Annotated in this window: 48 protein-coding genes, 1 pseudogene and 1 riboswitch (2 of these 50 cut by a window edge); of the genes and pseudogenes, 19 read left to right on the top strand and 30 right to left on the bottom strand. The window is 71.7% G+C overall.

Annotated features, from left to right (window positions below; all coding sequences use genetic code 11):
• Nucleotides 1-592: the start of a PucR family transcriptional regulator gene (locus tag WJM95_RS24300; protein WP_339131914.1), read on the bottom strand. It extends 1,073 nt beyond the left edge of the window; the window shows 592 of its 1,665 coding nt (coding positions 1-592); its start codon is at nt 590-592; its stop codon lies off the left edge, out of view.
• 170 nt (nt 593-762) lie between these two features.
• On the bottom strand, nt 763-3,186 hold the full coding sequence (locus tag WJM95_RS24295) for an ATP/GTP-binding protein (RefSeq protein ID WP_339131913.1): 2,424 nt from the start codon (nt 3,184-3,186) through the stop codon (nt 763-765).
• Between the two features lie 382 nt (nt 3,187-3,568).
• Here WJM95_RS24295 and gabT point away from each other — a divergent pair, with 382 nt between their 5' ends.
• On the top strand, nt 3,569-4,903 hold the full coding sequence (gabT, locus tag WJM95_RS24290) for a 4-aminobutyrate--2-oxoglutarate transaminase (protein ID WP_339131912.1): 1,335 nt from the start codon (nt 3,569-3,571) through the stop codon (nt 4,901-4,903).
• Between the two features lie 449 nt (nt 4,904-5,352).
• The gene (locus tag WJM95_RS24285) at nt 5,353-6,003 is read left to right on the top strand and encodes a phosphatase PAP2 family protein (RefSeq protein WP_339131911.1); all 651 of its coding nucleotides are present in this window, start codon (nt 5,353-5,355) and stop codon (nt 6,001-6,003) included.
• Here the strand turns inward: WJM95_RS24285 and WJM95_RS24280 are convergent.
• From WJM95_RS24280 to WJM95_RS24245, 8 genes are all read right to left on the bottom strand, one after another.
• Nucleotides 5,942-7,777: a glycoside hydrolase family 18 protein gene (locus WJM95_RS24280; protein ID WP_339131910.1), complete on the bottom strand. Its 1,836-nt coding sequence runs from the start codon at nt 7,775-7,777 to the stop codon at nt 5,942-5,944. The two genes, WJM95_RS24285 and WJM95_RS24280, sit on opposite strands and share 62 nt — an antisense overlap.
• 121 nt (nt 7,778-7,898) lie before the next feature.
• Nucleotides 7,899-8,357 (bottom strand): hypothetical protein, encoded by a 459-nt coding sequence (locus tag WJM95_RS24275; protein WP_339131909.1) that lies wholly within the window; start codon nt 8,355-8,357, stop codon nt 7,899-7,901.
• Nucleotides 8,358-8,483: 126 nt separating this feature from the next.
• Nucleotides 8,484-9,911, bottom strand: a complete 1,428-nt coding sequence (locus WJM95_RS24270) for an FAD-dependent oxidoreductase (RefSeq protein ID WP_339131908.1) — start codon at nt 9,909-9,911, stop codon at nt 8,484-8,486.
• A 30-nt stretch (nt 9,912-9,941) separates the two neighbouring features.
• Nucleotides 9,942-10,742 carry an ABC transporter permease gene (locus WJM95_RS24265; RefSeq protein WP_339131907.1) on the bottom strand — a complete coding sequence of 267 codons (801 nt, stop codon included), beginning with the start codon at nt 10,740-10,742 and terminating at the stop codon, nt 9,942-9,944.
• Nucleotides 10,743-11,666, bottom strand: coding sequence for an ABC transporter permease (locus WJM95_RS24260; protein WP_339131906.1), 924 nt, complete (start codon nt 11,664-11,666; stop codon nt 10,743-10,745).
• The gene (locus WJM95_RS24255; protein ID WP_339131905.1) at nt 11,666-12,820 is read right to left on the bottom strand and encodes an ABC transporter ATP-binding protein; all 1,155 of its coding nucleotides are present in this window, start codon (nt 12,818-12,820) and stop codon (nt 11,666-11,668) included. Before WJM95_RS24255 ends, WJM95_RS24260 begins: the two co-directional genes overlap by 1 nt.
• Nucleotides 12,821-12,825: 5 nt before the next feature.
• Nucleotides 12,826-14,073, bottom strand: a complete 1,248-nt coding sequence (locus tag WJM95_RS24250; RefSeq protein ID WP_339131904.1) for a spermidine/putrescine ABC transporter substrate-binding protein — start codon at nt 14,071-14,073, stop codon at nt 12,826-12,828.
• A 76-nt stretch (nt 14,074-14,149) separates the two neighbouring features.
• Nucleotides 14,150-15,676 (bottom strand): gamma-aminobutyraldehyde dehydrogenase, encoded by a 1,527-nt coding sequence (locus tag WJM95_RS24245; RefSeq protein WP_339131903.1) that lies wholly within the window; start codon nt 15,674-15,676, stop codon nt 14,150-14,152.
• Between the two features lie 178 nt (nt 15,677-15,854).
• On the opposite strand from WJM95_RS24245, the gene WJM95_RS24240 reads away from it, so the two are divergent.
• A complete protein-coding gene (locus WJM95_RS24240; RefSeq protein WP_339131902.1) occupies nt 15,855-16,466 on the top strand; it encodes an NADAR family protein in 612 nt (203 codons plus the stop codon).
• A 165-nt stretch (nt 16,467-16,631) separates the two neighbouring features.
• Nucleotides 16,632-18,242, top strand: a complete 1,611-nt coding sequence (locus tag WJM95_RS24235) for an MFS transporter (protein ID WP_339131901.1) — start codon at nt 16,632-16,634, stop codon at nt 18,240-18,242.
• A gap of 46 nt (nt 18,243-18,288) precedes the next feature.
• On the opposite strand, the gene WJM95_RS24230 is transcribed toward WJM95_RS24235, so the two are convergent.
• The gene (locus WJM95_RS24230) at nt 18,289-19,440 is read right to left on the bottom strand and encodes a hypothetical protein (protein ID WP_339131900.1); all 1,152 of its coding nucleotides are present in this window, start codon (nt 19,438-19,440) and stop codon (nt 18,289-18,291) included.
• A 151-nt stretch (nt 19,441-19,591) separates the two neighbouring features.
• Between WJM95_RS24230 and WJM95_RS24225 the strand changes: the two are divergent.
• Nucleotides 19,592-20,708, top strand: a pseudogene (locus tag WJM95_RS24225) (adenosine deaminase).
• Between the two features lie 17 nt (nt 20,709-20,725).
• Complete coding sequence (locus WJM95_RS24220) at nt 20,726-21,409, top strand: glycerophosphodiester phosphodiesterase (RefSeq protein WP_339131899.1); 684 nt, start codon at nt 20,726-20,728, stop codon at nt 21,407-21,409.
• Between the two features lie 7 nt (nt 21,410-21,416).
• Here the strand turns inward: WJM95_RS24220 and WJM95_RS24215 are convergent, their stop codons facing one another.
• From WJM95_RS24215 to WJM95_RS24190, 6 genes are all read right to left on the bottom strand, one after another.
• Nucleotides 21,417-21,944, bottom strand: a complete 528-nt coding sequence (locus WJM95_RS24215) for a hypothetical protein (RefSeq protein ID WP_339131898.1) — start codon at nt 21,942-21,944, stop codon at nt 21,417-21,419.
• A gap of 62 nt (nt 21,945-22,006) precedes the next feature.
• The gene (locus WJM95_RS24210) at nt 22,007-23,371 is read right to left on the bottom strand and encodes an FAD-dependent oxidoreductase (protein ID WP_339131897.1); all 1,365 of its coding nucleotides are present in this window, start codon (nt 23,369-23,371) and stop codon (nt 22,007-22,009) included.
• A gap of 249 nt (nt 23,372-23,620) precedes the next feature.
• Nucleotides 23,621-24,142, bottom strand: coding sequence for a hypothetical protein (locus WJM95_RS24205; RefSeq protein WP_339131896.1), 522 nt, complete (start codon nt 24,140-24,142; stop codon nt 23,621-23,623).
• A complete protein-coding gene (locus WJM95_RS24200; protein WP_339135804.1) occupies nt 24,126-24,617 on the bottom strand; it encodes an RNA polymerase sigma factor in 492 nt (163 codons plus the stop codon). Before WJM95_RS24200 ends, WJM95_RS24205 begins: the two co-directional genes overlap by 17 nt.
• Nucleotides 24,618-24,711: 94 nt before the next feature.
• Nucleotides 24,712-25,350 carry a class F sortase gene (locus WJM95_RS24195; protein ID WP_339131895.1) on the bottom strand — a complete coding sequence of 213 codons (639 nt, stop codon included), beginning with the start codon at nt 25,348-25,350 and terminating at the stop codon, nt 24,712-24,714.
• Nucleotides 25,347-25,739, bottom strand: a complete 393-nt coding sequence (locus WJM95_RS24190; protein WP_339131894.1) for an LPXTG cell wall anchor domain-containing protein — start codon at nt 25,737-25,739, stop codon at nt 25,347-25,349. The genes WJM95_RS24195 and WJM95_RS24190 overlap by 4 nt, the downstream gene beginning before the upstream one ends.
• Nucleotides 25,740-26,063: 324 nt before the next feature.
• Between WJM95_RS24190 and WJM95_RS24185 the strand changes: the two genes are divergently transcribed.
• The 3 genes from WJM95_RS24185 (at nt 26,064) to WJM95_RS24175 (ending at nt 35,005) form a co-directional block, all read left to right on the top strand.
• Entirely contained in the window at nt 26,064-28,628 is a 2,565-nt protein-coding gene (locus WJM95_RS24185) for a S8 family serine peptidase (RefSeq protein WP_339131893.1), read from the top strand.
• Nucleotides 28,628-31,582, top strand: coding sequence for a VCBS repeat-containing protein (locus WJM95_RS24180; RefSeq protein ID WP_339131892.1), 2,955 nt, complete (start codon nt 28,628-28,630; stop codon nt 31,580-31,582). The genes WJM95_RS24185 and WJM95_RS24180 overlap by 1 nt, the downstream gene beginning before the upstream one ends.
• Nucleotides 31,583-31,663: 81 nt before the next feature.
• Nucleotides 31,664-35,005, top strand: coding sequence for an AAA family ATPase (locus WJM95_RS24175; RefSeq protein ID WP_339131891.1), 3,342 nt, complete (start codon nt 31,664-31,666; stop codon nt 35,003-35,005).
• A gap of 116 nt (nt 35,006-35,121) precedes the next feature.
• Here WJM95_RS24175 and WJM95_RS24170 read toward each other — a convergent pair whose 3' ends face one another.
• Complete coding sequence (locus WJM95_RS24170; protein WP_339131890.1) at nt 35,122-36,312, bottom strand: spermidine/putrescine ABC transporter substrate-binding protein; 1,191 nt, start codon at nt 36,310-36,312, stop codon at nt 35,122-35,124.
• Nucleotides 36,313-36,526: 214 nt separating this feature from the next.
• Nucleotides 36,527-37,966, bottom strand: coding sequence for a gamma-aminobutyraldehyde dehydrogenase (locus WJM95_RS24165; protein WP_339131889.1), 1,440 nt, complete (start codon nt 37,964-37,966; stop codon nt 36,527-36,529).
• A 188-nt stretch (nt 37,967-38,154) separates the two neighbouring features.
• On the opposite strand from WJM95_RS24165, the gene WJM95_RS24160 reads away from it, so the two are divergent.
• The 7 genes from WJM95_RS24160 to WJM95_RS24130 all read left to right on the top strand — a co-directional run bounded on the left by WJM95_RS24160 (nt 38,155) and on the right by WJM95_RS24130 (nt 45,798).
• Nucleotides 38,155-38,670: an Lrp/AsnC family transcriptional regulator gene (locus tag WJM95_RS24160; RefSeq protein ID WP_339131888.1), complete on the top strand. Its 516-nt coding sequence runs from the start codon at nt 38,155-38,157 to the stop codon at nt 38,668-38,670.
• Nucleotides 38,655-40,037, top strand: a complete 1,383-nt coding sequence (locus WJM95_RS24155) for an aspartate aminotransferase family protein (protein ID WP_339131887.1) — start codon at nt 38,655-38,657, stop codon at nt 40,035-40,037. Before WJM95_RS24160 ends, WJM95_RS24155 begins: the two co-directional genes overlap by 16 nt.
• Nucleotides 40,038-40,311: 274 nt before the next feature.
• Nucleotides 40,312-41,049: an ATP-binding cassette domain-containing protein gene (locus tag WJM95_RS24150; RefSeq protein WP_339131886.1), complete on the top strand. Its 738-nt coding sequence runs from the start codon at nt 40,312-40,314 to the stop codon at nt 41,047-41,049.
• On the top strand, nt 41,031-42,692 hold the full coding sequence (locus tag WJM95_RS24145; RefSeq protein ID WP_339131885.1) for a hypothetical protein: 1,662 nt from the start codon (nt 41,031-41,033) through the stop codon (nt 42,690-42,692). The genes WJM95_RS24150 and WJM95_RS24145 overlap by 19 nt, the downstream gene beginning before the upstream one ends.
• A gap of 142 nt (nt 42,693-42,834) precedes the next feature.
• Nucleotides 42,835-43,242, top strand: coding sequence for a VOC family protein (locus tag WJM95_RS24140; protein ID WP_339131884.1), 408 nt, complete (start codon nt 42,835-42,837; stop codon nt 43,240-43,242).
• Nucleotides 43,243-43,850: 608 nt separating this feature from the next.
• A complete protein-coding gene (locus tag WJM95_RS24135; protein WP_339131883.1) occupies nt 43,851-44,966 on the top strand; it encodes a Rossmann fold nucleotide-binding protein in 1,116 nt (371 codons plus the stop codon).
• 187 nt (nt 44,967-45,153) lie between these two features.
• A complete protein-coding gene (locus tag WJM95_RS24130; protein WP_339131882.1) occupies nt 45,154-45,798 on the top strand; it encodes an LAETG motif-containing sortase-dependent surface protein in 645 nt (214 codons plus the stop codon).
• Nucleotides 45,799-45,870: 72 nt separating this feature from the next.
• On the opposite strand, the gene WJM95_RS24125 is transcribed toward WJM95_RS24130, so the two are convergent.
• From WJM95_RS24125 to rlmN, 4 genes are all read right to left on the bottom strand, one after another.
• The gene (locus WJM95_RS24125) at nt 45,871-46,947 is read right to left on the bottom strand and encodes an ABC transporter ATP-binding protein (RefSeq protein ID WP_339131881.1); all 1,077 of its coding nucleotides are present in this window, start codon (nt 46,945-46,947) and stop codon (nt 45,871-45,873) included.
• Entirely contained in the window at nt 46,948-48,546 is a 1,599-nt protein-coding gene (locus WJM95_RS24120) for an iron ABC transporter permease (protein ID WP_339131880.1), read from the bottom strand.
• A 152-nt stretch (nt 48,547-48,698) separates the two neighbouring features.
• Nucleotides 48,699-49,757 (bottom strand): thiamine ABC transporter substrate-binding protein, encoded by a 1,059-nt coding sequence (locus WJM95_RS24115; RefSeq protein ID WP_339135802.1) that lies wholly within the window; start codon nt 49,755-49,757, stop codon nt 48,699-48,701.
• A 121-nt stretch (nt 49,758-49,878) separates the two neighbouring features.
• A riboswitch (TPP riboswitch) is annotated at nt 49,879-49,984 on the bottom strand.
• Nucleotides 49,985-50,077: 93 nt separating this feature from the next.
• The gene (gene rlmN, locus WJM95_RS24110) at nt 50,078-51,184 is read right to left on the bottom strand and encodes a 23S rRNA (adenine(2503)-C(2))-methyltransferase RlmN (RefSeq protein ID WP_339131879.1); all 1,107 of its coding nucleotides are present in this window, start codon (nt 51,182-51,184) and stop codon (nt 50,078-50,080) included.
• 243 nt (nt 51,185-51,427) lie between these two features.
• Here rlmN and WJM95_RS24105 point away from each other — a divergent pair, with 243 nt between their 5' ends.
• On the top strand, nt 51,428-51,928 hold the full coding sequence (locus tag WJM95_RS24105; RefSeq protein ID WP_339135800.1) for an N-acetyltransferase family protein: 501 nt from the start codon (nt 51,428-51,430) through the stop codon (nt 51,926-51,928).
• A gap of 28 nt (nt 51,929-51,956) precedes the next feature.
• Here WJM95_RS24105 and WJM95_RS24100 read toward each other — a convergent pair whose 3' ends face one another.
• Together WJM95_RS24100 and WJM95_RS24095 are read right to left on the bottom strand one after the other, a co-directional pair.
• Complete coding sequence (locus tag WJM95_RS24100) at nt 51,957-52,277, bottom strand: GYD domain-containing protein (RefSeq protein WP_339131878.1); 321 nt, start codon at nt 52,275-52,277, stop codon at nt 51,957-51,959.
• 171 nt (nt 52,278-52,448) lie between these two features.
• Nucleotides 52,449-52,922, bottom strand: a complete 474-nt coding sequence (locus tag WJM95_RS24095; RefSeq protein WP_339131877.1) for a carboxymuconolactone decarboxylase family protein — start codon at nt 52,920-52,922, stop codon at nt 52,449-52,451.
• Nucleotides 52,923-53,107: 185 nt separating this feature from the next.
• Between WJM95_RS24095 and WJM95_RS24090 the strand changes: the two genes are divergently transcribed.
• Both WJM95_RS24090 and WJM95_RS24085 read left to right on the top strand, forming a co-directional pair.
• Complete coding sequence (locus WJM95_RS24090) at nt 53,108-53,458, top strand: DUF6233 domain-containing protein (protein ID WP_339131876.1); 351 nt, start codon at nt 53,108-53,110, stop codon at nt 53,456-53,458.
• On the top strand, nt 53,455-53,718 hold the full coding sequence (locus WJM95_RS24085) for a hypothetical protein (protein ID WP_339131875.1): 264 nt from the start codon (nt 53,455-53,457) through the stop codon (nt 53,716-53,718). Before WJM95_RS24090 ends, WJM95_RS24085 begins: the two co-directional genes overlap by 4 nt.
• 67 nt (nt 53,719-53,785) lie before the next feature.
• Here the strand turns inward: WJM95_RS24085 and WJM95_RS24080 are convergent, their stop codons facing one another.
• The 5 genes from WJM95_RS24080 to rpsB all read right to left on the bottom strand — a co-directional run.
• Nucleotides 53,786-54,922, bottom strand: coding sequence for a phosphatidate cytidylyltransferase (locus WJM95_RS24080; RefSeq protein WP_339131874.1), 1,137 nt, complete (start codon nt 54,920-54,922; stop codon nt 53,786-53,788).
• Nucleotides 54,922-55,479 carry a ribosome recycling factor gene (gene frr / locus WJM95_RS24075; RefSeq protein ID WP_037625129.1) on the bottom strand — a complete coding sequence of 186 codons (558 nt, stop codon included), beginning with the start codon at nt 55,477-55,479 and terminating at the stop codon, nt 54,922-54,924. Before frr ends, WJM95_RS24080 begins: the two co-directional genes overlap by 1 nt.
• Before the next feature lie 170 nt (nt 55,480-55,649).
• Nucleotides 55,650-56,420, bottom strand: coding sequence for a UMP kinase (gene pyrH, locus WJM95_RS24070; protein WP_339131873.1), 771 nt, complete (start codon nt 56,418-56,420; stop codon nt 55,650-55,652).
• Nucleotides 56,421-56,602: 182 nt separating this feature from the next.
• On the bottom strand, nt 56,603-57,439 hold the full coding sequence (gene tsf, locus WJM95_RS24065; protein ID WP_339131872.1) for a translation elongation factor Ts: 837 nt from the start codon (nt 57,437-57,439) through the stop codon (nt 56,603-56,605).
• 96 nt (nt 57,440-57,535) lie between these two features.
• Nucleotides 57,536-57,671, bottom strand: the 3' portion of a protein-coding gene (gene rpsB, locus WJM95_RS24060) for a 30S ribosomal protein S2 (RefSeq protein WP_339131871.1). It continues 782 nt past the right edge of the window; 136 of the gene's 918 nt are visible here — the last part of the coding sequence; its start codon lies beyond the right edge, outside the window; its stop codon occupies nt 57,536-57,538.

Raw genomic sequence — 57,671 nt, 5'->3', positions numbered from 1 at the left:
GCTCCACGTCCGGGGTGAGCCGGGCGGCCCGGCGGCCCGCCCAGTCGGGGGCGGCCGCGACGACCGCCCCGGAGGCGTCGTAGAGCGCCGCCCAGCCGTCGACCTGTCCGGCGAGCGCGGCGAGCAGTCCCTCAGGCCCCTCGTTCAGCGCCTGCTTGGTGAGTTCGCGCTGGGCGGCGAACCCCGCGGTGACGGCGCGGTACTGGTCCGCGGCGATGGCGGCGGACACGGCCTTGCTGATGGCGAGGAAGGGGGTGCGCCGGGGCACTTCGAGGAGGGGCAGGCCCTCCTCCTCGGCCGCGTCGACGAGCGCCTTGGGGATCTCGTCGTAGTTGACCCCGACGGCGAAGCCGATCCCGACGACTCCGGCGCCGGCCAGCCGCTTCACGTACCGCCGCATGACCTCGGGATCGTCCGCGTCCAGCTTGAGCGCGGTGATCAGCAGCAGTTCCCCGCCCTCCATGTACGGCACGGGGTCGGCCAGCTCGCTGACATGGGCCCAGCGGACGGGCACGTCCAGGCGGTCCTCGCCCGCACGCACCGTGAGCTTGAGCGCGGAGTGGTGGACGAGCGAGGCGAGCGTGGGGGGCATGAGGCCTTCAGGTCGGTGTGAGCTCGGTGATCTCTGTGATCTTTTGGCCGCGGCGTATGAACGGCCTGTGTCGATTCTGCCTCACCGTACGGTCGCCGTGTGCGCTCACGCTCATACCGCCTGGTCACCAGGTCCGTATATTCATACGTTCCACCCCATATGCCCTCGCGTCAGCTCCGCAGGTCCACCAGCAGCGGCGGAGCGTGCTCCCCCTTCACGCTGGTCAGCGACAGCACGGCGTGTCCGGGCGGGACCGCGTGGGCGAGTTCGGACGCGGACCAGCGCTCCCGCTCGACCTGACGCACGGTCACGGCGTCCGTGGTCACCGCCTTGCCGGTCACCAGCTTGCGCAGGGCGTGGATGGCCCGGGTCATGGGCTGGTCGGCGAAGACGGTGTGCTTGGCCACGTCGCGGGCCTCGACCCACTCGGTGCCCCAGGACTCGGCGAAACGGGCGCCGTCCCAGGTCGTGACGCCGGAGAAGGCCATACGGCAGCCGACCGCGCCGTACAGCGGTCCGTGCAGGGCCTCGGGGATGTCGCCGATGCTCCGGAGTGCGAGCACCACCCCGGCGTTGTGCGCCCGCAGGCCCTGGACACGGCGTACGGTCTCGGCGGTCAGCGCGCCGGTCGCGTCGTCGAGGACCAGGCAGGCGAAGTGCCCGCGCCGGTCGCCGCCGCGCACGACGGCCGCGAACTGGGCGAGCAGGAGCCGGGTGATCAGCTGGGAGGCCTCCTCGTATCCGCGTTCCGGCAGGTCGACGCGGACCCGCAGCGGATGGTGGGCCACCGCACGGAGCGAGAACGGCCGGGCGCCGGTGCCCGAACCGAAGAAGTCCGCGAAGACGGGCCGGTCCAGCAGCGCCAGACGGTCGGCGAGGACCGGGCCCGGGTCGTTCGGGCCGCCGCTCTGCCGCAGCCGCGCCTCCAGTTCGCGGAGCATCGCGGGGTGGCCCCCGGCCGAAAGTTCCTGCCGCAGCGGCTCCAGCAGCGCGGGCACCCCGTCGAGCAGTTCGCGCAGCACGGGGATCGTCGGGAACGTGCCGTGCACGGTCCGGTAGGGACCGAGGAGCTGGGCCAGGGCTGTCGCGGCACGCCGGACGTCGACGCCGTCGACGCTCCCGACCAGGCCTTCCGCGAGGAAGGCGGCGGCTTCGTCGGGGTCGTCGCTGTCGGCGTACAGGTCCAGGTCGTGGACGGAGCCGGGATCGCCGAGCCTGACGACGACGTCGTACGACGCGTCGGGGCCCAGCGGGGTCCCCGCGGCGGCCACGACGACGACGGCGCAGCGCGCGGTGAGGGCCTGGAGCCCGAGGGATTCGGCGACGGGCCGCACGAGGTGGCGTGTCTTGCCGGAGCCCGCCGGTCCGACGGCGAGGAGCGAGGTGGCGAGGGCCGCCGGGCCGAGGGCGGCACCCGCGCCGGAGTAGGCGAGCGGGGTGCGTTCCCCGGCGACCCAGCGGCCGAGCCGCACCTGGGCGGCGAGCAGGTCGTGCGCGGCGGCGCGGACGGGCAGGTCGCGGTCCCCGGACGGATGGGTCCAGGCAGCGGCGCCCCGCCTGAGCACGGTGTCGCCGAAGCCGGCGAGCCGTCCGTCACGTCCGGCCGCGTCCCAGGCGCGCAGGATCCGCGCGCAGTCGACGTCGTTCATGCGCCCGGTCAGCACCTCGGAGGACAGGAGTTCCGCCGCCTCGTGCTGGCCGGCGGCCCTCAGTTCTGGCCATTCGGCCGGAGGCCCCGAGGGCTCGGGCGACGCGGACGGTGCAGCGGCCGCGGTGCCCGCCGCGGCCGGACGGGATCCGAACCGCCGCACGGCCAGCGGCCACCATCCGCCCAGCTTCGCGAAGGGCAGCAGGACCGCCGCGGTGATCAGCGCGTAGACGCCGTAGCTGATCGTCAGCGACTGGAACACGTCGTCCCCGCCGGCGATCAGCGCCACCAGGGACAGGACCGGATTGACGATCGGCAGGGGATCCCACCCGACGCCCGGGAAGGCGTCCGGCCAGACGAAGGTCAGGGTCACCAGGGCCGCGAGGGCCGCGACGAGGGCCCGGCCGGGCTGCGCGCGGCTGACGACGAAGTGATGGGCGATCTCGCGCCAGCTCCCGAGCCGTCCCATGGTGTAGACGAGCGCGGCGAAGAAGAGGCCGTCGTAGACGACGATCGCGTCCCGGCCCTGCCAGGCCTTCGGGGCGGTCGTCCCGCCCCACCACCAGTCGTCCGGCGTGAACAGTTTCAGCACGACCAGCTGGTAGGGAACGTTCCCGCGGCGCCACAGGGACCAGACGATCAGCCCGATGACCAGGGGGATCAGCAGACCGACGATCGTCACGGAGGACAGCCGCCCGCGCTCCTTGGACGCCTTGGGCGCGACGTAGCCGTACCGCCAGATCCCCAGTGCGGCGTCGGGGCGGGGCGCGTTGAGCCAGTCACGCACGGACGGCCGCGAGGCCGGCGGGACGCCGGGGATGGGCGGCGGGCCCGGGGGCTTGGGCGGGGCGGCGCCGGGACCGGTGACCTGCCCCGGGGGTGCGGCCGGACGAGGCACGGGATCGGCATGCGTGCCTCGTGCGTCGCGCGTACCGTCGAAGTCCATCGTGTGCGCCCCCTGACCAGCCCGTCCGCCTGTCGCTCTCAGGTCAATCTAGTGGTCCCGCGGGGCGAGTTCACCGTTTACAGGGCCGCGCACGCGCCGGGAGGGACCGCGGTGCGCCCGCTCTCCCGGGCCACACCCTGTCCGCTCCCGGGCCGCCACCCCGTCAGCCGTTCCGTTCACCGATCCGTTCACCGTTCTGTCCGTCGCTATGTCCATCGCGGACAACGCATTCCTCCGACAACGCCCACATGGCGCATGCCGAGCACCCCTCCTCGGCTCTAGCCTGCGAAGAAAGCAGGCAAGCGTCCGAAAACCCCCCGCCCGGACCACCCCGCGTTCGCCGGGGACCCGTCCGGTTCGCCTCATCATCAGGGAGCCCCTCATGACCGCCCTTCCGCAGGAGCGCCGCGTCGTCACCGCCATTCCCGGCCCGAAGTCGCAGGAGTTGCAGGCCCGACGCGCCGCCGTGGTCGCGGCCGGTGTGGGCTCCGTGCTCCCCGTCTTCACCACGCGCGCCGGCGGCGGGATCATCGAGGACGTCGACGGCAACCGCCTCATCGACTTCGGCTCCGGCATCGCCGTGACGTCGGTCGGCGCGAGCGCCGAGGCCGTCGTGCGCCGGGCCTCCGCCCAGCTCCAGGACTTCACGCACACCTGCTTCATGGTCACGCCGTACGAGGGTTACGTCGCCGTCGCCGAGGCGCTCGCCGAGCTGACCCCGGGCGACCACGCCAAGAAGTCCGCCCTGTTCAACTCGGGTGCCGAGGCCGTCGAGAACGCCGTCAAGATCGCCCGCGCGTACACCAAGCGCCAGGCCGTCGTCGTCTTCGACCACGGCTACCACGGCCGTACGAACCTCACGATGGCGCTGACCGCCAAGAACATGCCGTACAAGAACGGCTTCGGTCCGTTCGCTCCCGAGGTCTACCGCGTGCCGGTCGCCTACGGCTACCGCTGGCTGACCGGCCCGGAGAACGCCGGCGCCGAGGCGTCCGCCCAGGCCATCGACATGATCAACAAGCAGATCGGCGCCGACAACGTCGCCGCGATCATCATCGAGCCGGTGCTCGGCGAGGGCGGCTTCATCGAGCCCGCGAAGGGCTTCCTGCCGGCCATCAGCCAGTTCGCCAAGGACAACGGCATCGTCTTCGTCGCGGACGAGATCCAGTCCGGCTTCTGCCGCACCGGCCAGTGGTTCGCCTGCGAGGACGAGGGCATCGTCCCGGACCTGATCACGACCGCCAAGGGCATCGCGGGCGGTCTGCCGCTGGCCGCCGTGACGGGCCGCGCCGAGATCATGGACGCGGCGCACTCGGGTGGCCTGGGCGGCACCTACGGCGGCAACCCGGTGGCCTGCGCCGGCGCGCTCGGCGCGATCGAGACCATGAAGGAGCTCGACCTCAACGCCAAGGCGAAGCACATCGAGTCGGTCATGAAGACCCGCCTCGGCGCCATGGCCGAGAAGTTCGAGATCATCGGCGAGGTCCGCGGCCGCGGCGCCATGATCGCGATCGAGCTCGTCAAGGACCCGGCCACCAAGGAGCCGAACCCGGAGGCGGCCGGCGCGCTCGCCAAGGCCTGCCACCAGGAGGGCCTGCTGGTCCTGACCTGTGGCACCTACGGCAACGTCCTTCGCTTCCTGCCCCCGCTGGTCATCGGCGAGGACCTCCTCAACGAGGGTCTCGACATCATCGAGCAGGCATTCTCCCGCATCTGACGGACGCCTCGCCGCAGCACCGGAACCCCTGAACCGCCCACGGGCGCGCTTCTCGGACGGTTCCGGTGCTGCGGCGTTCCCGTGGGGGCGTGTGAAGAAGGTGTGCGAGGTGGATGGCGGGACGCGAATCCGTCTGTCGGAGCCGCAGCCCCTGCCGTAGGTTCTACCCAGATCAGGGACAGACCCGCCCGCAGGGGACTGTGGGCTGGACCGGGCCGAGGCTTTCCCGGCTTCGCCCTGGTCGTGCCCTCGCGCACACACCCGGAGCTTGCGGCTCCGGTTCTCCTCACCGATCGGACGGCCGCCCGCCCCAAACCCCCCGGGGCGCGCGGTGTTCCGGTCCTGGCGGCCGCCTCGGAACCACCCCCCCTGTTCCGAGGCGGCCGACTCCCTGTCCCGGGACGGGCACCTTGTCCGCGAGGACTCCGGGCAATGGCAGGCTGTCCCCCATGCCCCGCCCGCCCCTCCTCCTCGGCCTGCCCGCGCTCTGCTTCGTGCTCATCACCTGGCAGGTCGTGGTGGGCGGCCCACTGGCCCGCCTCGACGAGCGGCTGAGCGGCGCCCTCGTCCACCCGGACCGGTTCTCCGAGCTGCTCGCCGACCTGGGCAGCGTCCAGGTGGCGGTTCCGGTGCTCCTGCTGGCGCTCGTCCATGTCGCGCTGCGCCGTCGCGCCACCGGTCTGGACCGATGGTGGCTGCCGTCGGCCGCCGCCGCGGTCCTCATGGCCCTCGTCCCCGCGGTGGTCGTGCCCCTGAAGGAACTGATCGCCCGGCCGGGCCCCCCGGTCATGGGACCCGGCACCGGCTTCTACCCTTCGGGGCACACGGCCACCGCCGCCGTCGCGTACGGCGCGGCGACCCTGCTCGTCCTCCCGCTGCTCCGCACGGCGGGCTCCCGGGGCGCGCTGCTGTGCGTGTGCGCGGCCCTGAACGCGTGCGTGGCCTTCGGTCTGGTGCGCCGCGGCTACCACTGGCCACTGGACGTGGTGGCCAGTTGGTGCCTCTGCGCGGTGCTGCTGGGCTGCCTGTGGCTGTTCGTCAGCCGAAGTACGAGTCGAAGGTCCGCGCGAACTCCCCTCCTCCGAACCGGTCCCAGTTGATCGACCAGGTCATCAGACCGCGCAGCCCCGGCCAGGTGCCGTGGGTCGTGTACGAGCCGCAGTTGGTCTTCTTCGTGAGGCAGTCGAGCATCTTGGTGACCTCGGCGGGGGCCACATAGCCGTTCCCGGCGTTGGTGGTGGCGGGCATGCCGATGGCTATCTGGTCCGGGCGCAGCGGCGGGAAGACGTTGGCCGCGTCGCCCGCGACCGGGAAGCCGGTCAGGAGCATGTCGGTCATCGCGATGTGGAAGTCGGCGCCACCCATGGAGTGGTACTGGTTGTCGAGGCCCATGATCGAGCCGGAGTTGTAGTCCTGGACGTGCAGGAGGGTCAGGTCGTCGCGCAGGGCGTAGATGACCGGGAGGTACGCTCCGGCGCGCGGGTCCTGGCCGCCCCACTTGCCGGTGCCGTAGTACTGGTACCCGAGCTGGACGAAGAACGTCTCCGGGGCCATGCTCAGGACGAACTTCGAGCCGTACTTGGCCTTCAGGGTCTTCAGCGCCGAGATGAGGTTGACGATCACCGGGGTGGTCGGGCTCTTGAAGTTCGTGTCGCTCGCGTCCAGGGAGAGCGAGTGGCCCTCGAAGTCGATGTCCAGGCCGTCCAGGCCGTAGGTGTCGATGATCTTCGAGACCGAGGAGACGAAGGTGTCGCGGGCCGCGGTGGTGGTGAGCTGGACCTGTCCGTTCTGGCCGCCGATCGAGATCAGCACCTTCTTGCCCGCCGCCTGCTTGGCCTTGATCGCCGCCTTGAAGTCCGCGTCGCTCTCGACCGTGGGGCACTCGGTGGCCGGGCAGCGGTTGAAGCGGATGTCGCCCGAGGTGACCGAGGTCGGTTCACCGAAGGCCAGGTCGATGACGTCCCAGCTGTCGGGCACGTCGGCCATGCGCGTGTAGCCGGCGCCGTTGGCGAAGCTGGCGTGGAGGTAGCCGACGAGGGCGTGCGTGGGCAGGTCGGAGGAGCCTCCGCCGCCGCCCCCGGAGCCCGCCGAGGTGGTCGCGGTGACGGTGGCCGACTTCGCGGACTCACCGGCGTCGTTGGTCGCGGCGACCTGGAAGGAGTACGCGGTGGAGGCCGTCAGCCCGGTCACGGTGGCGGAGGTCCCGGTGGCGCTCTGGACCTTCACCCCGTCGCGGTAGACGTTGTAGCCGGTCGCGCCGGACACCGCCGCCCAGGACAGGCCGACCGAGGAGGACGTGACCGTGCCGGCCGTCAGCCCCGTGGGCGCGGCCGGCGGCTGCCCGGCGGCCACGCCGGGGCCGGTCAGCGACACGTCGTCGGCCCAGTACGAGCCGGTGCCGTACCAGCCGTGCGTGTAGATCGTGACCTGGGTGGTGGACGCGCCGGTGCGGAAGGTGGTGCTCAGCTGCTGCCAGTCGGTGGCGGACGGGGTCCAGGTGTTGACGTCGGTGGTGCCGGTGCCGGTCGCGCCGAGGTAGACGTAGGCGCCACGGACGTAGCCGGAGAGGGTGTACTGCGCGTCGGGCTTCACGGTCACGGTCTGCGAGCACTGGGCGTAGTCGCTGCCGGCCGGGGTCGCCATCATCGCCGAACCACCGCTGTGCACCGGCGAGTTGACGACGGCCGACGCCGTGCAGGTCCAGCCGCTCAGGCCGGACTCGAAGCCGCCGTTCCTGGCGAGGTCGGCGTCGGCCGCGCGGGCGGCCGACGAGAGCGCGACCAGGCCGGGCAGGGCCAGGGCGGTGGCCGTACAGAGGGCGAGCAGCCCGCGGCGGCGGCGTGCGAGGGGTCTGCCGGGTCGGGTGGGGTCCATGACTGCCTCCGGGCATGGGGGAGTTGGAGGAGGGAACGCGCGCCCAACTTGGTCCAGACCAATTCGGTTGTCAAGTCCCCCGACAGGCAACGGAGTTCGGATGTCCGCCGGAAACGGCTCCTCACCGCCGCCGGTCCCTGTTCCGGGCGAGGCCCGCCGCCGCCTCGTGCATGGCCAGTTCGAGCAGGGCCGGGTCCGTGAGCGTGCCCGAGCCGTCCGGCGGGACCAGCCAGCGGACCCCGCCGGTCGCCCGCCCGGGGTAGGGCACCACGATCCAGGTGCCGTGGCCCGCCGTGCGCACCCCCGTGCCCAGCCAGCGGGCCGCGGTGCCCGCGGGGACGAAGAAGCCCATCCGGGCGTCACCGAAGTCGACGAGCACCGGTCCGGGCTGGTCGAGCACCCGGGTCAGGACGTCGAGGGTCGGGTAGCCGAGCTCGCCCGGCAGGATCAGGACGTCCCAGGCCTTCCCCGCGGGCAGCAGCGCGATCCCCCGCGGATTGCGCTCCCACTCCCAGCGGCAGGCCTCGGGGTCCGGAGCCACCGATGAAAGCCACTCGACCGCCGCCTTGGGCCCTGTCATGACGGAACCTCCCTCTCGTGTCGACGCGGGTCGCGTCACAGGGGAGAGGGAGGTCCGGGTCGTGCATTACGCGGGTTCCGGCCACGAGTTGGCGGGGCCGCGCGCGGCCCCGCCGTCCGGGTGCCGTCAGCTGTCGAAGCCGAGGCCCAGTCTGTCCATCGTCCGCAGCCACAGATTGCGCCGGCCGCCGTGCGTGTCCGCCCGCGCCAGCGACCACTTGGTGAGCGCGATGCCGGTCCAGGCGAACGGCTCGGGCGGGAAGGGCAGCGGCTTCTTGCGGACCATCTCCAGCTCGGTGCGTTCGGTGCGCTCCCCCGCCAGCAGGTCGAGCATCACCTCCGCGCCGAACCGGGTGGCGCCCACACCGAGGCCCGTGTAGCCCGCCGCGTAGGCGACCTTGCCCTGGTGGGCGCTGCCGAAGAACGCCGAGAAGCGGGAGCAGGTGTCGATCGCGCCGCCCCAGGCGTGCGAGAAGCGGACGTCCTCCAGCTGCGGGAAGCAGGTGAAGAAGTGTTCGGCCAGCTTGGCGTAGGTCTCCGGGCGGTCGTCGTACTCGGCGCGCACCCGGCCGCCGTACGGGTAGATCGCGTCGTAGCCGCCCCACAGGATCCGGTTGTCGGCCGACAGCCGGAAGTAGTGGAACTGGTTCGCCGAGTCGCCGAGCCCCTGACGGTTCTTCCAGCCGACGGACGCGAGCTGTCCGGCGGTGAGCGGCTCGGTCATCAGCGCGTAGTCGTAGACCGGGACGGTGAACGGGCGCACGCGCTTGACCAGGTTGGGGAAGATGTTGGTGCCGAGGGCCACCCGGCGGGCCCGGACCGAGCCGTACGGGGTGCGGACGGCCATGCCGGCGCCGGCCGGCTTCAGTTCGAGGGCGGGCGTGTGTTCGTAGACCCGCACCCCGAGCTCCCCGCACGCCCGCTTGAGTCCCCAGGCCAGCTTGGCCGGGTGGAGCATGGCGACCCCACGGCGGTCGTGCAGCCCGGCCAGGAAGGTCGGGGAGTCGACCTGTTCCCGTACCGCGTCGGTGTCGAGGAACTCGATGCCCTCGGCGAGGCCCCTGCGCTCCAGCTCCTCGTGCCACTCGCGCAGTTCGGCCGCCTGGTGCGGCTCGGTGGCCACGTCGATCTCACCGCTGCGCTCGAAGTCGCAGTCGAGGGAGTAGCGGGCGACGGCCGCCTCGATCTCGTCGAGGTTGCGGGCGCCCAGCTCCTCCAGCTTCGCGATCTCGTCCGGCCAGCGGGTGAGCCCGTTGGACAGACCGTGGGTGAGGGAGGCGGCACAGAAGCCGCCGTTGCGGCCCGAGGCGGCCCAGCCCACCTCGCGCCCCTCCACCAGGACGACATCCCGCCCGGGGTCGCGCTCCTTGGCGATCAGCGCGGTCCACAGTCCGCTGTAGCCGCCGCCGACGACGAGCAGGTCGCAGGTCTCGGCACCGGTGAGCGCGGGCTCGGGGTGGGGTTTGCCGGGGTCGTCCAGCCAGTACGGGACCGGCTGGACGTCGGAAAGGGATTTCGTCCACTGATTACCACGGGTCATGGCGCTCGGGGCCATGATTTCAACTCCCTACAGAGGTGACAGGCGTTATGCCTTCTGCCTGTTCCGGCGATTTCCGATGATCATTCCGGACAGGACGAACAGTACGGCGACGAGGAACATGGCCGTGCCGATGACATTGATCTGAACGGGTGTTCCGCGCTGTGCCGAACCCCAGACGAACATGGGGAACGTGACGGTCGAGCCCGCGTTGAAATTGGTGATGATGAAATCGTCGAAGGAGAGCGCGAAGGCGAGCAGCGCGCCCGCGGCGATTCCGGGAGCCGCGATGGGCAGGGTGACCCGCAGGAACGTCTGCGCCGGGCCGGCGTAGAGGTCCTGGGCGGCCTGTTCCAGCCTCGGGTCCATCGACATGACACGGGCCTTGACGGCCGTGACGACGAAGCTGAGGCAGAACATGATGTGGGCGATCAGGATCGTCCAGAAGCCCAGCTGGGCGCCCATGTTGAGGAACAGGGTGAGCAGCGAGGCGGCCATGACGACCTCGGGCATCGCCATCGGCAGGAAGATCAGCGAGTTCACGGCGCCGCGTGCGCGGAAGCGGTAGCGGACGAGCGCGAAGGCGATCATCGTGCCGAGGACGGTGGCCCCGATCGTCGCCCAGACGGCGATCTGGAGGCTGAGTCCGAGCGAGCCGCACATGTCGGCGACGCCGCACGGGTCCTTCCACGCGTCGGTGGAGAACTGCTGCCACTCGTAATTGAAGCGCCCCTTCGGCTTGTTGAAGGAGAACACGGTGACGACGACGTTCGGCAGCAGCAGATAGCCGAGGGTCAGCAGTCCCGCGATGACGACGAGATGGCGCTTGAGCCAGGTGACGACGGACATTTAGACCAGATCCTCCGTCCCGGACCGGCGGATGTAGACCGTGACCATGAGCAGGATCGCGGCCATGAGGATGAAGGAGAGGGCGGCGGCCGTCGGATAGTCCAGGATCCTCAGGAACTGGGTCTGGATGACGTTGCCGATCATGCGGGTGTCGGTCGAGCCGAGGAGTTCCGCGTTGACGTAGTCACCGGCCGCCGGGATGAAGGTGAGCAGCGTTCCGGAGACCACGCCCGGCATCGACAGCGGGAAGGTGACCTTGCGGAACGTCGTCCACGGCTTGGCGTACAGGTCGCCCGCGGCCTCGTGCAGCCGGCCGTCGATGCGCTCCAGCGAGGTGTAGAGCGGCAGGATCATGAACGGCAGGAAGTTGTACGTCAGACCGCAGACGACGGCCAGTGGTGTCGCGAGGACGCGGTCGCCCGCCGTCCAGCCGAGCCAGTCCGTGACGTTCAGGACGTGCAGTGTGTTCAGCGTGTGCACGACCGGGCCGTTGTCGGCGAGGATCGTCTTCCAGGCCAGGGTGCGGATCAGGAAGCTGGTGAAGAACGGGGCGATCACCAGAATCATGATCAGGTTGCGCCAGCGGCCCGCCCTGAAGGCGATCAGGTAGGCCAGCGGGTAGCCGAGCAGCAGGCACAGGATCGTGGCGGCGGCCGCGTAGAAGACCGAGCGCAGGAACTGCGGCCAGTACTCGGCGAGCGAGTCCCAGTAGGTCACGAAGTGCCAGGTGACCTTGTAGCCCTCCTCCAGGGAGCCCGTCTGCACGGACGTGGAGGCCTGGTAGATCATCGGCAGCGCGAAGAAGACGACCAGCCAGAGCAGGCCGGGCAGCAGCAGCCAGTACGGGGTCCACCTGCCGCGCTTGCGCGGCGGCTTCTTCTCGGGGATCGGCGTCACGGGTGGCGCCTCGGTGACGACAGCCATCAGGCGGCCTCCTCCTCGGCCGTGTCGACGCCGGCGTCGATGTCCTGGGCGGCGTCGAGCCCGAAGGTGTGCGCCGGGCTCCAGTGCAGGACGACCTCCGCGCCGGGCACCAGCCGGGAGTCCCGTTCGATGTTCTGGGCGTAGACCTCGAACTCGGGGCACACGGCGCTGTCGATGACGTACTGCGTGGAGACCCCGATGAAGCTGGAGTCGGCGATCCTGCCGGTGATCCGGTTGCGGCCGACGGGTATCTCGCCGGCGTCGTCGGCGTGCGTGAGGGAGATCTTCTCCGGGCGGACGCCGACGAGCACCTTGCCGCCGCTGCGCGCCGGGGCGGAACAGCGCGCCTCGGGGAGCACCAGCTTGCCGTCCCCCGCCTTCAGGACGATGTCCGTGCCGCTCCTGGAGTCGACCTCGGCCTCGATGAGGTTGGAGGTGCCGAGGAAGTTGGCGACGAACGTGGTCTTCGGGTTCTCGTAGAGGTCGGCGGGCGCGCCGAGCTGTTCGACACGGCCCGCGTTCATCACGGCGACGGTGTCGGCCATGGTCATGGCCTCCTCCTGGTCGTGCGTGACGTGGACGAAGGTGATGCCGACCTCGGTCTGGATCCGCTTGAGCTCCAGCTGCATCTGGCGGCGCAGCTTGAGGTCGAGGGCGCCCAGCGGCTCGTCGAGGAGCAGCACCTTGGGGTGGTTGATCAGGGCGCGGGCGACCGCGACGCGCTGCTGCTGGCCGCCGGAGAGCTGGTGGGGTTTCTTGCGCGCCTGCTCGCCGAGCTGGACGAGGTCGAGCATGTCGTCGACCTGCTTCTTGACGCTCTTGATCCCGCGCCGGCGCAGGCCGAAGGCGACGTTCTCGAAGATGTCCAGGTGCGGGAAGAGCGCGTACGACTGGAAGACGGTGTTCACCGGCCGCTTGTAGGGCGGCAGGTACGTCACCTCCTGGTCGCCGAGGTGCACGGTGCCGGAGGAAGGTTCCTCCAGACCCGCGATCATGCGCAGGGTGGTGGTCTTGCCGCAGCCCGAGGCACCGAGCAGGGCGAAGAAGGAGCCGTGCGGCACGGTCAGGTCGAGCGGTTGCACGGCGGTGAAGCCGTTGTCGTAGGTCTTGCTGATCCCGGTGAGGCGGACGTCGCCGCTGTTTTCTGTCGTCATGATCGTCACGCCCCTGTGAGCTTCGCGAACTTCTCTTCGTAGGCCGTCTCTTCCTTCTGGCTCAGCGCCCGGAAGGAGTGGGACCTGGCCTGCATGGCCTTGTCGGGGACGATCAGCGGGTTGTTCGCCGCGTCCTGGTCGATCTTGGCAAGGTAGGGCTTCACGCCTTCGACCGGCGTCGCGTAGTTGATGTACGCGGCGAGCTCGGCGGCCTGCTGGGGCTCGTAGTAGAAGTCGATCAGCCGCTCGGCGTTCGTCTTGTGACGCGCCCTGTTGGGAATCAGCAGGTTGTCGGTCGACGTCATGTAGCCGCTGTCGGGGATGACGAAGTCGACGTCCGGGCTGTCGTTCTTGAGCTGGACGATGTCACCGGCCCAGGCCACACAGGCCGCGATGTCGCCCTTGGTCAGGTCGGAGGTGTAGTCGTTGCCGGTGAAGCGGCGGATCTGGCCCTTGTCGACGGCCTTCTGGAGCCGGGCTATCGCCGCGTCGAAGTCGTCGTCGGTGAACTTCGACGGGTCCTTGCCCATGTCGAGCAGGGTCATGCCCATGGTGTCGCGCATCTCGGACAGGAACGAGACCCGGCCCTTGAGCTTCGGGTTGTCGAGGAGGTCGGACACCGACTTCACCTCGATCCCGTCGAGCGCCTTCTTGTTGAAGGCGACGATCGTCGGGATGCCCTGCCACGGGTACGAGTAGGCGCGTCCCGGGTCCCAGTCGGGGTCGCGGAACTGCGGCGACAGGTTGGTGTAGGCGTGCGGCAGGTTGGACGAGTCGAGTTTCTGCACCCAGCCGAGGCGGATCACGCGCGCGGCCAGCCAGTCGGTGAGGACCATCAGGTCGCGGCCGGTGTCCTGGCCCGCGGCGAGCTGCGGCTTGATCTTGGCGAAGAACTCGTTGTTGTCGTTGATGTCCTCGGTGTACTTCACCGAGATGCCCGTCCGCTTGCGGAAGGCGTCCAGCGTCGGGTGGTGCTTGCCGCTGTCGTCGAGGTCGATGTACTCGGTCCAGTTGGAGAAGTTGACGGTCTTCTCCGTGGCCGAGTGGTCCTGGGCGGACGTGCCGCCCTGTGTCCTGCCGGCGGCGGGGATCCCGCAGCCGCTCAGCGCCCCGAGTCCGCCGACGGCCAGCGCGCCGCCCGCGGAGGCGCGCAGCAGTGAACGACGGGTGAGGGCCGCCCTGCCGTTCCGGAAGCTGCGCCGCATGGCGGCCAGTTGTACCGGGGACAGGCGTTCGGGCTCGTACTGCTCCATGCTCTGATGCCCTTTCGGAAGGGTCGCGGCCGTGGTCGCGGCCTGGTCTGCCACAGGGCCGTAGCCGGTGGACGTGCTACGGCCGGTCCCCGAAGACCGTGCGGTGCCAGTCCTTCCTGGCGACCGCGGTGTTGTCGAACATGACGTGCTTGACCTGCGTGTACTCCTCGAAGGAGTAGGCGGACATGTCCTTGCCGAAGCCGGACGCCTTGTATCCGCCGTGCGGCATCTCGCTGATGATCGGGATGTGGTCGTTGACCCACACGCAGCCGGCCTTGATCTCGCGGGTCGCGCGGTTGGCCCGGTAGACGTCACGGCTCCAGGCGGAGGCCGCGAGTCCGTACGGTGTGTCGTTGGCCAGCGCGATGCCCTCGTCGTCGGTGTCGAACGGGAGCACCACGAGGACCGGGCCGAAGATCTCGGCCTGCACGATCTCGCTGTCCTGCCCGGCGTCGGCGACGAGCGTGGGCGCATAGTACGCGCCGCTCTTGAGGTCTCCCTGTGGAGCCTCGCCGCCGGTCACCACGCGCGCGTAGCCGCGGGCCCGGTCGACGAATCCGGCGACGCGGTCGCGCTGGGCGTGCGAGATCAGCGGGCCGAGGTCGGTGCCGGGCGCGAAGGGGTCGCCCACGCGGACGCTCGCCATGAGGGCGGCGGTGCGCTCCACGAACGCCTCGTAGAGCGGCCGCTGCACGTACGCGCGCGTCGCGGCCGTGCAGTCCTGGCCGGTGTTGATGAGCGAACCGGCGACCGCACCCTGCACGGCGGCCTCCAGGTCCGCGTCGTCGAAGACGAGGAAGGGGGCCTTGCCGCCGAGCTCCAGGTGGAGGCGCTTGACGGTCGAGGTGGCGATCTCGGCGACGCGCCTGCCGACGGCGGTCGACCCGGTGAAGGACGTCATGGCCACGTCGGGGTGACCGACGAGGTGTTCGCCCGCCTCCTTGCCCAGACCCGTGACGATGTTGATGACACCGTCCGGGATCCCGGCGTGGGTGGCCGCCTCCGCGAACAGCAGGGAGGTGAGCGGGGTCAGTTCGGCGGGCTTCAGCACGATCGTGTTGCCGGCCGCGACGGCTGGGAGGATCTTCCAGGCGGCCATCTGGAGCGGGTAGTTCCAGGGCGCGATGGAGCCGACGACCCCGATGGGCTCCCGGCGCACGTACGAGGTGTGGTCGCCGGAGTACTCACCGGCCGACTGCCCCTGGAGGTGCCGGGCGGCGCCCGCGAAGAACGCGGTGTTGTCGATGGTTCCCGGGACGTCGAACTCGCGGGTCAGCTTGAGGGGCTTTCCGCACTGGAGCGACTCGGCCTGGGCGAACTCCTCGGCCCGCTCGGCGAGCACGGCGGCGAACCGGTGCAGCGCGTCGGACCGCTCGCCCGGCGTGGTGGCCGCCCAGCCGGGGAACGCCGCGCGGGCGGCGGCGACGGCCGCGTCCACGTCCGCGGTGCTCGCCAGCTCGTAGGTGTACACCTCCTCGCCCGTCGCGGGGTTCACGACCGCGTGGGTACGACCGGAGGCGCCCTTCGTCAGACGGCCTCCGATGTACTGCGCGCCGCCCGCGAGGCGGTCCTGCGCCTGGAAGCGATGGCCCGGATTGTGCATGTCGCTCTCCTCCGCCGTCCTCCCCGTCGAGACGGGGGTCGGCGTAGCTCCAGCTCGATTTGAGTGCCGATCCTGGCAGAGCTAGGGGACTCCAACAAGTGATTCCGTTGTTGCCTTTTGGTTACGCGACGGAATCCTTCGACCAGGTGTCGAGTCCTCCAGGGAAAGCCAGGACGGTATGTCAGTGGTGCGTGCCACAGTGGCGTGCATGGGGAAGATCGATACGCGGGACGCGCTGGTCAGTGTGGTCGAGTCGGGGACGCGAGTGAAGTACCTGCACTTCTGGGGGCACCGCCCGAGGGCGGACGGCCGGGTGGGGACGAGCTGTCTCAGCCAGTGGTGGCCGTCACCGTTCGTGGTCGAGGGGGTCTCGTACGCGACGGCGGAGCACTGGATGATGGCGTCCAAGGCCCGTCTCTTCGGCGACGCCGAGGCCGAGCGGCAGGCCGTCGGCGCGGCGAGTCCCGCGCTCGCCAAGAAGGCCGGGCGGCTGGTGCGCGGCTTCGACGAGACGGTGTGGCAGCGCGAGCGGTTCGGGATCGTCGTCGAGGGCAGCGTCCACAAGTTCGCCGCCGACCCCGGCCTGCGGGCGTTCCTGCTGGGCACGGGCGGACGGGTGCTGGTCGAGGCGAGCCCCATGGACCGCATCTGGGGCATCGGTCTGGCCGCCGACGACGAGAGAGCCCTCGATCCGCGCCGGTGGCGGGGGGCGAACCTGCTGGGCTTCGCCCTGATGGAGGCACGCGAGCGACTGCGCGTGGCGCAGGCGCCCACGGAGGCGGGCGCCTAGGGCCTGCCGGGCGTCACCGGGCGGGCGGGGCTTCGCGGACACGCCCCGGCGCCCGTCCCCGGGGACGGGTGTGACGGTCCGCGGATTCCGGGACGGCCGCCCCGCGGACGGCGGTCCCCGGATGCGGCAACGCCCCCACCGGCCAAAACTGTCCGTGTGACTGGCATGTACGCAAAGCAGAACCACGTCTCGTCCACCGCGCCCGGCGCGCCCCGCCAGTCGCTGGCGCTGGCGGCGATGCTCTTCGCGGTGGCGATGACGTTCATCGACCAGACGATCGTCTCCATCGCCGCGCCGGACATCGTGCGCGAGCTGGGACTGTCCGCGTCCGGGATGCAGTGGGTGGTGAACGCCTACCTGCTGTCGCTGGCCGCGTTCTTCGCGCTCGGCGGACGGCTGGCCGACCTGGTGGGACCACGCCGCGTGGTCGTCGTCGGCACCCTCGTGTTCGTCGTGTCGTCGGTGCTGTGCGGCTGTGTGCCCAAGGGCGACTTCGCCCAGACCTGGCTGATCGTGTTCAGGGCCACCCAGGGGCTCGGGGCCGCCCTGCTCTTCCCCGCGGCCTTGGCCGTGGTCGTGGCCGTCTTCCCGGTGGAGCGGCGCGGCCGCGCCCTGGCCCTGTTCTTCGGGCTGTCGGGCGCGCTGACGGCCATCGGCCCGCTGCTGGGCGGCTGGCTGACGGCGTGGACCTGGCGGGCGATCTTCTGGGTCAACGTGCCCGTCGCCGTGGTGGCGCTCGTCCTGACCGTCATGGCGCACATCCCCGACCGGCGGCGGCAGGAGTCCCTCGACCGGGTCGGGGCGCTGCTCATCGCCGTCGGCATGGGCCTGAGCGTGCTCGGTTTCCAGCAGGCCGGGTCCTGGGGCTGGGGCAGCGTGGCGACCTGGGCCTGCATCGTGGGCGGCCTCGCCGTCCTGGTCGTCTTCTGGCGCTACGAACGGGACAGGCGCCACCCGCTGGTCAATCTGGCGGTCTTCCGGGACAAGGCGTTCACCGTGGACGCCCTGGTGCTCTTCTTCGCCATGCTCGCCTTCGTCCCGGTCTTCTTCTTCGCCTCGGTGTACGCGCAGGTCTCCCTCAGCGCCTCGCCCAACCAGGCCGCGCTCTACCTGCTGTACTTCTTCGCCGGCTTCGCGATCGCCTCCCAGTGGGGCGGCCGCATGCTCGACAAACAGGGCGCGCGGCCGGCCATGAAGATCGGCACGATCCTCGGCGCGATCGGGTTCTACCTGTGGGCCGGCAAGCTGACCGATCTGTCCATGCACGACCAGTGGCCGTACGTGGCCCTCGCGGGCGCCGGCATCGGCTTCATCCTGGCGCCCGCGTCCACCGACGCCGTGAACCGGTCCATCGGGGCCTCCTACGGCGAGGTCACCGGCATCACCCAGACGGTCCGCAACTACGCGGCGAGCGTGGGGCTCGCCGTCTTCGGGGCCGTCCTGACGCACACGATGACGGACAAGGTCGTCTCGACGCTGACGTCCCACGGCATGACCTCGGCCCAGGCCCACGACGTGGCCGACGACATCGCCCAGGCCATCACCGGCAACGCCGACGCACAACAGCCCACGGGCACCGGCGCCGCCGCGTCGACCATGCGCGATGTGATGAGCAGCGTGCGGAAGGACTTCGCCGAGGCCAATCAGTACGTCTTCTACGGCATGGCGATCGCGCTCGCCGTCGCCTTCCTGTGCGCCCTGCGCCACCCCGGGGGCCGAGGGGGCGCGGCCGAGCGGGACGAGGACTCCGCCGAGGAGTCCGCTCCGGCCGAGTGACGGCCGCGCCGGCCAGGCCCCCGGGTGGGCCGGCGGGCCCGGGTCATCAGCGGTGTGTCACCAGGGACGTGGAGAATCCGTCGCCGCCCGAGTCCGTGCTGCCGTGGTCCTGGGAGAAGACCACGATGGCGACGAACACGCCGATGGCCAGGACGAGCCCGACGGCTCCGCAGATGACCCCCGCCAGCGCCTGCCCGGAGTTCGTGGCCTCGCCGCGGCGCGCCTTGGCCCCGCCGATCAGCCCGAAGATCACGGCGAGGACGCCGAGCAGGATCGCCAGCGGCCAGACGACGAACAGGACCGCCGCGATGATGCCGAGCACGAGCCCGGCGGTTCCCAGCCCGTTGCTGGGCATGGGCTGCCGGACGGGCCAGCCGTAGCCGTGCGGCGCCGGGTACTGCGGGTAGCCGGTGCCGTAGCCGTAGCCGTACGGGAGACCCGGGCCGTCGGGAGCGATGGGCGGCGGGGGGACGGGCTCGCCGGGAACCGGCTGCGGGTAGGGGGTGCGGGCGGCCGGTGGAGCGAAAGGGCTGCTCCCGGCCGGTGGGGCGAAGGGGTTGTCCCAGGGGGCGGCGCCGGGGTTTCCGGGGGCGGGCGGGGCCGGTGCGCCGGGCAGTGCGGTGATCGCCGGGAGGCCGTACGCAGGAGGCGGCGCGGTGCTTCCCCGTGCGGGACCCCTGAACGAGGTGATCTCCTCGGGCGGCGCCCACGGGTCGAACTCCGGTTCCGCGTCGGCCTCGCGCTTCCCGAGGGAGACCCGGGCGTCCGGGACCGGGGCGGCGAAGGGGGCGGTGCCCTGCGCGGGCACGGAGCCCCGGGGCTCGTCGCCGGTCCCGGCCGGCGCCGAGGCCACCGGGTGTCCCGGTCCGTCCCCCAACGCGCCGGCCACCGACGGTGCGGGGGCCGCGTGATCCGGGGCGACGGCCGCCACGTGCGCGGCGCCCGGTATCGCGTCCGCGACGGGACCGGATTCCGACGCGGGACCCACCTCGGCCGTCGGACCCGCCTCGGCCGCCCCGCCCCGCTCCGGTGACCCGCTCGCCTCGGCCGCGTCTCGCTCCGCGCGGGACCCGTCCTGCTCGGGCGACGTGCCACGCTCCGGTGCCCCGTCGTCGGCGGGTGCCGGGGTCGGGCCGGCCGGTGGAGCCCACGCGGCCGCGTCGCGTGGGGCGGTCGGCCTCTGGGCGTCGTCGGACATGCGCGAGTCCCCTCTCTCGTACGTTCCGTCATGCTACGGCCCGAGCCGCTCCCCGGATCTCCGTCGTACGGGGGCCTGTCCGGTCCCGCGGGGCAGACCGGGCCCGGACCCCGGGGGCCGCCTACGATGATCCCGAACCGTCGATCAGCCGATCACCCGCGTCCCGCCGCACCCGGCACAGGGGCGCCGTTCCGGGGAGGAACCCGTTGACCGAGCACATCACCGCACGCGACGACGCCCGTGACCTGGGCACCTTCATCGCCGGGCTGCCCAAGGCCGAACTGCACGTCCACCACGTCGGGTCCGCCTCCCCGCGCATCGTGTCCGAGCTCGCCGCCCGTCACCGCGACTCCCGGGTGCCGACCGACCCCGAGGCGCTCGCGGACTACTTCACGTTCACGGACTTCGCCCACTTCATCGACGTGTACCTCTCCGTCGTCGACCTGATCCGCACACCCGAGGACGTACGGCTGCTGACCTACGAGGTCGCCCGTGACATGGCCCGCCAGCAGGTGCGCTACGCCGAGCTGACGATCACTCCGTGGTCGTCCACCCGGCGCGGGATCGACGAGCGCGCCTTCATGGACGCGATCGAGGACGCCCGCAAGTCCGCCGAGAAGGACCTCGGCGTCGTCCTGCGCTGGTGCTTCGACATCCCGGGCGAGGCCGGTCTCGAAGCCGCCGAGGAGACCATGCGGCTCGCGACCGACGACCGGCTGCGGCCTGAGGGGCTCGTCTCCTTCGGGCTCGGCGGCCCCGAGATCGGTGTGCCGAGGCCCCAGTTCAAGCCGTACTTCGACCGGGCCCGCGCGGCGGGACTGCGCTCCGTGCCGCACGCCGGTGAGACCACGGGCCCGGAGACGGTCTGGGACGCACTGAACCACCTCGGTGCCGAGCGCATCGGCCACGGCACGAGTTCCGCGCGGGACCCGAAGCTGCTCGCCCACCTCGTCGAGCACGACATCGCGCTGGAGGTCTGCCCGACCTCGAACATCGCCACCCGCGCGGTCCGCACCCTCGACGAGCACCCCGTCAAGGAGTTCGTGGCGGCCGGTGTGACGGTCACCGTCAACTCCGACGACCCGCCGATGTTCGGCACCGACCTCAACACCGAGTACGCCGTCACGGCCCGCCTCCTCGGTCTCGACGAGCGGGGCGTCGCGGAGCTCGCCAAGAACGCGGTGCACGCGTCGTTCCTCGACGGCGGGGAGAAGGCGGAACTCGCGGCGGGGATCGACACGTACACCGCCGCCTGGCTCGCGTACTGACCCAGCACAATGGGCGCATGCGCACCGTGACCGCAGTCGCCCATCGCGGCGACCCCTATCGCGCCCGTGAGAACACGATCGACTCCCTGCGTTCCGCGCTCCAACGGGGCGCGGACGCCGTCGAGATCGACGTACGCCTGACGCGCGACCGTGTACCCGTCCTGCTGCACGACGCGTCGCTCAAACGCCTGTGGGGACACGACCGCGCACTGAACTCGCTGTCCGGCGACGAGGTGCGCGGCCTCACGGCGGGCGGTGTGCCGACGCTGGCGGAGGCACTCGGGGCGACCGGCGACAGCAGGGTCATGGTCGATCTGCCGGGCGCGGTGGACGTGCGGGTCGCGCGCGAGATCGTGGACGTGGTGCGGGCGTGCGGGGCCGGGGAGCGGGTGTACTACTGCGCCGCGGCCCCCGCCATGCTCGCGGTGCGGGCCGCCGATCCGTCCGCGGAGATCGCGCTGACCTGGACGACCCTGGCCCCGCCGCGTCCGGGTCTGCTCGACGTCGTACGCCCGCGCTGGCTCAACTACCGCTTCACCCTGGTGAGCCGGGACCTCGCGGCCCGGGTGCACCGCGGCGGGCATCTGCTGTCCGTCTGGACGCCCGACACCCGCCGCTCCATGCGCCGCCTGCTCGACGCGGGAGTCGACTCGATCACGACCAACCGCATCGACGCGCTGACCGCGCTGCGCCGGGACTGAGACGACGTCAGCCGGCGGCCGCCGGCACGGGCACCGGTCCGGCGCCGAGGGCTTCCAGGCGCTTGATCTTCTTCCGTACGACGTACAGCGGGATCACCCCGAAGATCCCGAAGGACATGTCGACGACCGTCCACCAGAAGGGAATTCCGCGGACCGGTCCGCAGATCAGGGCGAGCGGGACGATGCCGGCGCAGGCGATCATCCCGAACTCGACGACCCAGATGTTGCGGACCGGATCGCGGTACGGACCGTAGAACGCGACCGCGATGACGAGATGCGCGAACGCCAGCCAGTCCGTTCCGTAGAGCAGGAACGGGTACTGGGCGTCAGCGGTGTCGAGGCCGCGGCTCACGCGGTCGATCCAGTCCATCAGGACGGGCAGGTGTTCCGGCACGGACAGGGTCCGCAGCAGGTCCTCGGTCCAGTGCAGTTCGTGCACCAGCGGGAAGGCCGTGGCGCCACTGAGCACCAGGCTGACGACGAAGAAGGCAAGCCACGCACGGATGCCCCGGAGCAGGGCGGCTCTGTCGCTCATACCGGGAGCGTACGCCCCGACTTGAACGCGTTCAAAACCGCCCCGTCCGGGGCTCCGGTGGCTCAGGCTCCGCTCTCCCGCAGCATGTCCTCGCGCTCGACGAGCTTCACGCGCTCACGGCCCTGGGGTTCACCGAGCGCCTTCTCCGCCGCGTCGAGCCGGTACCAGCCCTCCCACGTGGTGAAACGGACGTCCCGCTCGCCGAGGAAGGCGTCGACGGCCTCCGGGTCGGGCGAAGTGGGCGTGAGCAGACGGCCGTTCGCGTGGTCGTCGAGCAGGCTCGCGACCGTCTCGTTGGCGTCGCCCTTGGTGTGACCGATCAGACCGATGGGACCGCGCCGGATCCAGCCGGTGACGTACGTGGACGCCAGGTGCTCGCCCGAGTCCTCCAGGACCCGGCCGGCCGCGTCCGGCACGGTGCCCGAGTCCACGTCCCAGGGCAGCTTGGGCAGGCTGTCGGAGAGGTAGCCGACGGCGCGGTAGACCGCGCTGACGTCCCAGTCCTTGAACTCGCCGGTGCCCTTGACGTTCCCGGTGCCGTCGAGAGCGGTGCGCTCGGTGCGCAGGCCGGTGACCTCGCCGTTCTCGCCGAGGATCTCGGTGGGCGACTCGAAGAAGTGCAGGAACAGCTTGTGCGGGCGGTCGCCGGTGTCGCGGATCGCCCAGTTCTCCAGGGTCTTGGCGACCATGTCGGCCTGCTTGTTGCCGCGCCGGGTCGCGATCGAGCCCTCGTCGTAGTCGATGTCCTCGGGGTCGACGATGACCTCGATGGTGGGCGAGTGGTCGAGCTCGCGCAGCTCCATCGGGCTGAACTTCGCCTGCGCCGGACCGCGGCGGCCGAAGACGTGGACCTCAAGGGCCTTGTTGGCCTTGAGTCCCTCGTACACGTTCGGCGGGATCTCGGTGGGCAGCAGTTCGTCCGCCGTCTTGGCGAGGATGCGGGCCACGTCCAGGGCGACGTTGCCGACACCGAGGACGGCGACCTTCTCGGCCTCCAGCGGCCAGGTGCGCGGGACGTCCGGGTGGCCGTCGTACCAGGAGACGAAGTCCGCCGCGCCGTACGAGCGGTCGAGCTCGATGCCCGGGATGTCGAGGGCCCGGTCGGCCGTGGCGCCCGTGGAGAAGATCACCGCGTCGTAGAAGGCGCGCAGATCGTCCAGGTTGATGTCGCGGGGGTAGTCGACGTTGCCGAAGAGGCGGATCTGCGGCTTGTCGAGCACCTGGTGCAGGGCCGTGATGATGCCCTTGATCCGGGGGTGATCGGGGGCGACGCCGTAGCGGATGAGACCGAACGGGGCCGGCATCCGCTCGAACAGGTCGATGGAGACACCGGGCTCGGCGGCCACTGCGGATTTCAGCAGCGCGTCGGCGGCGTAGATTCCGGCGGGGCCGGCTCCGACAATGGCTACCCGCAGAGGGCGAGGCATGATCAGATTCCCTTCGAGCAGGGGCAGAGGACTCGACGGGAAGCCTAAACTGAGGCAAACCTAAGTCAGTAGGCGGGTCCGGGCTATGACCTCATAAGGCCGACTTATGGGTACTGAAGGATTGCTTTATGAGTGGCCCCCGCGCCCACCCTGGCGCCCACCCCGTGCCTGCCCCGTGCCCACCCCGGTGCCCGCCCCCGCGCCGCGGCCCGCGCCGCGCACCGCCGGGAAACCGTACCCGCGTGCCCCCTACCGCTGAGCCCCCCTGGACGGCGTGGGCGTGGGAACGGCACCGGTCCGGACCGCGGAGGGACGGGCGGTCGCGGGCTCGGAGGTCCGGGCGGCCGACGGCGTACGGCCGAAGGTGGGCGTACCGGTCGTCCGCGCCGTCGGAACGGGGGCGGTGCGCGGAGCGGTGGGCCTGGCGGACGAGCCGCCCCCGCCACCGGGACGGGGGCTCGCGGGCCCGGGCGACACCGAGGGGGTGGGCTCGGCCGGCGGACCGGTCACGGACGGAGGGGCCAGGGGAACCACCGGGGCCACGGGCGCCTCGGGCGCGGCCGACCTCAGCGGCAGCACGACCAGAGCGCCGACGGCACACGCGACCGCCGCCCCGGCCGCCGCCCTTCGCAGCCTGCGGCGGGCCGCACCCCTGCGGATCGCCTCGTAGCGGCCGGGCGGTGGCGAGAGGTACTCGGACGGGGGCCGCATGATGACGGCGAGCGGGTCGTCGGGGCCGAAGTCCGGACCGTCGTCAGAGTGTGTGATCAAGACTTCTCCTCAGGTGGGCGCGGAGCAGTTCGCGGGCCGCGTGGAGATCGGCCTTGATCGTTCCTTCCTTGCGCCCGGTCAGCGCCGCCACCTCCCGGATCGGCATGTCAGCGTAGTAGTGCAGCAGGATCGGCACGCGCAGCCGTTCGGGCAGCGACTGCACGAGCAGACGGACGGACGGATCGGCCTGTTCGTTGAGGGGGCCGACGGCCGCCTCGGCGGTGGCCCGGCGCACGGCCCGGCGCTCCCGCTCCAGCTTGCGCCAGTGGTCCCGGACGAGGTTGGCCGCCGTGACGTAGAGGAACCCCCGCGGCTCGGCGACGGAGGTCCAGCGGGACCAGAGCCGGGTGAACGCCTCCGAGGCGATCTCGTGGGCCGTCCCGTCGTCGTCGACGAGACGGCGGCACCAGCCGGCGAGGCGGGGGTAGAGGGCGGCGAACAGCTCGGACGCCGCCTTCTCGCGGGACCCTTTCAACATTCTCCATGGTCGTGACGGTGCCGGACGGGAGGGATCCCGGGCCGCGGGGGTACGGTCCGCGGGCCCAGGATCCCCGATCGCCGGTGGGGAGTCAGTGGCTCGCGGAGGTCAGGTCCGCGAACACGATCACGTTGTCCCGGTAGCCGGTTCCGGAACGGGGGCCGCCGCAGGTGATGAGCCGCAGCTCCGGGCGGTCCACGTCGCCGTAGACCGCGTCCGCCGGGAAGTCGGCCTTGGCGACTGTACGGACCTCGCCGACGGTGAACCCGGCCGACCTGCCGTTCTCCAGACGCACCACGATCCGGTCACCGCGGCGCAGACGCGCGAGGCGGCGGAAGACGCCGTCGCCGTACGTGCCGACCGTGACATGGCCGAGGATCACCGAGGGGCCCTTCTGACCGGGCGTCGGCGAGTAGCGGTACCAGCCGGCCAGGTCGTGCGAGGCGATCGGGGGCACCTGTACGGCACCGTCCGCGGCCAGTCCGAGCCGCATCAGCGGGGTGTCGACCCCGATGGCCGGTATCCGCAGCCCGACCGGCACCGAACGCCCCAGCGCCCGCACCTGCCGCGCACCGGAGGGCGAGCCGGCCGGAGTGCCGCCGGGCCGTGCCGTCGCGGTGGCGCCGGCGCTTCGCCGGTCCGCGGCCGGAGCGGCCTGGTGGCCGCCGCAGCCCACGAGCAGCGCGGCCGAGACCACGGCGACGAACGCGCGCCCGGAGAGGGACGTCATTCCCCGGTCGCCCGCCGACGGCGTACGACGAACACCGCCGCGCCCGCGGCGACGACGGCGGCGGCGCTCCCGCCGATGAGCCCGGCAGGCCCCGAGGACGTCGTCCCGGTCGACGCCACCCCGGTGTCGGGCGCCCCGTTCGGGCGTACGGAGACCTGCCCCGAGCCCGGCGCACGCGTCGGCACGGCGCTGGGAACGGCGGAGGGCGCGCGGGTCGGAGTGGGGCTCGCCTGGGCCGGTGCCGCGCTGGGGCGTGCCGAGGCCGGAGCCGCGCTGACGCTCGGACGGGCCGTGGGGCGCGGGGAGCTCCCGTCGGCGAACGCGGGCACCGTGCCCACGAGTACGGCGGTGCACGCGAGTGCCGTGGCGCTGAAGACGGTTCGGCGCATGAATCGCTCTCTTTCGTCGGCCCGTCCGCCGGATACGGCGGACGGGCTGCTTGCGGATCGAGCGGAGAGACGACCCGGCGGCGGACCGGGTTGTAAAGAGACGGCAAAGGCCTCACGGGGAACGGAGTTCGGCCGTCGCCACCGCCTTCCGGGCACCAACCGCCGTGCGGGTCGGCCGCGTTGAGGCGACCGCGTCGGGAAGGGGGCCCGGTTCGCCCTGGAGTGGGGGCAGTTGTGCGGCCCGGCCGCACTCTGTAATGCCCGAGTAACGGCGTCTGCCTAGCGTCCGAGCTCCCCCGTACCGTCCCTGGAGGAGCACCCCCGATGCACCTGCCCCAACCGCCCCGGCGCAAGAGCGCCGTCTGGGCGGCGGCCGCCTTCACGGCGACCGCCCTGCTGACCGCGCCGACACCCGCGCTCGCCGCCGGTGCCGCGCCGTCGGCCAAGGTCGACTCCGCGCTCTCCGCCGCCGTGGCCAAGGGCGGTGACACGACGTTCTTCGTCGTCCTGAAGGACCAGGCGGACCTGTCCGGCGCCAGGAAGCAGAAGACGCACGCCGCGAGGGCCGGTGCCGCCTTCAAGGAACTGCGCGCGCACGCCGCCGACAGCCAGGCCTCCCTCAGGTCCTTCCTGGACAAGAAGAAGATCGGCCACCAGGACTACTGGATCGCCGACGCGATCCAGGTCACGGGTGGTCAGGACCTCGTCAACGAGCTGGCGAGGCGTTCGGACGTCGCGTCGGTCGTCAAGGAGCAGCACTACAAGCTCGACGGCATCGAGACGGCCGACAAGAAGATCACCGCGCCGCGCTCGGGCACGGACTCCTCCGCGAACGGCGACGACACCCCCGAGTGGGGCGTCGCCGACATCAACGCCGACGACGTGTGGAACCGGTACGACGACCGCGGCGAGGGCATCGTCATCGCCAACGTCGACTCGGGCGTGCAGTACGACCACCCCGACCTGGTCGCCCAGTACCGCGGCAACAACGGCGACGGCACCTTCACGCACGACTACAACTGGTACGACCCGACCGGCCAGTGCGGCACCGGCGGTGTCCCCTGCGACAACAACGGCCACGGCACCCACACCATGGGCACGATGGTCGGCAGGCACGGCATCGGTGTCGCGCCGAACGCCAAGTGGATCGCCGCCAAGGGCTGCGAGTCCTCCTCCTGTTCGGACGCGTCGCTGCTCGCGGCCGGACAGTGGATCCTCGCGCCGACCGACCACAACGGCCAGAACCCGCGCCCGGACCTCGCGCCGAACATCGTCAACAACTCCTGGGGCGGCGGCGACACGACGTTCTACCAGGACATCGTCGAGGCCTGGAACGCCGCCGGCATCTTCGAGGCGTTCGCGGCCGGCAACGACGGCGACGGCAAGACCTGCTCCACCGCCCACGCCCCCGGCTCGCAGGCCCCCTCCTACGGCGTCGGCGCCTACGACTCCACCGGCACCATCGCCTCCTTCTCCGGCTTCGGCCCCTCGCTGGTCGACGGCTCGATGAAGCCGAACATCTCGGCGCCGGGCGTCAAGGTCGAGTCCACCTGGCCCGGTTCGTCGTACAACACCGAGTCCGGTACGTCGATGGCGACCCCGCACGTCGCGGGCGCGGTGGCGCTGCTGTGGTCGGCGGCGCCCTCCCTGATCGGCGACATCGACGGGACGCGCAAGATGCTCAACGAGGGCGCGCGCGACGTCGACGACACGCACTGCGGCGGCACCGCCGGCATGAACAACGTGTGGGGCGAGGGCAAGCTCGACATCCTCGCCTCGGTCGACCTGGCCCCGCACACCGCGGCCACCGTCACCGGCGAGGTCACCGACAGGGCGACCGGCTCGGCCCTCGCCAACGTCACCGTGAAGGCCACCGGCACCGGCGGCGACGTCCGCACGGTCACCACCGCCGCCGACGGCACGTACAGGCTCGCGCTGCCCGCCGGCACGTACACCTTCGCGTACAGCGGCTACGGCTACGCGACCGGCTCGGTCACCGGCGTCACGGTCGCCGAGACGCAGTCCCTCACCCAGGACATCGCGCTGGACGCGGTGGCCTCGCACAAGGTCGCCGGCACCGTGCTCGACGTCACCGGCAAGGCCCTCGCGGGTGCCACGGTCGAGGTCACCGGCTCCCCCGTCGCCGCCGTCACCACCGACGCCAAGGGCGGGTACAGCTTCGCGAAGGTCGCCGAGGGCACTTATGGCCTGACGGTCAAGCCCGCGGCGCCGGTCCTGTGCAACGGCGTCTACACCGGCACCGCCATCGTCGCCTCGGCCGACCTCACCAAGGACGTCCGGGTGCCGGCCCGCACCGACGGCCACGGCAACAGCTGCGCCCCCACGGCGTACTCCTGGATCGCCGGCTCCAAGAAGGTCTCGCTGACCGGTGACGAGGACGCGGCGAGCGTCGCGCTGCCCTTCCCGGTGAGCCTGTACGGCGTCGCGTACTCCTCCGCCTCCGTCACCACCGACGGCCTGGTGAACTTCCTGTCCTCACGCGTCGGCGACTACGGCAACACCGCACTGCCGACCACCGGCGTGAACGGCGTCAAGGGGATCATCGCCCCGCTGTGGGACGACCTCACCCTCGACCGGAAGTCGTCGGTGCAGACCGCCACCACCGGCACCAAGGGCAGCCGCCGGTTCGCCGTCGTCTGGAACAACGCCGCCTACGCGAACGGCACTTCGGGCCGCGCCTCCTTCGAGGTCGTCTTCGAGGAGGCCACCGGCGCCGTGACGCTCCAGTACCAGTCGGTCGCGGACAAGGGCGCGGGCGCCACCGTCGGCATCGCGAACCAGTCCGGCACCGACGCCCTCCAGTACTCCTACAACCAGTCCGTGATCGCCGACGGCACCGCCGTCCGCTTCACGCAGGGAGCCAAGTGATGAGCGCCCCCCAGTCCCGCCGGGCCCTGCGCCTCGCCTCCGCCCTGGTCGCGGCCGGCCTGTGCCTGACCGCCGCCCCGCAGGCCCTGGCCGCCGACGACAGCGGCTCGGCCATGAAGCTGACCAGCGCCGAGGCCCAGACCCTGGCCGCCCACGTCGCCCTCGACCCGAGCGCCGACACCACCGCCGGCTCCACGGTGAGCCCGAAGTCCGCCGACTCCGCGAAGTCCGCCGAGCCGGGCGACGGCACGGGCACCGGCAGCGACTCGGGGCTCGACGGCGCCTCCACCGACGCCGACCCGGGCACCCAGGTCGAGCTGACCGCCGGGTCCAGGCTGGAGGGCGTGCGCGGCATGGGCGCCACCGTGCCGGCCGGGAAGAACGGCGACTACTTCACCTTCAACAGCATGGGCTACGTGCAGCGGCACGCGGCCGACGGCAGCGAGACGTGGGCGCGCACCAGCAGCTCGTTCTTCACGGACTGGCAGGTCAGGCCGACGCAACCGTGGCGGGTCGAGCCCTACCCGGCGCAGATCCTCATGGGCTACAACGCGGTGTCGCCGTTCTCCGCCAACTCGGACAACGGCTACTCCACCGGCGACCTGACCGGCGACGGCGTCCCGGACGTGGTCTTCTCGGCGCAGGTCGGCACCACGCCGTACCCGCGGCCCTTCACCTCGCCCGGCTCGTCGCTGACCACGGGCACGTTCGTCACCGTCCTCGACGGCAGGTCCGGCAAAACCGTGTGGTCGAAGCTGTACAACCGCGCCTCCATGGTCAAGATCGTCGACGGCACGCTGCTGGTCGCCGACGCGCCCCGGATGAGCGGCGACTCCAAGGTCCCGGCCGCCGCCACGGCGACCCTGACGGGCATCCGCTTCTCCCCCTCCGCGGACGGCGTCCTGACGCCGGCGCAGACCTGGACGTACGACACGGGCGAGGCCCGCAAGGCCAACTGGGGCGACATCCAGGACCTCGGCAAGGGCAAGGTCGCCGTCTCCTGGAACCTGGCCAAGGCCACCGGGGTCGACCCCCGCGGCCGCACCCTGGTGCTCGACACCGCGGACGGCTCGGTCGACTGGCAGACCGACAGCATGCTGTACGGCCGTCAGCTGCGCGTGGACGCGGGCCGCAGGCGGATCGTCGCGCTGGAGCAGCAGGACTCCACGGACGCCGTGCGCTACGAGGTGGTCTCCTACGACCTGAGGACCGGTCACCGGGCCACTCTGGAGGGCCGCGACAACGTCCTGCCCACCGCGCTGACGGTCGGCGACCTCACCGCCAGGGACGGCGACGAGTACGCGGTCGCCGAGTCCTCCCTCGACGAGGACTACTACGTCAACGCCAGCACCGTCCGCGTCCTGAACGGCACCGACCCGGACCAGCTGCTGTGGTCCAGCACGGTCAAGCGTGACGCCGGCAACGCCAAGGACGGCCCGAGCGTGTGGCGCCTCCAGGTGGCCGGCGGCAGGCTGGTCTCCTCCGCCCAGGACGACCGCGAGATCAACGGCGCGGGCAACCCCGGCGGCGGGCGCTACGCGGCCCTGACCGTCTACAACGCCAAAGGTGTGGTCAGCTGGCAGAACAAGGGGGTCGCCGCCGCGCCGATGTACCAGGACGTGTTCAGCGACACCGCGGGCACGCACGTGCGGATCGTCGACCAGGCGGAGAACGTCCGTACGTTCAGGCTCGGCAACGGCAAGGCCGAGTCGGAGACACCGCTGCTCGCGGACATCGCGTACGCCAAGGCCACCGACCTGGACAAGGACGGCAGGAACGACGTCGTCATGGCCGGCTCGTCCGACGGCGTGTGGGCCTACTCGGGTCCGTCGCTGGTGAACGGCAAGCCCGAGAAGCTGTGGCAGGCCACCGTGCCCGGCGCGGTGCACGACGTCGAGACCGGTGACGTCAACGGCGACGGCAGGCCCGAGGTCGTCGTCGCGGCCGACACCGCCGTGGTCGTCCTCAACGGCAGGACCGGCAAGAGGCTCGCCACGATCGAGGGCGGCGAGGGCCAGTACGTGCGCTCGGCGAAGCTGGCCGACCTGAACGGCGACGGCGAGCTCGACATCCTCGTCCCGACCGACGCCCTGCGCGCCTACTACGGCGACGGCCACGCGATCTGGACGTACAGCGCGCCCAAGGCCGCGGGCGACGTCCGCTTCACCGATCCGTCGGCGAACGACGGCACGGTGTACGCGGCCTACGCCAGCCTGAACGCGTACGGCCTGGACAGCCCGGTGACCGACGCCGTCGCGCTGAACGCCGGGAACGGCAGGGGCCGCTGGGACCTCGCGCCGAAGGCCCCGGCCGACGCGGTCGGTCCCGTCCGCACCGCCACCCCGAACGGCGGCATCCTCGCGTCCAAGGAGATCCCGTACGCGGACGGGCACGCGGTCGTCTACCAGTGGAACGTCACCGCTCCCATCAACATCAACGGTGCCGAGTCCCTCAGCCCGCGCAACTACTTCGAGATCCGCGACGGCCGCACCGGCGAGGTGCTGCACTCCGGCTACGAAGGCGGCCTGTGGACGCACTTCAGCTACTGGGCCGAGGACGGCGCGCTGTACGAGGGGGGCACGGCCGCCTTCCGCAAGTACGAGGCCGACGGCAAGGACAGCAAGGCGGGCGTGATCGCGCAGTCGTACGGCGGCGGCTTCCTGACCGGTCCCGGCGGCCGCAGGCTGCTGGTCGCCGGTGCCGACGGCGGTCTCGGCCTGTGGGACCCGGGCATCTTCGACAGCTCCGACACCTGGTCCGACAGCGTCGGCGGCGTCACCCTGATGGGGGCGCGCAACTATCTCGCCGCCGACCTGGACGGTGACGGGGTCGACGAGGTGCTGTCGCTCGCGGGCGACGACCACGGTTTCGACCGGACGGCCGAGGAGTTCGGCGGCCGGTACTACATCCCGAACAACGCCATCCACCAGGTCGCCGCGTACAAGCTCTCCTGACCCCCGCTCCACTCGGGTCAGCCGGACCCCCCGGGCCTCGCCCGGGGGGTCCTCGGCGTGCTCGGCTAATCTGTCGCCGACATGAACGCGCGGGAGACGTCGGGGACGGAACCAGCTCCTCCGCTGCTGCGTCTGCACCTTTTCGGCGGGTTTCGCGCGACGCGGGACAGCGGTCCCCAACTCGCCGAGAAATGGCCGAGACCCGGAGCCCGCGCGCTGGTCAAGCTCCTCGCCGTGACCCCCGGCCACCGCCTCCACCGCGGACAGGCCATGGACATCTGCTGGCCCGACGCCAACGCGCAGGCCGCCGCGGGCAGTCTGCGCGTCGCCCTGCACGCGGCCCGCCACGCCCTGGAACCCGAACTCGCCCCGCGCGCCGCCTCCTCGTACCTCATCTCCGACGGCACGCTGCTCCACCTGGACCCGGCCAGGGTGTGGATCGACGCCGACGACGCGGAGACGGCGGCCCGTTCGGCCCTCGCCGACGGCGACGTGGACGAACTGACCGCCGCGCTTGGCCTGTTCACGGGCGAGATCCTGCCGGAGGACCGCTACGCGAGCTGGGCCGAGGAACGGCGCGGCCAACTCGCGCTGCTGCACGAACAGTTGCTCCTCCGGCTCGCCGAGGAGCACTTGAAGCAGGACGCCGCCGCCGAGGCGGCGGCCGTGGCCGAACAGGTCCTCGCCCTCAGCCCGGCCGAGGAACTGGCCCACCGCGTCCTCATCGACGCCCTGCTGCGCCAGGGGCTGCGCCGCCAGGCCGTGCGCCAGTACCACGCCTGCCACGAGGTCCTCTCGGCCGAACTGGGGGTCCGTCCCGGCCCGGAGACGGAGCGGCTGCACCGGGCCGCCCTGGCCGCGGCACCCGCCCCCGTCCCCACCGCCCCGCCGCTCCCCGCCCCGCTCCGCGCCACCCGCACCGGACCGCCGCTGCGGGGCCGGGACACCGTGCTCGAACGGCTTCTCGCGGCGGACGGCCCGCCCGTCACGCTGCTCTGCGGCGAGGCGGGCGTGGGCAAGACCCGCCTGGTGAGCGAGGTGGCCCGGCGGGCGGGAGCGCGGGGCACGGCCGTGCTGTGGGGCGGCGGCCAGGACGCCGAGGGGCACACGCCGTACGGGGCGTTCGCGGAGGCGCTGGAGGGCTGGCTGGCCGAGCACAGCGCCGCCGAAAGGGCCCGGGTCGGCGCCGAGTACCCCGAACTCGCCTCGTTCCTGCCCTCGCTCGGCCGGGTGGGAAGCTCCGGCGAACGCAGCCCGGAGGAGGAGCGGGACCGGCTGTTCCACGGGATCTCGGCGCTGCTCGGCGACCTGGCGGCGGCGCGCCCGGTGCTCGTCGTCCTCGACGATCTGCACGCCGCCGACACCGGCTCGTACCGGCTGCTCGGCCATCTGGCCCGCCGGGCCGCCGAACGGGGCACGGCCCTGCGGTTCCTGGCGACCTACCGCGAGGAGGAGCTGCCCGAGGGCGACGCCCGCCGCTCGGCCGTGGCGTCACTGCTGCGCCGGCGCCACGGCGTGCGCGAGGAGTTGAGCCGGCTCGACAAGGACGCCTGCCTGGCCGTCGTGCGCGACACGGCCGCTCCCGGAGCGCGGTCGTCCGAGGGCCGCCTCCACCGGGTCTGGGAACTCTCCCTCGGCAACCCGCTGTTCGCCCTCGAACTCGCCCACGGCCTGGTCGAAGGGAACGAGGGAGGTCTCGCGCCCGAAGGCGTACGGGGGCTGGTGGCCGACCGGCTCGTACGGCTCGGCCCCGACGCGCGCCGCCTCGTCGAGGCGCTGTCCGTGGCGGGCGGCGACACGGCGCTGTCCGAACTGCTCGACGTGGCCGAACACGGGCTGCGTCCCCCGGTGGCCGGAGCCGCGGCGGCCGACGCCCTGGAACAGGCCATCGCCGCCTCGCTCGTCGAGGAACGGCCCGTCGTGGTGGCCGGGCGGTCCGAGGAAGGGGTGGCCTTCCGGCATCCGCTGGTCCGGCTCACCTGCTACGAACAGCTCGCGGGGGTCCGCCGCCGGCAACTGCACGCCGCGTTCGCCCAAGCGGTCAGACGGCGCCGTCCCGACGCCGTCGACACCCTGGCCTCCCACTTCGCCCGCGCCGACGACCCCCGCGCGGCCGCATACCTGCGCCGGGCGGCGGAGCGGGCCGCGGCCCTGTACGCGAACGACACCGCCGACCGCTACTACCGCGACCTGGTGGCCCGGCTGGACGTCGACGCGGCCCGCGCCCGGCTCGCCCACGCCCATGTCCTGCGCAGGATGGGGCACTTCGAGCAGGCGGCCGACGCCCTGCGGCTCTCGCTGGCGGAGTTCGAGCGGCGCGAGGACCGTGACGAAGCCGTCCTCGCCTCGGCGCTGCTCGCCGAGACCCTGGCCAGGACGAGCGCGCCGGAGGCCGCACGCCGCACCCTGCGGGAACACCCGGTGACCGCGGACACCGGTCCCGAACCGGCCGCCAGTCACTTCCTCGCCCTGTCCGTGGTCCGCTGCGTCCAGGGGCGGTACGCGGCCGGGCACGAGGCCGCCCGGCAGGCGCTGGCCGCGGCGCTGAACGTGCCGGGGGCGTCCGGCCAGCGGCTGGTGGCCCGCGCCTTCGCGATGCGGGCCGCCAACCTCGGGCTCGCCGGCCGCTTCGACCAGGCACGCGAAGCGGGCGACCAGGCGCTGGCACCGGCCGAGGCCTACGGCGACCCGACCCTGCTCGGATCGGTCCTGTCGATGCTGCGCGAGAACGCGCGGCGGGCGGGACGGCTGCGGGAGGCCGTCGACATCGGAACCCGCGCGCTCGGCCTCGCCGAACGGTCGGGCGACCCGACCGCCGCCGCGTTCGAGCGCGGGAACCTCGCGGAGCTGCGCCTGCTGCTCGAGGAGCCGGGACCTGCCCTCGCCCTGGCGGAACAGGCGGTGGCGGGCGCGGAGGCCTACGACGCCTGGTGTCTTCCGTACGCTCTCGCGACCCTGGCCCGCGTACGGGTCGTCACGGACGCGGCGGAACGGGCCGTGCCCCTCCTGGACCGCGCGGAGGCCGTCGCGGCCGAGCTCGGCGACCGGCAGGCGGAGCACGAGGTGCGCACGGCACGCGCCGAACTCGCGCTGCGCACGGGCGACCCGGACCAGGCGCTGCGCGCCCTCGACGGCCACACCGAGGACGCGCCGGTCCTGGTGGCCTGGGCCGAACTCCTGTCGGGGCGGGCCGAGACCGCGCTGCGGATCGCGCGCGCCGAGGCGGCACGCGCCGAACGGACCGGGGAACGCCTCGCCGAGGTGGAGGCGCGCATCGTCCTCGGGGCCTCCCTGTCGCGCCAGGCACCGACGCGGGAGGGCGCGCGGGAGCTGACGCGCGCCGAGTCGCTGGCCGGAGCCCTGCCCTATCCGGCCGGGACGCGGCGGCTGGCACGGGCACGGGACCTGCTGCGCGGCCCGTGACACCGGCCGGCGCCGCCCGGCTCACAGCGCCCGGCCCGAGCCCTGCCCCCGTCTCCCGGCTCCCGGGTCCCGGCCCGCGGCTAACGGCTCCCGGCCCGCGGCTCACAGACCGCGGTTCACAGACCGGCTATCGCGTTCCAGCGCTTGGCGAACTCCGTGCGTTCGTCGGCGGTGATGTCACGGGCGATGGCGAGGCGTTCCCGCATGGTCGAGTCCGGGAAGATCAGGGGGTCCTCGGCGAGGGCGGCGGTGTCCTTGTCCTTGGAGGAGGCGAGGACGTCCTGGGCGGCGGGGACGGGACAGACGTAGTTGACCCAGGCGGCCAGCTCGGCGGCGACCTCCGGCTGGTAGTAGTAGTCGATGAGCTTCTCCGCGTTGGCCTTGTGCCGGGCCAGGTTGGGGATCATCAGCGACTCGGCCCACAGCTCGGCGCCCTCCTCGGGGACGACGAACCGGATGTCGGGGTTGTCGGCCTGGAGCTGGATCACGTCGCCCGAGTAGGCCTGGCAGGCCAGTACGTCCCCGCCGGCCAGGTCCTTGATGTAGTCGTTGCCGGTGAAGCGGCGGATCTGGCCACGGCGCACCTGCTTCTCGACCTGGTCGCACACCCGGTGGAAGTCGTCGGCCCGCCACTTCCTGATGTCGACCCCGTTGCCCTGCATGAGCAGCGCGAACGCCTCGTCGAGGCCGGACAGCAGGGTGACCCGGCCCTTGAGGTCGTCGGCCCACAGGTCGGACACGTGCCGGATCTCGCGGCCGACCTTGCGACGGTTGTACGCGATGCCGGTGATGCCCGACTGCCACGGCACAGAGGACGTGCGGCCGGGGTCGAACGCGGGCGAACTCAGCAGCGGATCCAGGTACTTGGCGACGTTGGGCTGCCGGGTCCGGTCCATCTCCTGGACCCAGCCGAGCCGGACGAAACGGGCGCACATCCAGTCGCTGATGACGATGAGGTCGCGGCCGGTCCGCTGGTGGTTCATCAGCGAGGGACTGATCTTGCCGAAGAACTCGTCGTTGTCGTTGATCTCCTCGATGTAGTCGACGGAGATCCCGGTGCGCTTCTCGAAGGCCTCCAGTGTCGGCCGCCGCGTCGTGTCCTTGTCGTCGGTGTCGATGTACAGCGGCCAGTTCGCCCAGGTCAGCCGCTTCTCCGTGGCGGAGAGGTCGGCTCCGGTCCGGTCACCCGGTCCCACGTAGGCCGCCGGCACCCCGCATCCCGCGAGCGCTCCGAGCGCGGCACCGCCGCCCAGGGCGCGCAGCAGGGACCGGCGGGACAGGGGCGAGGTGTTCCGATTCACTGGCACGCGCGAAGCATGCCGACCCGGACTCGGTCCGGACAATGGACGCTGCGTCGATCAGTCGCCCGGCGACCCGACACCCTGTCGACCGGCCGGCGGGCCCGGCACGGGATCCGGCGTGCGGGAGGAACGGCGTGGCCCCGGACGGGATCAACTCCCGGCCGGGGCCACGTGGTTCATGCGAGCGGAGCGCGGACGCCGGAGCGGGACCGGCCCGCGGTCAGCCGTCCAGCGACGTCATCACGTGCTTGATGCGCGTGTAGTCCTCGAAGCCGTAGCCCGACAGGTCCTTGCCGTAGCCGGACTTCTTGAAGCCGCCGTGCGGCATCTCGGCGACCAGCGGGATGTGGGTGTTGATCCACACGCAGCCGAAGTCGAGGGACTTGGACAGGCGCATCGCGCGGCCGTGGTCCTTCGTCCAGACGGAGGAGGCCAGCGCGTAGTCGACGCCGTTGGCCCACTCGACGGCCTGCGCCTCGTCCGAGAAGGACTGGACGGTGATGACGGGGCCGAAGACCTCGTTCTGGATGATCTCGTCGTCCTGCTTGAGGCCGGAGACGACGGTCGGGGCGTAGAAGTAGCCCTTGTCGCCGACCTGCTTGCCGCCCGCCTCGACCTTGGCGTGCGCGGGGAGCCGCTCGATGAATCCGGCGACCTGCTTGAGCTGGTTGGGGTTGTTGAGCGGGCCGTAGAGCACGTCCTCGTCGTCCGGCTGGCCGGTCTTCGTCTCGGCGGCGGCCTTGGCGAGCGCGGCGACGAACTCGTCGTGGATGGAGTCCTGGACGAGCACGCGGGTGGCGGCCGTGCAGTCCTGGCCGGCGTTGAAGAAGCCCGCGACCGAGATGTCCTCGACGGCCTTGGCGATGTCGGTGTCCTCGAAGACGACGACCGGGGCCTTGCCGCCCAGCTCCAGGTGGACGCGCTTGACGTCCTTGGAGGCCGACTCGGCGACGGAGATGCCCGCGCGGACGGAGCCGGTGATGGACGCCATCGCCGGGGTCGGGTGCTCGACCATCGCGCGGCCGGTGTCGCGGTCGCCGCAGACGACGTTGAAGACGCCCTTGGGCAGGATGCCGCCGAGGATGTCGGCGATCAGGACGGTGGAGGCCGGGGTGGTGTCCGAGGGCTTCAGGACGACGGTGTTGCCCGCGGCGAGGGCCGGGGCGAACTTCCACACGGCCATCATCATCGGGTAGTTCCACGGCGCGACCTGGGCGCACACGCCGACCGGCTCGCGGCGGACGATCGAGGTCATGCCCTCCATGTACTCGCCGGCCGAGCGGCCTTCGAGCATGCGGGCGGCGCCCGCGAAGAAGCGGATCTGGTCCACCATCGGCGGGATTTCCTCGGACCGGGTCAGACCGATCGGCTTGCCGGTGTTCTCCACCTCGGCCGCGATCAGTTCCTCGGCCCGCTCCTCGAACGCGTCCGCGATCTTCAGGAGGGCCTTCTGGCGCTCGGAGGGGGTCTTGTCCCGCCACTCCGGGAAGGCCGCGGCGGCGGCCGCCATGGCGGCATCGACGTCCGCCTGGCCGGAGAGCGGCGCGGTCGCGTACGCCTCGCCGGTCGCGGGGTTGACCACCTCCGTGGTCCGTCCATCGGCGGCATCGCGGAACTCTCCGTCGATGTAATTACGCAGACGACGCAGCTCGGTGCTCACTGCCCGGCCCTCCTGTCGGATGTCCAACGACCCAGGTGTCCACTACCTGAGATGTCTGGATCCCCACCCTAATCCGTGGCTCCGCGTTTTCAACACCCCCGAACGGCCCAGAACTGCGAAATCCGCAAGACACGTACCCGTAAACAACGAATTTCATCGCCCGAACCTTGCGGAACTGTCGATACGTCGTGCACAGTGGGGTCGTGGTCAGTCGAAGCGCGGAACCCAGGGACTCCCGCGAGTCCAGGAACGGCAGTCCCCAGTTGGACACCGTCTCCCTCGCCATCATCGAGCAGCTCCAGCAGGACGGACGCCGCCCGTACGCCGCGATAGGCAAGGCCGTGGGCCTCTCCGAGGCCGCCGTGCGCCAGCGGGTCCAGAAGCTGCTCGACCAGGGCGTCATGCAGATCGTCGCCGTCACGGACCCGCTCACCGTGGGATTCCGCCGTCAGGCGATGGTCGGCGTCACGGTCGAGGGCGACCTCGATCCGGTGGCCGAAGCGCTCGCTGCCATGTCGGAAGTCGAGTACGTGGTGATGACCGCGGGCTCGTTCGACATCCTCGCCGAGATCGTCTGCGAGGACGACGACCACCTGCTGGACGTCATCAACAAACGCATCCGGGCCCTGCCCGGGGTGCGCTCCACCGAGAGCTTCGTCTACCTGAAGCTCAAGAAGCAGACCTACATGTGGGGAACCCGATAACCGTGAGCACCAAGGACCTCAGCAAGACCGCGTACGACCACTTGTGGATGCACTTCACCCGCATGTCCTCGTACGAGAACGCGCCCGTTCCCACGATCGTCCGTGGTGAGGGCACCTACATCTACGACGACAAGGGCAAGAAGTACCTCGACGGTCTCGCGGGCCTGTTCGTCGTCCAGGCCGGTCACGGCCGCCGGGAGCTGGCCGAGGTGGCCGCCAAGCAGGCCGCCGAGCTGGCCTTCTTCCCCATCTGGTCCTACGCCCACCCCAAGGCCGTGGAGCTGGCCGAGCGCCTCGCCCACCACGCGCCCGGCGACCTGAACAAGGTCTTCTTCACCACCGGCGGCGGCGAGGCCGTCGAGACCGCGTGGAAGCTGGCGAAGCAGTACCACAAGCTGACCGGCAACTACACGAAGTACAAGGTCATCTCGCGTGCGGTCGCCTACCACGGCACCCCGCAGGGCGCCCTGTCGATCACCGGCCTGCCGGCCCTGAAGGCCCCCTTCGAGCCGCTGGTCCCCGGCGCGCACAAGGTGCCGAACACGAACATCTACCGCGCCCCGATCCACGGCGACGACCCGGAGGCCTTCGGCCGCTGGGCCGCCGACCAGATCGAGCAGGAGATCCTGTTCGAGGGCCCGGAGACCGTCGCCGCGGTCTTCCTGGAGCCCGTGCAGAACGCCGGCGGCTGCTTCCCGCCGCCGCCCGGATACTTCCAGCGCGTGCGCGAGATCTGCGACAAGTACGACGTGCTGCTCGTCTCGGACGAGGTCATCTGCGCCTTCGGCCGTCTCGGCACCTACTTCGCCTGTGACAAGTTCGGCTACGTCCCGGACATCATCACCTGCGCCAAGGGCATGACCTCGGGCTACTCCCCGATCGGCGCCGCGATCGTCTCGGACCGCATCGCCGAGCCGTTCTACAAGGGCGACAACACGTTCCTGCACGGCTACACCTTCGGCGGCCACCCGGTCTCCGCGGCCGTGGGTCTCGCCAACCTCGACCTGTTCGAGCGCGAGGGCCTCAACCAGCACGTGCTGGACAACGAGGCGAACTTCCTGAAGACCCTCCAGAAGCTGCACGACCTGCCGATCGTCGGCGACGTCCGCGGCAACGGCTTCTTCTACGGCATCGAGCTGGTGAAGGACAAGGCCACCAAGGAGACCTTCACGGACGAGGAGTCGGAGCGCGTGCTCTACGGCTTCGTCTCCAAGAAGCTCTTCGAGTACGGCCTCTACTGCCGCGCCGACGACCGCGGTGACCCGGTCATCCAGCTGTCGCCGCCGCTGATCTCCGACCAGTCGACCTTCGACGAGATCGAGGGGATCGTCCGTCAGGTCCTGACGGAGGCGTGGACCAAGCTCTGACCGCACCCGTCGATCCCCCGCCGTGAGCCCGGATCCGCCGTCCTCCCCCGAGGCGGACTCCGGTCTCGCGTCCGGCTGATCACCCCGGCCCCGGTGCCCCCCGTTCGAGTGAGAATGGGCGGCCCGGGGCCGCGTGCTGTCCGCCCTCCCGGCCCCGACTCCTTAGCGTGCCCTGTGACCGATCGGCCCTGCCTTCGTTCCCCCGTCCGGGGGACCGAGCGACCTCGAAGAGATCGCCGGGCACGGCACATCAGCTCTGAACGAGGTGTACGCGATGGTGGCCCCGCCTGACAACGACGTGCTCTGGGCACGCGCCCTGCACGTCGAGCACAACGGCTCGCCCGCGCTCAGCGGTGTCTCGCTCGGCGTCCGTGAGGGCGAGATCCTCGCCGTCGGCGGCCCGCGCGGCAGCGGCAAGACGACCCTCCTGCGCTGTCTGTCCGGCCAACTGCTGCCGCAGCGCGGCGAGGTCTGGTTCAACAGCCTGCCCGTGCACACGATGGGCCGGCTCACCCGCGAGCGGCTGCGCCGGGACCGGTTCGGCTGGATCGACCCCTCCCCGACGCTGATCCCCGAGCTGAACGCCTGGGAGAACACGGCCCTCCCGCTGATGCTGCGCGGCTGGACCCGCCGGGCCGCCAAGACGGCCGCCCTGGAGTGGCTGAAGCGCCTGGACATCGGCGGCTGCGCCCGTAAGCGCCCGCACGCCCTGCTCCAGTCCGAGCGGCAGCGCGTGGCCGTCGCCCGCGCCCTCGCCCCCGCGCCCACCGTGCTGTTCGCCGACGAGCCGACCGCGCCGCTGCACCGCGCCGACCAGGTCCATGTGCTGCGCACCCTCACCTCGGCGGCCCGGTCGCACGGCATCACCGTCGTCCTCGCCACCCACGACCCGGACACCGCGGCCCTCGCCGACCGCACGGTGTCCCTGCTCGACGGACGGCGTGTGAACACCGTCCACCTGCCCCCGGTCGCCGAGGCGGAAGGCCGGGCCGCGTGCTCGCTCTCCGTCTAGCCCGCGGGGGCAGCCCCCTCGTCCAGCTCCGCCGGCTCCTGGTCGCCGCCGCCTCCGCGGGCACCGGGTTCCTGCTGCTGTGCACGCTGGGGTACGCGATGAGCCGTCCGGACGCCTCGGCCGCCGGCGCGCTGCGCCTGGCCTGGTGCGTCGTTCCCCTCGCCGCCACGGTCTACTTCGCCGTCGCGGTGGCCCGCACCGACCCCGCCACCCGGCCCCGGTCCGGTCTCTCCGCGCTCGGCCTCGGTCCTGGCCGGCTGATGGCGATCTCCGCCGCCACCACGGCCCTGTCCACGTTCCTCGGTTCGCTGCTCGCCCTGCTCCTCTTCCTGCATCTGCGCGGCGATCTGACCGGGGTCCCGTTCGGCGGAACGGCGGCGGACTTCCTGGCCTCCGGCCAGTCCCTGCCCCTGCCCGCGGCCCTGACGCTGCTCGCCCTGGTGCCGGCGGCGGCCTCCGGAGCGGCGGCCGTGGCGCTGCGGCCCCGGGGCCGGGGTCCGGCACGGGCCGCGTGGTCCTACGGCCGCACCTGGATGTCGTCCCGGCAGAGCCCGGTCGCGAGCCCGCAAGGGCCCGGCACCCGCGGCGGCGGACGGCCCGCGGACGGCGCGGGCGCCACCTCGCCCGCCGGGCCGGTGGCCGCCACGACGCCCGGCACGGCCGCGGGTCCGACCGTGACGGCGCTGGGCGACGGCCTCCACGCCGGCTCCTCGGACGGTGAGGGTTCCGACGCGCCGGCGCCCGGCTCCCTCGCGGACGGCGCCGGTGGCCCCCGCTTCGACGACTTCCACTGGACGGCCGCGGCCTACGCCTCCGGAGAGATCCCGGGGACGGACGCGGAGGACCGTTCGCCGGCCGCAGGGCTCCGCGCGGAACCGGCGGCCCCCGGTGCGCACGAGCGGCTCTCCTCGTACGAGCGCGTGGACACACCGTACGAGGACACGGAAGCGGCGTACGAGGACGCGGGCGTGCCCGGTGCGCGCCCGGAGCGGCGCCGGGCCGCCGAGGCCGGCTCCCTCTCGTTCCCGGCCCCGCTGTCCTACCCCAACGGGCTCCCCTGGGGCGCGGCCGCCGTGGCGGCGGGGCTGGCCGTGGAGACGTACGCGAGCCGTTCGGGCCCCGCCCCCGCGCTCGCCCTGCCCGGCGGCTTCGCCGGAGGTCCCGCCGGGGTCCTGCTCGGCTGGGTGCTCACCGCGGTCGGGCTGGCCCTGGCCGGGCCCGCGATCACCTATCTGTGCGGGTGGCTGCTCCAGGCCGTACGTCCGGGCGCGCTGCGGCTGCTGGCCGGGCGGGTGCTCCAGGCGGAGGCGAAGCGCATCGGGCAGCCGCTCGGAGTGGTGTGCGCGGTGGCGTCGGGCGCGTTCGCCGTGACCACGCTGTACACCGGCGCCCGGCCCGCGTTCGGACCGCTGACCACCCTCGGCGCCCTGCTGGTCGCCGGGTGCACGCTGCTGACGCTGGCGACCGCCGCCGTCGAGGCGAAGCAGGCGCGTGCCGACACCACGGCCGCGCTGCTGCGGCTGGGCGCGCCCGCCTCGCTGCTGCGTGGTGCCGCGGCCCTGCGCGCCGGGGCACTGTTCGTCGCGTTCGCCCCGCTGACCTGGACGGTCGCCGAACTGGCCGCGATCCCCCTGATCGGCTGACCGGTCCGCGGGCGGGTCGGCCGACGCGCCCGCGAACAGCTCGGCACGGTCTCCCGGAGAAAAGGTCCGGGACGGCGATGATTTCCGGGCGGGCCCCCGGTCTACCCCAGCGAACGGCACCACACCGACGGGAGAACCTCGCATGTACCAGCAGATGATCTTCGTGAACCTGCCCGTGTCCGACGTCGCCGCGTCCCGGAAGTTCTTCACGGAGCTCGGCTACTCGATCAACCCCCAGTTCTCCACCGACGACTGCGCCTGCGTGGTCATCAGCGACACGATCATCGCGATGCTGCTCAGCAGGCAGCGGTACGCGGACTTCACCAAGAAGGAGATCGCGGACGCCACGACGACCAGCGAGGTGCTGCTGTGTCTGAGCGCCGAGAGCCGCGAGAAGGTCGACGAGCTGGTCGACGCGGCCATCGCGGCGGGCGGCTCGGGCACGGGCGAGGCGCAGGACCAGGGCTTCATGTACGGCCGCGCCTTCGACGACCTCGACGGCCACACCTGGGAGGTCATGTGGATGGACCCGGCGGCGGTCCAGAGCTGAACTCCACACGGGTCGACGGTCCGGGCCGGACCTCACGGCCCGGTCGATGTTCCGGGGCCGGCGCGCGGTACAGGGGTCCGCGCGCCGCCCCGGCCCGCGACGCCGGGCCCCGCCGACCGGCCGGGGCGACTCCCCGCTCCCGGCCCCGCCCGCACACACCTGCCGAACGCCCCCGGGCGGGGGGCTCTTCGGGCGGAACGCGCCTGAGCCGGACACCCCGGTCGCAGCGAACCCCGGTGCCCGGGGCAGGGACTCTTCCGGCGGAACGCGCCCGAGCCGGGCCACCCCCGGGCTCGGCAAACCCCGGCGCCCGGGCGGAGATACGTCGAGCCCGACATACCCGTCCCGGACCCCCGGTCGCAGCAAACCCCGGTGACCGGGGCAGGGACTCTTCCGGCGGAACGCGCCCGAGCCGGGCCACCCCCGGGCTCGGCAAACCCCGGCGCCCGGGCGGAGATACGTCGAGCCCGACATACCCGACCCGGCCCCCGGTCGCAGCGAACCCCGGTGACCGGGGCAGGGACTCTTCGGATGGGGCGCGCCCGAGCCGGGCACCCCGGGTCGCAGCGAACCCCGGTGCCCCGGGCGGCAGCCCCTAGCATGGCCGGGTGCTCCCGACTCCCCTTCACGTCTCCCACGACCGTGAGATCGAATCCCTCGCCGAGTTCGACGAGGTCGTCTCGGCAGGCGGTTCACTCGCCGGATTCCGTGTCCAGGCCGTCGATCTGACCGCCCGTACACGGGAGTTGCTCTCCTCGGACACCACGGACGCCGTGTTCCTCGGCTGCCCGATGGAACCCGAGGCCGCCGCGCGGGCCCGGGCCTCGGGCGCGCTCGTCTTCCCGCCCGTACCCGGCCTCCCGCTCGACCCCTACCGCGGCCGCCTCTACTCCCCCGACGAGCTCTTCGCCTCGCTGGACACCGGCTACGAGGCGACGCCCGACGCCCGCGCGTACGCCTGGTTCCAGCGGACCAAGGCCGACGGCGACATATTCGCCTCGACGGTGCGCGCGCTCCACGACGACTCCGTCTCGGACGCGCTCGACGAACTCCTCGTCGGCGTACGGGTGGTCGGGGTGATGGGCGGCCACGCGATGGAGCGCGGCACCGAGGCCTACGCGGGGGCCGCGCGGCTCGGCCGCACCCTCGCGCGCTCCGGCCTCATGGTCGCCACGGGTGGCGGACCCGGCGCCATGGAGGCGGCCAACCTCGGCGCGTACGCGGCCCCGTTCGACGACGGCATGCTCGACGAGGCGCTGCGCGTGCTGGCAGCCGTCCCGTCGTTCACGCCGTCCGTCACCGACTGGGCGCGCGCCGCGTTCGAGGTGCGCGAGCGCTGGCCCTCGGGCGGCCCCTCGATCGGCGTGCCCACCTGGTTCTACGGCCACGAGCCGCCGAACGCCTTCGCCGCGCACATCGCCAAGTACTTTGCCAACGCGACCCGCGAGGACGGCCTGCTGGCCCGCTCGAACGCGGGCGTCGTCTTCCTGCCGGGCGCCGCCGGGACCGTACAGGAGATCTTCGACAACGCGACCCCCAACTACTACGGATCCAAGGGCGAACCGACCCCGATGGTCCTGGTGGACCGCGTGCACTGGACCGAGAGATTTCCCGCCTGGGAGCTGCTCAGGGCGCTGGCCAGGGAGCGGGCGATGGAGTCGCGCATCGCCCTTGTCGACGGGGTCGATGACGCTCCGCAGGCGCTCAAACACCTTGGAGGTTAACGACTCGATAAAGCCAACGACCAGGCGGCGCCTACGCATTGACAGCCCTTAGGTCGCACTTATAAACCTGTGAGACCTCTGGGGGTGCTGTTGCTGGAATGAATTACAGCAAATCCCCCTACACCCCCCGCAGTTGCGCAACCTGTGAAGGGCAATCGTGTCCATATCTCGACGCACCGCACGTTCCGTGCGAATCCTCGGCGTTGCCTCCGCCTCTGCCGCGCTCGCGCTCGGCGTCGCCGGCAACGCACTCGCTTGCAACATCGGTGACTTCGACGCCGTCGCTTCCTGCGACGGCGCGAAGGCCATCGTCACCGTGTCCGACACGGACCGTACCGCCAACAAGGCCACCGTCACGATCTTCCTCGAAGACAAGCAGGTCGGCTCCGGAGAGGTCACCGGCCAGAAGGACGGCAAGGCCTCCGTCGCCATCACGCTGACGGAGGACTGGGTTTCCGGGGGCAAGTACCGGGCCCACATCGATGTCCCGACCCGCGTCAACTCGGACACGGACGTCAAGTCGGTGCCGTCCGAGCCCTGCGCTCCGAAGTCGGAGTCCCCGTCCCCGTCGGCGAGCCCGGAGCCGTCGGAGTCCGCCCCCTCGGCGACTCCCTCGGACTCGGCGCGCCCGTCGGAGTCGGAGAGCAGCGCCGCTCCGGCCACCCCGGGCGACAACCAGCCGTCCGCGGCCGCCGGTGAGTCCAACCTCGCCGAGACCGGTGCGAACTCCAACACCCCGATGATCGCCGGTATCGCCGGTGCGTTCGTCGTCGTCGGTGGCGGAGCGGTCTTCTTCGGCATGCGCCGCCGTGGCGCCTCGAAGGCGAGCTGACCCGCATCCGAACGACCGTGTGGCCCGCCCCCGTCGAGGGGGCGGGCCACACGGCTTTTCCGGACGTTCCGCTCAACCCGCCCGCGGTACCGGGTTCTTCGCGGCGGGCCGCGTTCCGGACGCCCCGGACCCTCCCAGGACGACGACCTCGGCGGCGTCGAACTCCACCCCGACCACGTCCCCGGGCTCCGGCGCCTCGCGCAGGGCGCACGCCGCCTCCAGCGGGGGCGCGCCCTCGGGCTGAAGCCGTACGGCGACGTGGGTGCCGCGGAAGGTGCGGGCGGCGACCGTGCAGCGCAGCCCGTCCGCGGCGGCCGTGAGCCGTACCCCGGCGGGCCGTACGAGGAGCGTGCCGGGCCCCTGGGCGGCACCCTCGGGCACCGGGACCCTGCCCCAGGGGGTGTCGGCCGCCGTCTCGCCCACCGTCGCCTCGACCACGTTGTCGAAGCCGAGGAACCGGGCCACGAAGGCGTCCGCGGGACGCTGCCACACGTCGAGGGGCGTACCGGACTGGGCGATCCGCCCGTCCCGCATCACCACCACCCGGTCGGCGAGCGCGAAGGCCTCACCCTGGTCGTGCGTGACGGCGAGCACCGTCGTCCCCAACTCGCCGAAGAGCTGACGGAGTTCGACGACGAGCCGTTCGCGCAGGGAGCGGTCCAGCTGGCCGAGGGGTTCGTCGAGCATCAGCAGCCGCGGGCGCGGCGCCAGGGCGCGGGCCAGCGCGACGCGCTGCTGTTCACCTCCGGAGAGCGAGGCGACGGCACGGTCCCGGGCTCCGGGCAGACCGACGAGATCGAGCAACTCCCCGACCCTGGCCGCCTGTCCGTTCCTCGGCGTGCCCTGCATCCGCAGCCCGAAGGCGACGTTGCCGCCGACGTCCCGCTGCGGGAAGAGCTGGTGGTCCTGGAACATCAGGCCGACGCCCCGCCGGTGCGCGGGAACGCGTTCCTGGTCGCGTCCGTCCAGCAGCACCCGGCCCGCGTCCAGGGGCTGAAGACCGGCCACCGTCCGCAGCAGGGTGGACTTGCCGCTGCCGCTGGGCCCGAGCACGCACACGATCTCGTGCTCGGCGACCTCCAGGTCGACGGCGTCGAGCACGGCCTGTCCGCCGAAGCGTACGGTCGCGCCCTGAAGGCTCAGCAGCATCTAGAACTCCCCGGTCCGGTCGGTCCGTACCCGCTCCAACAGCAGCAGCGACACCGCGCAGACCACCATGAGGATCGTCGAAAGGGCCATCGCCTGGCCGTAGTTGAGATCGCCGGCCCGTCCGAGCAGCCGGGCCACGGCGACCGGCAGCGTCGGGTTGTCGGGCCGCGCGATGAAGACGGTGGCGCCGAACTCCCCGAGCGAGACGGCGAAGGCGAAGCCCGCCGCGATCAGCAGGGCGCGCCGCACCATCGGCAGATCGACCTCGCGCCACACCCGCCAGGGCGACGCCCCGAGGACGGCCGCGGCCTCCCGCAGCCGCCCGTCCACCGCGCGCAGCACGGGCAGCATGGTCCGTACGACGAAGGGCACGCCCACCAGGGCCTGCGCCAGCGGCACCAGGATCCAGCTCGCGCGCAGGTCGAGCGGCGGCTTGTCCAGGGCGATCAGGAATCCGAAGCCGACCGTCACGGCGGAGACGCCGAGCGGCAGCATCAGCAGCGCGTCGAAGCCCCGCATCAGACGCCCGGCCCGCCGGGTGAGGGCGGCGGCGGCCAGGCCGCCGATGAGCACGGCGATGGCGGTGGCGGCGAGCGCGTACTCCAGCGAGTTGCCGACCGCCTCGATGGGGGCGACGAGGAAGACGCTTCCGTCGTCGTGGGCCAGGGCCCGGTAGTAGCCGAACCCGGGGGCGCCGAGGGAGCGCTGCACGAGGACGGCGAGCGGCAGCACCAGCAGGACCGCGATGCTCGCCAGCACGCCCGCGAGCAGGGCCCACTGTCCGGCGCCGCGCGGGCGGCGCGCGGTGGTGCCGGGGGCGACCAGGCGCAGGGCCGTCTCCCGTCGGCGTACGGTCGCCGCGTGCACGGCGAGGATCGCGCCGACCGCCACGAACTGGACGATCGTGAGGACCGCCGCCGTGGTGAGGTCGAAGATCTCGGAGGTCTGCCGGTAGATCTCGACCTCCAGGGTCGAGAAGGTGGGGCCGCCGAGGATCTGCACCACACCGAACGAGGTGAAGGTGAAGAGGAAGACCATGAGGGCGGCGGCGGCCACGGCGGGTCCGAGCGCCGGCAGCGTCACCTTGCGCCAGGCGGCGAGGCGTGAGGCGCCGAGCATGCGCGCGGCGTCCTCCTGGCGCGGGTCGAGCTGCGACCAGAGCCCGCCGACGGTCCGTACGACGACCGCGTAGTTGAAGAAGACGTGCGCGAGCAGGATCGCCCACACCGTGGTGTCCAGCCGTACGCCCCACAGTTCGTCGAGCAGTCCGCCGCGGCCGACCAGCGCGAGGAACGCGGTGCCGACGACCACGGTCGGCAGCACGAAGGGCACCGTCACCACGGCCCGCAGAACCTGCTTGCCCCTGAAATCGAAGCGCGCGAAGACATACGCGCCGGGGAGCGCGACCAGCAGCGTGAGCGCCGTCGAGGCGAGCGCCTGCCAGGTGGTGAACCACAGCACGTGCCGGATGTCGGACCGGGTCGCGACCTCCCAGATCCGGCCGAGCCGCCAGCCGCCGTCCCCGTGGAGGCCGCGCGAGACGATCGCCGCGACGGGATAGGCGAAGAACACCGCGAAGAACGCGACGGGCAGCGCCATGAGCGCGAACCGTGCCGCGTTCCCCGCGCGGTCCCGGCGCGGAGCCCGCCCGGCGCCGGGCCGCCCGGCGGCTCCGCCCGGCCCCGCCGGTGCGCCGGACCCGGCCGGTGCGCCGGACCCCGCCGGCCGGCCGGCCTTCGCCTTCGCGTCGGCTACTTCAGTACGAGCGAGGTCCACGACTTGACCCACTGGTCGCGGTCGGCGGCGATCTTCGCGGGCGTCAGGGTCTCGGGATCCTTGGCCTGCGGACCGTACTGCGTGAACTCGGCGGGCACCCGCGCGCCCTCACGGACCGGGTAGACGAACATGTTGAGCGGCATGTCCTCCTGGAACTCCTTGGTGAGCAGGAAGTCCAGGAACGCCTTGCCGCCCTTGGCGTTCGCGGCGTGGCTGAGCAGACCCGCGTACTCCACCTGCCGGAAACAGGTGCCGTCCGCGACCCCGGTGGGGGCGGTGGCGGGCTTGGGGTCGCCGTAGATGACCTCGGCGGGGGGCGAGGAGGCGTACGAGACCACGAGCGGCCGGTCGGCCTTGGCCTTCTTGCCGCCCGCGGACCCCGAGAACTCGTCGTTGTACGCCTGCTCCCAGCCGTCCACGACCTTCACGCCGTTGGCCTTGAGCTTCTTCCAGTAGCTCTCCCAGCCCCCGTCGCCGTAGTGCGCGGCGGACCCGAGCAGGAAGCCGAGGCCGGGCGAGGAGGTGGCGGCGTTCTCCGTGACGAGGAGGTTCTTGTACGCGGGCTTGACGAGGTCGTCGAAGGACCGCGGCGGCGTCAGCTTGTGCCGGGCGAACCACGCCTTGTCGTAGTTGACGCAGATGTCGCCCGTGTCGATGGGGGTGACCCGGTGCTTGTCCTGGTCGATCCGGTACGCCGGCTCGACCTGGTCCGTGCCCCTGGCCGTGTACGGCTGGAAGATCCCGTTGTCGAGCGCGCGGGAGAGCAGGGTGTTGTCGACGCCGAAGAAGACATCGCCCTGGGGGTTGTCCTTGGTCAGGACGGCCTTGTTCACGGCCTGCCCCGCGTCGCCGTCCTTGAGGACGCGGACCTTGTAGCCGGACTGCTTCTCGAAGTCCGCCAGGACGCTCTTCGACACGGCCCACGAGTCATGGCTGACCAGCGTGACCGTCTTCGAGTCGCCCGAGCCCGCGGCGCCGGACGAGCCGCACGCGGACAGCGCGGGCAGGGCGACGAGCCCGAGGCCGGCGGCCATGACGGCGAACCTTCTGCCGCCGCTGACGGTGGTGGTGATGCTCACTGATTCCTCCTGGGTGACCAGGAAGAGACGCGGCCCTGCCCGGGACCTCTGACGGTTCCCGGGCAGGGCGCAACAGCTTGAGTAACGACCGAACTTCCTACCCAGAATGACCTGGGCAAGGTTCAGAGGGTCTGCGGTCTGTCCCGCACTCTCAGCGCTGTGGCGCTCCCCTGTCGGAATATGAAGATGTCGGACGGTGCCGTCACCGGACGGTGAACCGTCCGGCCGCGGCGGCGCCGGACCCCGCGACAGGCGGGGGACCGACTCGGTTCAGCCTACCGCTCGGTCGCGGCGAGCTGACCACACGCTCCGTCGATCTCCTGGCCCCGGGTGTCCCGGACGGTCACGGTGACGCCGTGGGCCGCGATGGCCTCGACGAACGCCTTCTCGTCCTCGGGCCGCGAGGCGGTCCACTTCGAGCCCGGGGTCGGGTTCAGCGGGATGAGGTTGACATGCACGGGCTTGCCCTTGAGCATCCGTCCGAGCCGGTCACCACGCCACGCCTGGTCGTTGATGTCGCGGATCAGGGCGTACTCGATGGACAGACGGCGCCCGGACCTGTCCGCGTACCCCCAGCCCGCGTCCAGCACCTCGCGCACCTGCCACCGCGTGTTCACGGGGACGAGGGTGTCGCGCAGTTCGTCGTCCGGGGCGTGCAGCGAGATCGCGAGCCGGCACTTGAAGCCCTCGTCCGAGAACCGGTTGATCGCGGGAACCAGGCCGACCGTCGAGACGGTGATACCGCGCTGCGACAGCCCCAGCCCGTCCGGCTCCGGGTCGGTGAGGGCACGGATCGCGCCGACCACCCGCTTGTAGTTGGCGAGCGGCTCGCCCATCCCCATGAAGACGATGTTGCTCAGCCGCGCGGGGCCCCCGGGGATCTCGCCGTCGCGCAGCGCGCGCATCCCGTCGACGATCTGGTGCACGATCTCGCCGGTCGACAGGTTCCGGTCGAGGCCCGCCTGTCCGGTGGCGCAGAACGGGCAGTTCATCCCGCAGCCGGCCTGCGAGCTGATGCACATGGTGACCCGGTCCGGGTAGCGCATCAGCACGGACTCGACGAGCGTGCCGTCGAACAGCCGCCACAGGGTCTTGCGGGTGGTGTCCTGGTCGGTCGACAGGTGCCGCACGACCGTCATCAGCTCGGGAAGCAGCGCTTCCTGGAGCTTGCCGCGCGAGGCGGCCGGGATGTCCGTCCACTCGGCGGGGTCGTGCGCGTACCGGGCGAAGTAGTGCTGCGAGAGCTGCTTGGCACGAAACGGCTTCTCACCGATCGCGGCAACCGCCTCTTTGCGCTCGGCGGGCGTGAGATCGGCAAGGTGCCGCGGCGGCTTCTTGGCTCCGCGCGGCGCGACAAAAGTGAGTTCTCCGGGCTTCGGCATAACCCTTCCAGTGTCGCAGATCAACAGCACCGGCCCGGGCCGGTGCCGGTTGGGGGCGCTTCCGTGGACCCACGCCCGTCCCATCTGCCCGTGTTCCAGACCGCATTGACACCTGTCGATACAGACGTTGCGTCTCGAGGCGGCATTCGTCAACATAGAAGGATGTCGAAGCAGGAAGTCGTGACGCCTGGACAGGGCGGCCGTTCCGACGGCTGCCGTCCCGGCGGGATCCGCGTCGCCCCGATGACGGCCGAGCACGCGGACGAGGTCCTGGCCATCTACCGGCACGACATCGAGGAGGGCGACTCCACCTTCGAGACCACGGCTCCGTCGTGGGAGAAGTTCGACGGGGCCAAGGTTTCGCAGCATCGCTATGTCGCCTTGGAGACTCTGAAGACTCCGGACGCCACGGACGCCCCCGGCAGCGTGCTCGGCTGGGTCGCCGCGGCGCGGGTCTCGGACCGCCGCGCGTACGCCGGTGTCGTCGAGCACTCCGTGTACGTACGTCCGGACGCGCGCGGCCGGGGCATCGGCCGCACCCTCCTGGACACCTTCATCGCCTCGACCGAGGCCGCGGGCATCTGGACCATCCAGTCGGGCGTCTTCCCCGAGAACACCGGCAGCCTCGCCCTGCACAGAGCCGCGGGATTCCGGGTCATCGGCACGCGCGAACGCATCGGCCGGCGTCACGGCACCTGGCGCGACGTCGTCCTGATCGAACGCCGGAGTCCGGTGGCCTCGTGACCGGGCCCCGGAGTCCCGCCGGATCCCGCTACGCGCCCGGCGGGCGGAAGGAGACCTGCCGCCGGGCCGCCTCGTCGATCTCGTCCGGGGTGAGAAGCGGCGTTGCCCGGGTGTGCAGCGCGCCGCTCGCCTTGACGCTGAGACTGACGGCGGCCATGGAGACCGCGTCGGGGAAGTCGAGGACACACACGAAGTCGTCCTCCCCGAAGGAGAAGTACATGGCCTCGACACTCCCGCCGAGGCCCGCGACGACCTGTTCGACGGCGGCGCGACGGCCGCTCGCGCCTTCCTTGAGCAAGCCCTTCGCGCCCTCGGGCGTGTAGCGGGCCTGGATGAGGAACTTCGGCATCGGGTGCTCCCTGCCCGTGACATGTGCGGTACGCGGATGACCTTCCCGCTGCCGCACCGGCCACCGATCGGCGAGCGGAGGATTCACCCGCACGGCTCCCGCGACCACCGGGGCGCCCCGGGCGGGCCCGAACGGCCGATGCCGCCGGGCCGCCCGGGCACGTATCACCGGTTACGCGAACTGGCCGGGCCGGTAGTCGCCCGCGGGCTGCTGGATCATCACGTTCGCGCGGTTGAAGGCGTTGATGAGCGCGATGCAGCACACCAGCGCGGCGAGCTGCGCCTCGTCGTAGTGCTTGGCGGCGTTCGCCCAGCACTCGTCGGTGACGCCACCGGCCGCGTCGGCGATCCGGGTGGCCTGCTCCGTCAGCTCCAGGGCGGCGCGCTCGGCGTCGGTGAACACGGTCGCCTCCCTCCAGGCCGCGACCAGGTTGAGGCGCACGGAGGTCTCCCCCGCGGCCTCGGCGTCCTTGCTGTGCATGTCGGTGCAGAACCCGCAGCCGTTGATCTGGCTGGCTCGGAGCTTCACCAGTTCCTGGGTCGCGTGCGGCAGCGTCGAGTCCGCGAGCGGCCTGCCCGCGGCGACGATGTGCTTCATGACCTTGGCCGCCACCGGGTCGGCGAAGAGGCTGAGACGAGCTTCCATGGTGCGCTCCCTGGGTCGTTGTCGTGGCTACACCTGGATGACGGAACGGCCCGGCGGGATGTGACCGGCCCGGATGTGACCTGCGTCTCCTCCGGGGGGAGCAGGGGGAGGCGCCCCTCCGGGAAGGAGAACGGACACACTCCGGATGCTGTCGGGACCTCCCACCAGGGCCTAGAATCGAATATGTGTCCGAAAAAGTGTCCCGCCTACAGCACCTGCGCAGCGTCCGCGCCTGGCTGCTCTGGCAACTGCGCCGCACCGACGACACCATCGCCGAGCTGGAGCGCCAGGAGGTCGCCGCCACCCGTGCGGCCCATACGTCTCCCCCGGCGCCGCGCGGCTGGAAGCTCGCGATGCACCGGGCGGCCGGTGGCGGTACGAGCGCGGGCCCGGACGCCGTCCACACGGACGACTGCGGCCTGGCGGGGAAGAACACGAAGCCGCTCGCCCGTGAGCAGGCCCTGCGGGCGATCACCGAAGACGGCGTCACGGCATGCCCGTACTGCCGCCCCGACACGGATCTGGGTGTCCTGTGAACCACGAACACATCCCCACCGCGCCCATCGTCGTCGGCCGCCCGGCCGCCGCCGGAGGCCGTCGCGTGACGATCGGCGGGCGGAGCGCCGGCATCGCCCACAGCGACGCCGACGTGGTCGAGTTCCTGCGCCGCGCGGGCCTGCCCGACGCGTGGGACCACCTGGACGACCCGCAGTGGGTGGAGTGGCAGGGCGGCGGACCCCGCACCTACGACACCACCCCTCCGGGTCACGGGGATCACGGTGAGGTGATCGGATGACCCGAAGGGGTGGTGTCGTGGCGGTGCCTCGCGGATACGAGGGTCGTAAGCGCGTGCGGAAAAACGATCAGCCGGATCCGACGAAGAGGACCAGCAGCAGCCAGACGACCGGAGCCGTCGGGAGCAGGGAGTCCAGCCGGTCCATGATGCCGCCGTGGCCCGGCAGCAGCGTGCCCATGTCCTTGATGCCCAGGTCCCGCTTGATCATGGACTCGCCGAGGTCACCGAGCGTGGCGCTGGCCGCGACCGCGAGGCCGAGGACCAGACCCTGCCACCAGGTGCCGTCGTCGATCAGGTACTGCATGCACAGCGCACCCGCCACCATCGCGAACGAGACCGCTCCGAACAGACCCTCGCGGGTCTTTCCGGGGCTGATCCGCGGGGCCAGCTTGTGCTTGCCGAAGCGCCAGCCGATGGCGTACGCCCCGGTGTCGCTGACGACCGTCAGGAGCAGGAAGGTCAGCACGCGGCTCGGGCCGTCGTCGGCCGTGAGCATCATGGCCACGAAGGTCGCCAGGAACGGCACGTAGAAGGCCGCGAAGACCCCCGCCGTGACGTCCTTGAGATAGCCCTCGGGCGGTTCCGTCATCCGCCAGACCAGGACGGCGAGCGCGGTGAGCGCCATGGCCACCCAGGCACCCTCGGCGCCGCGCACGTATCCGGCGACGACCATGGCGGCCCCGCCGACCGCGAGCGGGACGAGGGGCGCCTTGATGCCCTTGCGCTCCTCCAGCCGCGAGGTGAGCTCCCAGAGCCCCACCACCACGGCGACCGCCACCACGCCCACGAAGACGGCCTTGACGACGAACAGCGACGCGACGATCACCGCGCCGAGACCGACGCCCACTCCTATGGCCGCGCCCAGGTCGCGGCCCGCACTCTTCTTCTGCGGTGCGGGGGCGGGCTCGGGTGCGGTGCTGGGCATGGGCTCCTGCGGGCTCTGCGGGTAGTGCGGCGAAACCCCGTAGGGAACCGCCGGCGAGTCGTTGCGGACCGAGGGGCCGCTCAGCCGAGCGGCCCCCCTGTCGTCATCCTGGTCTCCGCCATGTGCGGGTACGTCGGGCGCGGTGGGCATGGGCCGAGTGTGCTGCGCGTCATGCGCATCGTACGTGGGACCCGCCGGGGCCGCCCCCTGGGCAGGCCCCTGCTCGGACGGCCCCCAGTACCCGGCTTGTGGCGGCGCTCCCCAGGAAGAGTCGTTCATCAGACCTCGAGCAGCTCCGCTTCCTTGTGCTTCAGGAGCTCGTCCACCTGGGCGACGTACTTCGCCGTGGTGTCGTCGAGTTCCTTCTCCGCACGGCGGACCTCGTCCTCGCCGGACTCCTTGTCCTTGACGAGCTTGTCGAGAGCGTCCTTGGCCTTGCGGCGCACGGCGCGGATCGAGACCTTGGCGTCCTCGCCCTTGGTCCGCGCGACCTTGATGTAGTCCTTGCGGCGCTCTTCCGTCAGCTCGGGGAACGTCACCCGGATGATGTTGCCGTCGTTGCTGGGGTTGACGCCCAGGTCGGAGTCACGGATCGCCTGCTCGATGTTGCGCAGAGCGCTCTTGTCGAACGGGGTCACCACGGCCATGCGCGGCTCCGGGACGGAGAACGAGGCCAGCTGGTTGATCGGCGTCAGCGCGCCGTAGTAGTCGGCCACGATCTTGTTGAACATCGCCGGGTGCGCACGGCCGGTGCGGATCGCGGCGAAGTCCTCCTTGGCGACCACGACGGCCTTCTCCATCTTCTCCTCGGCCTCGAGGAGGGTCTCTTCGATCACCACTTGCTCCTGCGTGTCTTGAGTAGGCCCGGCAACTGATTCCTCGTCGGGTCGGCGGCCGGCTGCGTCGCGTCTTGTTCCTGCACGGTTCCGGACCGGCAGGACATTGTCCATCCCCCGGTCGGGGTGCGTCCTGGACCGGAAGGCAACCCGGTCCCGGGCGTTCCCCGTCAGACCCGGCCGCTCTGGTCGCCCACGAGTGTGCCGATCTTCTCACCCTTGACGGCCCGCGCGATATTGCCCTCCGCCAGGAGCTCGAAGACCAGGATCGGCAGCTTGTTGTCCCGGCACAGCGTGATGGCCGTCATGTCGGCGACCTTGAGATCCCGGGTGATGACCTCGCCGTAGCTGAGCGCGTCGAACTTGACCGCCTCGGGGTTGGTCTTCGGGTCGGAGTCGTAGACACCGTCCACGCCGTTCTTGCCCATGAGGAGCGCCTCGGCGTCGATCTCCAGGGCCCGCTGGGCGGCGGTGGTGTCGGTGGAGAAGTACGGCATGCCCATACCGGCGCCGAAGATGACCACACGGCCCTTCTCCAGGTGCCGTACGCCGCGCAGCGGGATGTACGGCTCCGCGACCTGGCCCATGGTGATGGCGGTCTGGACGCGGCTGTCGATGCCCTCCTTCTCCAGGAAGTCCTGGAGGGCGAGGCAGTTCATGACCGTGCCGAGCATGCCCATGTAGTCGGAGCGCGCCCGGTCCATGCCGCGCTGCTGGAGTTCGGCCCCGCGGAAGAAGTTGCCGCCGCCGATGACGACGGCGATCTGGGCTCCGCCGCGCACGACGGCCGCGATCTCGCGGGCGATCTTGTGCACCACGTCGGGGTCGACGCCCAGTCCGCCGCCACCGGCGAACGCCTCGCCGGAAAGCTTCAGCAGGAAGCGGCCCGCGCCTTTGCCGTCGTCGCTCTTCTCGCCGTTTCCGGCCTGGGTGGTGGTCATGGAGATCTCCTCATGGTGCACATACGAAGAAGGCCATTGCCGGTGGGGTGTGTTTGCATCCCATGCTCGGCAATGGCCTCCTCGTCAGATCTGCTGTCGTCCGGCACACACAGGTGAGTGCCGACGTACGCGGACGACTGCTGTCGACCCTATCGGGGTCGCGCGTCGATCGCTGTACGGACTCAGATGCCGACCTTGATGCGCGAGAAGCGCTTCAGGGCGACACCGGCCTCGTTCAGAACCTGCTGGACGGACTTCTTGTTGTCGAGCGCGTACGGCTGACCGAGGAGGGTGGCCTCCTTGAAGAAGCCGTTGACGCGACCCTCGACGATCTTGGGGAGGGCGGCCTCGGGCTTGCCCTCGGCGCGGGTGGTCTCCTCGGCGACGCGACGCTCGCTCTCGACGACCTCGGCCGGAACGTCCTCACGGGAGAGGTACTTCGGCGCGAAGGCGGCGATGTGCTGCGCGATGCCCTTGGCGAGGGCGGCGTCGGCCTTGTCCAGCTCGACCAGAACACCGATCTGCGGGGGCAGGTCGGGCATGGTGCGGTGCATGTACGCGGCCACGAACGCGCCGGAGAACTGGGTGAAGCGGTCCAGGACGATCTTCTCGCCCAGGTTGGCGTTGGCCTCGTCGACGAACGCCTGAACCGTCTTGCCGGGCTCGATCTCGGAGCCGAGCAGCGCCTCGATGTCGGCCGGCGACGTCTTGACGACGTGCTGGGCGATCTCGTTGGCGACGGCCTGGAACTTCTCACCCTTGGCGACGAAGTCCGTCTCGCACTTCAGCTCGACCAGGACACCGGAGGTGTTGTCGTCAGCGATGATGGAGACCACGGCGCCGTTCTCGGCGGAGCGGCCCTCGCGCTTGGCGACGCCCTTCTGGCCCTTGATCCGCAGCGCCTCGACGGCCTTGTCGACGTTGCCGTCGGCCTCGTCCAGCGCCTTCTTGCAGTCCATCATGCCGGCGCCGGTGAGCTCGCGGAGCTTCTTGACGTCAGCGGCGGTGTAGTTCGCCATGATTCCTGGAGTCTCTCTCGAAGTCTGAAGATCTACGGGCGGAACGGCGGGGGCTTCGTGCGCCCCCGCCGTTCACAGACCCGAAGGGGTGAGGGGTCAGGCCTGCTCGGCGTCCGCGGCGGGGGCCTCGGCAGGGGCCTCGGCGGCGGCCTCGGCGACGGCCTCGGCCGGAGCCTCGGCCTGCTCGGCGTCGGCGACCTTCTCCGTCTCGGCGGAGGTCTGGACCTCGGCG

This window comes from Streptomyces sp. f51 (genome assembly GCF_037940415.1).
GTDB lineage: Bacteria > Actinomycetota > Actinomycetes > Streptomycetales > Streptomycetaceae > Streptomyces.
The sequence above is the reverse complement of the archived record's forward strand: the minus strand, read 5'-3'. Positions and strand labels throughout refer to the sequence as shown.

Coding starts and splice junctions, on each gene's coding strand:
- WJM95_RS24295 (WP_339131913.1), bottom strand. CDS start 3,186: ATGGACTTCGACGGTACGCGCGACGCACGAGGCACGCATGCCGATCCC.
- gabT (WP_339131912.1), top strand. CDS start 3,569: ATGACCGCCCTTCCGCAGGAGCGCCGCGTCGTCACCGCCATTCCCGGC.
- WJM95_RS24285 (WP_339131911.1), top strand. CDS start 5,353: ATGCCCCGCCCGCCCCTCCTCCTCGGCCTGCCCGCGCTCTGCTTCGTG.
- WJM95_RS24280 (WP_339131910.1), bottom strand. CDS start 7,777: ATGGACCCCACCCGACCCGGCAGACCCCTCGCACGCCGCCGCCGCGGG.
- WJM95_RS24275 (WP_339131909.1), bottom strand. CDS start 8,357: ATGACAGGGCCCAAGGCGGCGGTCGAGTGGCTTTCATCGGTGGCTCCG.
- WJM95_RS24270 (WP_339131908.1), bottom strand. CDS start 9,911: ATGGCCCCGAGCGCCATGACCCGTGGTAATCAGTGGACGAAATCCCTT.
- WJM95_RS24265 (WP_339131907.1), bottom strand. CDS start 10,742: ATGTCCGTCGTCACCTGGCTCAAGCGCCATCTCGTCGTCATCGCGGGA.
- WJM95_RS24260 (WP_339131906.1), bottom strand. CDS start 11,666: ATGGCTGTCGTCACCGAGGCGCCACCCGTGACGCCGATCCCCGAGAAG.
- WJM95_RS24255 (WP_339131905.1), bottom strand. CDS start 12,820: ATGACGACAGAAAACAGCGGCGACGTCCGCCTCACCGGGATCAGCAAG.
- WJM95_RS24250 (WP_339131904.1), bottom strand. CDS start 14,073: ATGGAGCAGTACGAGCCCGAACGCCTGTCCCCGGTACAACTGGCCGCC.
- WJM95_RS24245 (WP_339131903.1), bottom strand. CDS start 15,676: ATGCACAATCCGGGCCATCGCTTCCAGGCGCAGGACCGCCTCGCGGGC.
- WJM95_RS24240 (WP_339131902.1), top strand. CDS start 15,855: ATGTCAGTGGTGCGTGCCACAGTGGCGTGCATGGGGAAGATCGATACG.
- WJM95_RS24235 (WP_339131901.1), top strand. CDS start 16,632: ATGTACGCAAAGCAGAACCACGTCTCGTCCACCGCGCCCGGCGCGCCC.
- WJM95_RS24230 (WP_339131900.1), bottom strand. CDS start 19,440: ATGTCCGACGACGCCCAGAGGCCGACCGCCCCACGCGACGCGGCCGCG.
- WJM95_RS24220 (WP_339131899.1), top strand. CDS start 20,726: ATGCGCACCGTGACCGCAGTCGCCCATCGCGGCGACCCCTATCGCGCC.
- WJM95_RS24215 (WP_339131898.1), bottom strand. CDS start 21,944: ATGAGCGACAGAGCCGCCCTGCTCCGGGGCATCCGTGCGTGGCTTGCC.
- WJM95_RS24210 (WP_339131897.1), bottom strand. CDS start 23,371: ATGCCTCGCCCTCTGCGGGTAGCCATTGTCGGAGCCGGCCCCGCCGGA.
- WJM95_RS24195 (WP_339131895.1), bottom strand. CDS start 25,350: ATGACGTCCCTCTCCGGGCGCGCGTTCGTCGCCGTGGTCTCGGCCGCG.
- WJM95_RS24190 (WP_339131894.1), bottom strand. CDS start 25,739: ATGCGCCGAACCGTCTTCAGCGCCACGGCACTCGCGTGCACCGCCGTA.
- WJM95_RS24185 (WP_339131893.1), top strand. CDS start 26,064: ATGCACCTGCCCCAACCGCCCCGGCGCAAGAGCGCCGTCTGGGCGGCG.
- WJM95_RS24180 (WP_339131892.1), top strand. CDS start 28,628: ATGAGCGCCCCCCAGTCCCGCCGGGCCCTGCGCCTCGCCTCCGCCCTG.
- WJM95_RS24175 (WP_339131891.1), top strand. CDS start 31,664: ATGAACGCGCGGGAGACGTCGGGGACGGAACCAGCTCCTCCGCTGCTG.
- WJM95_RS24150 (WP_339131886.1), top strand. CDS start 40,312: ATGGTGGCCCCGCCTGACAACGACGTGCTCTGGGCACGCGCCCTGCAC.
- WJM95_RS24140 (WP_339131884.1), top strand. CDS start 42,835: ATGTACCAGCAGATGATCTTCGTGAACCTGCCCGTGTCCGACGTCGCC.
- WJM95_RS24125 (WP_339131881.1), bottom strand. CDS start 46,947: ATGCTGCTGAGCCTTCAGGGCGCGACCGTACGCTTCGGCGGACAGGCC.
- WJM95_RS24120 (WP_339131880.1), bottom strand. CDS start 48,546: ATGGCGCTGCCCGTCGCGTTCTTCGCGGTGTTCTTCGCCTATCCCGTC.
- WJM95_RS24115 (WP_339135802.1), bottom strand. CDS start 49,757: ATGGCCGCCGGCCTCGGGCTCGTCGCCCTGCCCGCGCTGTCCGCGTGC.
- rlmN (WP_339131879.1), bottom strand. CDS start 51,184: ATGCCGAAGCCCGGAGAACTCACTTTTGTCGCGCCGCGCGGAGCCAAG.
- WJM95_RS24105 (WP_339135800.1), top strand. CDS start 51,428: ATGACGGCCGAGCACGCGGACGAGGTCCTGGCCATCTACCGGCACGAC.
- WJM95_RS24100 (WP_339131878.1), bottom strand. CDS start 52,277: ATGCCGAAGTTCCTCATCCAGGCCCGCTACACGCCCGAGGGCGCGAAG.
- WJM95_RS24095 (WP_339131877.1), bottom strand. CDS start 52,922: ATGGAAGCTCGTCTCAGCCTCTTCGCCGACCCGGTGGCGGCCAAGGTC.
- WJM95_RS24080 (WP_339131874.1), bottom strand. CDS start 54,922: ATGAACGACTCTTCCTGGGGAGCGCCGCCACAAGCCGGGTACTGGGGG.
- pyrH (WP_339131873.1), bottom strand. CDS start 56,420: ATGACCACCACCCAGGCCGGAAACGGCGAGAAGAGCGACGACGGCAAA.
- tsf (WP_339131872.1), bottom strand. CDS start 57,439: ATGGCGAACTACACCGCCGCTGACGTCAAGAAGCTCCGCGAGCTCACC.